Genomic DNA, 54,702 nt, shown 5'->3' with positions numbered 1-54,702 from the left:
TTCTGAGGTAGGTGGGAGCTGGGGGCTGACGCCCGGGAGGCTGGGGGCTGGGGGCTGGGGGCTGGGGGCTGGGGGCTGGGGGCTGCGAGTCGTTCGCGACCGTAAAGTGGCTGCGATTTCGCGCCCCGATTTTCGCCGTGGCGTAACGCTCGCGAGCAACCGACCCGCACCGCAGTCGGCGGTCGGCAGTCGGCGGTCGGCAGTCGGCAGTCGGCGGTCGGCAGGGGACAGGGGGCGCCAGCGGCGGGTACCCCTCGTTCCGTTATCCGTCCCCGCGGGCCAGGCGTTCGCGCAGCCGCCGATTGACCGGTTCGGGCAGCAGTTCCGAGACATCGCCGCCCAGCATCGCCACCTCCTTGGCCAGTGACGAAGAGACGAACGAATACCCGGGCGCGGTCGCCACGAAGAACGTGTCCACACCGGCGACGTGCTTGTTCATCTGCGCCATCTGCAGTTCGTACTCGAAATCGGTGCCGGTCCGCAGGCCCTTCACGATGGCGTTCATCCCGCGCGACTTGACGAAGTCGACCACCAGGCCCTGCCCGGCTTCCGCCCGCAGGTTGGGCAGGTGGGTCGTCGACTCCTCGATCATCGCGATCCGCTCGTCGAGGTCGAACATGCCCAACTTGACCGGGTTCACCAGAATGGCGACCACCACCTCATCGAACTGGGCGGCGGCACGTTCGAAAACATCGATGTGCCCCAGGGTCACCGGGTCGAAGGATCCCGGGCATACCGCGCCGCTCATCATCCAGACGCTAGCAGCCCCGCCCATTCGGGGCGCCTCGTTCGCGAGCGTAACGGGGTTGCGATTTCGCGCGCCGGAATTCGCCCTGGCGTTACGCTCGCGGGCACGCGGGCAGCGAAGTGTGAGCATCGGCGAACTCCAGCCGGGTGTCGCCGTACGTCCGCGGCGGCCACGCCGACCAGCCGCCGGGCCAGCTCAGCGGCGGGCTCCCGGCGCCCCGCTCGACCACGGCAATGGCCCCCTCCCGCACCCACCCGTGGCGCCCCAGGGCGGCGAGCACGCCGTCGACCTCACCGGTGTCCACCCAGTAGGGCGGGTCGGCGAACACCAGGTCCATCCGCACCGGCGGCCGCGACGCCAGCACCGCGGCAACGGCGCCCCGGCGAACCGACGCACCCGGCAAGCCCACGGCTGCGATATTGCGATCGATCGTTGCGGCGGCGCGCTGATCGGACTCCACGAATAGCGCCGAGGACGCCCCGCGCGACAGCGCCTCCAGTCCCAGTGCGCCCGATCCCGCATACAGGTCGAGTACCGCCGAACCGGCGAAGTCGATTCGGGCCGCCAAAATGTTGAACAGCGATTCGCGCACCCGGTCGGTGGTGGGCCTGCTCCCCCGCGGCGGAACCACCAGGCGCCGGCCGCGCGCCACCCCGCCGATGATGCGGGTCATCGGCGGCTCGCCCCCGCGAGCGGGCGGTACCCCCACCCCATCGCGTCGCGGTGCATCCCGGCCGCCGCGCTCAGCGGAGCACCACCAGCAGGTCTCCCCCTTCGACCTGGGCGGTGGCCGACACCGCCACCCGCTCGACGATGCCGTCTGCGGGCGCGGTGATCGGGGCTTCCATCTTCATCGCCTCGATGGTCGCGACGGCCTGCCCGGCGGTCACCCGTTCGCCCTCGGCCACGCCGACGCTGACGACCCCGGCGAAGGGGGCCGGGACGTGGCCGGGATTGCCGCGGTCGGCCTTCTCGGCGGCCGGAACCGCACTGGCGATGCCCCGGTCGCGCACCAGGATCGGCCGCAACTGGCCGTTGATGATGCACATCACCGTGCGCATACCGCGCTCATCGGGCTCGGAGATGGCCTCCAGCCCGATCAGCAGCTCCACCCCGGGCTCCAGCTCGACCAAGTGTTCCTCGCCGTGCCGCAGCCCGTAGAAGAACTGGTTGGCCGACAACTGCGAGGTGTCGCCGTAGGTCTCGCGGTGATCCTGGTATTCCTTCGTCGGCCCGGGGAACAGCAGCCTGTTCAGGGTGGCACGCCGCCGCTCCCCCGATACGGCCAGTGCGGCCTCATCCTCGGAGGACAGTTCCGGGGCCGGTTTGGCCGGTGCACGTCCGGCCAGGGCGGCCGAGCGCAACGGCTCGGGCCACCCGCCGGCCGGGTCACCGAGCTCGCCGCGCAGAAACCCGAGCACCGACTCGGGAATATCGAATCGCGCTGGGTCAGCGGCGAATTCGTCGGCACTGAGCCCCGAACCGACCAGGGCCAACGCCAGGTCGCCGACCACCTTCGACGACGGGGTGACCTTGATCAGCCGGCCCAGCACCCGGTCGGCTCCGGCATAGGCGTCCTCGATCTCCTCGAACCGGTCCCCCAGCCCCAGCGCGATGGCCTGCTGCCGCAGATTCGAGAGCTGGCCGCCGGGAATCTCGTGGTGATACACCCGCCCGGTCGGCCCCGGAAGCCCGGATTCGAAGGGCGCGTACACCTTTCGCAGCGCCTCCCAGAACGGCTCCAGCGTGCACACCGCGGCCAGCGACAGCCCGGTGTCGAACCCGGTGTGGGCGGCGGCGGCCACAATCGAGCTCAGTGCGGGCTGGCTGGTGGTGCCCGCCATCGGCGCGGAAGCTCCGTCGACCGCGTCGGCGCCCGCCCGCCAGGCGGCCGCATAGCTGCTCAACTGGCCGCCGGGAGTGTCGTGGGTGTGCACATGGATGGGCAGATCGAACCGGCTGCGCAGCGCGCTCACCAGCGTGTGCGCCGCAGGCGCCCGCAACAGACCGGCCATGTCCTTGATCGCCAGCACGTGCGCGCCGGCCGCGACGATCGACTCCGCCAGCCGCAGGTAGTAGTCCAGCGTGTACAGCCGCTCGCCGGGGTCCGACAGATCACCGGTGTAGCACATCGCGACTTCGGCTATGGCAGAACCCGTTTCGCGTACGGCGTCGATGGCCGGTCGCATGGAGTCGAGGTTGTTGAGCGCGTCGAAAATCCGGAAGATATCGATGCCGGTGGCGGTCGCCTCCTGCACGAACGCCGAGGTGACGATTTCCGGATACGGGGTGTAGCCCACGGTGTTGCGGCCCCGCAGCAGCATCTGCAGGCAGACGTTGGGGATCGCTTGGCGCAGTGCGGCCAGCCGCTCCCACGGATCCTCTTTGAGGAAGCGCAGCGCCACGTCATAGGTCGCCCCACCCCAGCATTCCACCGACAGCAGTTGCGGTGTCGTCCGCGCCAGATAGGGCGCGACCATCATCAGGCCCCGGGTTCGCACCCGGGTGGCCAGCAACGACTGATGCGCGTCGCGGAAAGTCGTGTCGGTGACACCCACCGCCGGGGATTCCCGCAGCCAGCGGGCGAATCCCGCCGGCCCCAGGTGCAGCAGTCGCTGCCGCGAACCCGGCGGAGGTGGGGCCTCGATGTCGATGGGAGGCAGCTTGTCCTGCGGGTAGATCGCCGACGGCCGGACGCCGTGCGGGTGGTTGACCGTGACATCGGCCAGGTAGTTGAGGATCTTGGTGCCCCGGTCGGCCGACGTGCGCGCCGTCAGCAGCTGTGGCCGGTCGTCGATGAACGACGTGGTGACACGGCCGGCCTGGAAGTCCGGATCGTCGAGAACCGCTTGCAGGAAAGGAATATTCGTCGATACCCCGCGTATCCGGAATTCAGCGATGGCCCGGCGCGCCCGGTTGACCGCAGCAGGAAAGTCCCGGCCCCGGCAGGTCAGCTTGACCAGCATGGAGTCGAAGTGGGCGCCGATCTCCGCCCCCAGGTGGGTGCTGCCGTCGAGTCTGATGCCGGCCCCGCCGGGGGTGCGGTAGGCGCTGATCCGGCCGGTGTCGGGGCGGAACCCGTTGGCCGGATCCTCGGTGGTGATCCGGCACTGCAGGGCCGCGCCGTGCGGGCACACGGCATCCTGGGTCAGGCCCAGGTCCCGCAGCGACTCCCCCGCCGCGATGCGCAGTTGACTGGACACCAGGTCGACGTCGGTGACCTCCTCGGTGACCGTGTGCTCCACCTGGATCCGGGGGTTCATCTCGATGAAGACGTATTCGCCGCTGCCATCCAGTAGGAACTCGACGGTGCCGGCACAGCTGTAGCCGATCTGGCGGGCGAAGGCGACCGCGTCGCCGCACATCTTCTCCCGCAGTGCAGCCGGCAGATTGGGTGCGGGCGCCAGCTCGACGACCTTCTGATGGCGGCGCTGCACGCTGCAATCGCGCTCGTAGAGGTGGATCACGTCGCCGGCGGTGTCGGCCAGGATCTGCACCTCGATGTGCCGCGGATGCGCGACGGCCCGCTCCAGATACAGCGTCGCGTCCCCGAACGCCGATTCGGCTTCGCGGCCGGCGGCTTCGATGGCCTCGGGCAGCGCGGCGGCGTCGGCGACCCGGCGCATCCCGCGACCGCCGCCGCCGGCAACCGCCTTGACGAACAGCGGAAAACGCATTCCGCCGGCGGCCGATATAAGCTCCTCCGCGGACGCCGACGGCGCCGAGGACTCCAGGACCGGCAGCCCGGCCGCGCGTGCCGCGGCAACCGCCCGCGCCTTGTTCCCGGCGAGTTTGAGGACTTCGGCATCCGGACCGACGAAGGTGATGCCGGCCGCCGCGCACGCCGCGGCCAAATCCGGGTTCTCCGAGAGGAATCCGTAGCCGGGATACACCGCGTCGGCTCCGCAGCGCTGTGCGGCGTCCACTATCTCGTCGACGGAAAGATACGCCCGCACCGGATGCCCGACCTCGCCGATCTGATACGACTCGTCGGCTTTGGTGCGGTGCAGGGAATTTCGGTCCTCGTAGGAGTAGACGGCCACGGTGCCCAGGCCCAGTTCGTAGGCCGCCCGAAACGCCCGGACCGCGATCTCACCGCGATTGGCCACCAGAACTTTGGAAATCATGTCCGGCCCCTGATCACATTCGGCTGCAGCACTAGACGAGCGTCGACCAATAATCCCAGAACCGCACCAGGATCAACACAACTACCCCGGTGAGCCAGAACGTCACCAGCGACCATCGCCAATCCAGGAGCAGTCGCATCGCGGTGTGGTTTTCGGCGTACGGACGCAGCAGGATCGTCGCGACCACCACCAGCAGCGTGACGGTGACCACCCAGACCACCATGCAGTACGGGCACAGCGCCCCGATGCGGTAGAGACTCTCGAAGATCAGCCAGTGCACCATCGCCGCACCGAGCAGCAGCCCAGCTGTCAGGCCGGCCCAATACCACCGGGGCAGCGAAAGTCTCGCCAGTGACAACACCCCGGTGACGATCACCACGGTGAAGCCCACAATGCCCAGCAGCGGGTTGGGTACGCCGAACAGCGAAGCCTGCGGGTTGGTCATCACCGAACCGCAGGACAGAATCGGGTTGATGTTGCACGACGGCACGTAGGACGGGTCGAGCAGCCGCTGGATTTTCTCCACCGTCAATGTGATCGAGGCGATCAAGCCCGTCGCACCGGCGATCAGCATCCACCAGGCGCTGCCCGCGGGTGCCGACAGCCCGGGCGCCGACAGCCCAGGCGGTATCGGGCCGGGCGGTATCGGGCCGGGAGCCACGCCCGCACCGGGTCCGCCGGTGTCCACCGCAGGTTCGCCGCTCACCCGGTCAGGCTTTCGCCGACGCCGCGGCCTCGTCGATACCGGGCACGTCGCCCGCTACTTCCTTGATCTTGGCAACCAGTGCCGCCGGCGTCGACCAATCGTAGTCCGTGCCATTGATCTTCACCGTCGGCGTCGCATGAATGCCGTTGGCCGCCGCCAGCCCGTTGACCTTGGATATGTACTTGCCGCTCTTGATGCAGTCCGGCACCGAGCCCGCGGCACCGGCCTCGCGGGCCAACTCGGTCAACCGCGCGTCGTCGGGGAAGCTGGTGCCGATCTCCTCGGGCTGGATGTCGGCGCTGTAGAGCGCGCTGTGAAAACGCCGGAACGCCTCGATGGACTCGTCGGCGACGCAGTACGCGGCCGCGGCTGCGCGCGAAGAATAGTTTTGGTTGCGCGGGCTGTCGAGGATGGTCAGCATGGTGTAGTCCGCCGCGACCGCGCCGATGTCGATGAGTTTGGACACCGTGGGCCCGAAAGCGCGCTCGAAACTACCGCATGCCGGGCAGAGGAAGTCCTCGTAGAAGGACACCGTGGCCTTGGGCTTGCCGTCCTCGGTGACCAGCTTGGCCGAGGTCACCTCGACCGCTCCGCCGGCCGCGCCCCCGTCATTCTTCTTGTGATTCGACATCACGATGTAGGTGACCAGGACGACGGCGAAGATGACGACGATCGCGGTGCCGCCGATCTGGATGAGGCGGCCGGACTTGCCGCCACCGGAGTTCAGGTCGAGTCGCGCGGGGCGCTTGGGTTTGTCGTCGGCCACTGGTTCCTCACGTTCGTTGGGCTAACCCGAGATCGGGCGCCTCCAGAGTACCGGCGGGTCGATTCACGGCTCTCAGCAGCGGCTCAGGTGCGCACGCAGCGCCGAGATGAGCTCTGTCGTCCCGGCGGCACTACCGCCTCCCAGCGGGAACAGGTTGGCGAAACCGTGCGTCAGCGAACCCATGCAGCGCAGGTCGACGTCTGTGCCCGCGGACCGCAACGCCGCGGCGTAGTCCTGTCCCTCGTCCCGCAGCGGATCGAACCCGGCGACACAGATCAACGCCGGCGCCAGCCCGGCCAGCGATGCCGCCGACGCCGGCGACACCCGCGGATCGGCGGTATCGATCCCGGACCCGCGCAGGTACTGCGCGGTGAACCAGTCGATGTCGCGTTTGGTCAGCAGGAAACGTCGTCCGAACAGACTCAACGACCGGGTCTGCGCGGCGAAGTCCGTCCGCGGGTAGATCAGCCACTGCAACGCCGGCACCGGGCCACCGCTGTCGCGCGCCAGCTGGCTGACCAGGGCGGCTAAGTTGCCACCCGCACTGTCCCCGCCGACCGCGACCCGTGCGGGGTCCGCGCCCAGTTCGCCCGCGTGCGCGCAGGCCCACTCGAAGGCGGCGAAGGCGTCGTCGACCGCCGCCGGCGCCGGATGCTCCGGAGCCAGCCGGTAGTCGACCGACAAAACGTGGATGCCGGCATCCCGGCAGGTGAGCCGGCACAGGGCGTCGTGGGTGTCCAGATCCCCGACGGTCCAGCCGCCACCGTGGTAGAAGACCAGCAGCGGCGCGGACTCGCCGTCGGGCGCGACGTAGTGCCGAGCGGCGATCTCACCCGCGGGGCCGGGCAGCGAGACCTCGCGGACCTCGACGTGGATCTGCGGACCGGGCATCGAGGCCATCGTCTTGCGCATCACCGCGCGGGAGACCTCGGCGTCGTCGTCGACGATCAGGCCGTCGATGCCGACAGTCCGCATGCCGAGCAGGGTCAGCTGCAGCGTGGGATCGAGGGTGTTGCCGTCGATGACAACCGAGCGGCCGCGCGTGAGCAGCCGTTTGGCTGCGCCGGGAATCCACGGAACGGCCTTGGCACTGGCCCCGGAGATTGCTGTCTGCATCCGGATCTTCCGGCCCAGGGGCACGTGCGCCGGAGCGTCCGGGTGGCCCGGATCCCCCGGCGGAGTGTTCGTCATCAGCGGCTCCCTTACGAGTCTCGTCGCCGTCCCCGGTCCACCCGGCCGGCGGTTGCCGGCTGACCGTCGTCCGGCGCGGGTTCGGCCGTCGCGTCACCGGTGCCGGTGCGCTCCGCGACCAACTGTACGTCGCGGGCACCCTGGTGCATTCCTACCGTGCTGGTCGCGCGCGGTGCGACCCCGCGAGAAATCCGCGAAGGCGTTGCCTGGGCAGCGTAGTCACCTCGGTAGTATGTGATCCCCAAGTCGAATTACCCCACGGTGGATTGCGAGCAACTAGAACGTGGTCTATTTCAGAATCCGGCGCCGCGGCCCAGGTGCGGGATCGTCGTCGCCGTCCCAGGGTGCGGGGCATTTGGCTTGGCTCGATACTGCGAACCCTCAATCAGGTAGGTGATGACGTTGACAGGCGAGTCGGGTGTCGCTGCAGTCCCCTCGATTGCCCTCAATGACGAGCACACGATGCCGGTGCTCGGCCTCGGTGTCGCGGAATTGTCCGAAGACGGCGCCGAGCGGGCGATAGCCGCCGCACTGCAGGCCGGCTGCCGGCTCATCGACACCGCCAGCGCCTACGGCAACGAGGCCGCGGTGGGCCGGGCGATCGCGGCATCGGGCATCCCGCGCGACGAATTGTTCGTCACCACCAAACTCGCCATCGAGGACCAGGGCTTCAACTCAACCCAGGATGCCTGCGCCCAGAGCCTTGAGCGTCTCGGTCTGGATTACGTCGACCTCTACCTGATCCACTGGCCGGACACCTCGAACGGCAAGTATGTGGACTCCTACGGCGGCATGATCCAGTGCCGCGGCGAAGGCCTGATCCGCTCGATCGGGGTGTCCAACTTCATCGAGGAATACCTGTCGATGCTGATCGACCTGACCTTCGTCACGCCGGTGGTCAACCAGATCGAGCTGCATCCGCTGCTCAACCAGGAGGCGATGCGCGCCATCAACGCCGGCCGCGACATCCTCACCCAGTCCTACACGCCGCTGGCGCTGGGAAAGTTGCTGGACAACCCGACAGTCACCGCCGTCGCCGCCGAATACGGCAAGACGCCGGCGCAAGTTCTGTTGCGGTGGAACCTGCAATTGGGCAATTCCGTCGTTTTCCGGTCGACCAACCCCGATCACATCGCCGGCAACCTCGACGTGTTCGGGTTCGAATTGGCACCCGAGCACATGGACGCCGTCAACGGGCTCAACGACGGGACTCGCCTTCGTCCCGACCCGGAGACCTACACCGGCAGCTGAGGTTTCCCGGGGATTCGCGCACTTCGATCTTCGCAGGCGCTCACCCCGATACTCGCGACGACGATTGGCCGCTGCGAGTGTGCACTGAGGGCCGTCCGCGTCGACGGTGAATCCTGGGCGGAGATTTTCGGCCAGATCGCGCCACACGCTCACAGTCAACGCCGTGGTTTCACAGTCAAAGCCATTCGCTCACAGTCAAAGCCGTACGCTCACAGTCAACGCCGTGAGTTCACGGTCGATACCCCTGGCCCCACAATCAACTCCCCAGGCGCCCCCGCCGGCGCGCTATCCGGCCGGGCAGGTCGCCGCGGCCTCACGCAACACGTCGGTGGACCGCTCATCGATGGGCAGCGAGTAGCCGCGCAGCACCTCGATGAACTGCATGGCGTACTGGCAGTGAAACGCCTCGTTGGGGGGCATCCAATACGCGGGCTGCGAATCGCCCTTGAGGAAATTCGCCTCCCCCTGCACCGCAAGCAGATTGGCCGGATCGTTGGCGAAACGCTTCCGTTTAGCCGCCGGCCAGTTGTAGGCCCCCATGTCCCAGGCATAGGCCAGCGGGACGATGTGGTCGATCTGCACCGCCTCGCCGACCTTGGGGCCGCGCTGGAAGGCGATGACCGTGCTTGTGTACGGGTCGTGCAGGGTGCCGGTGGCCACCGCGTCGGGACAACGTTTGCGGAACACGTACGTGATGTCCACCAGGTCACGGCTGAGGATGTCGTCGCGGGTGTCGCAGCCGTTGTGGCCCATCGGGGCGTCGTTGTCGTCGTCCCAGGCCTCACCGAAGGCCGACCGGTGGTAGTCGAAGTGGCGCCGGCGCCTCGGCACTATCTCGATGCCGGCCAGCACGTCGACCCCGGGTTGCACCGTCGGGACGTCGGCTCGCCCGACGAAGTCCTTGGCGCGCTGGACCATCGACGACCCCACTGTCTGATAGGCGACCACGACGGCCACAACCGCGATCGCGGCCAGCCACCACAACGTTTTTCTCTTCATAGCTTGTCCATGTACTCGATTCGGTCGGTGTCGGTGAATCGGGCCGCCAGCTCGGCCAATCCGGGATCCCCCGGGGTCCGGGGATAGGCGGCCACACAGAAATCCCTGGCGGCGTCGATGACGGCTCCGTGTTCGGCCAGCGATAGCAGCCGCAGGGTTATCGCCCTGCCGGACTGATTGTGGCCCAACACATCTCCTTCCCGCCGCTCCCTGAGATCGAGGTCGGCGAGTGCGAACCCGTCCGTGGTTTGCGCGACAGCCTTGAGGCGCCGGGCGGCGGATGAGCCCGCCGAAGTCCAGGTGACCAGCAGACACAGCCCCGGATGCCCCCCGCGTCCGATACGGCCGCGCAGCTGATGCAACTGGCTGATCCCGAACCTGTCGGCATCCAGGATCAGCATGACGGTGGCGTTGGGGACGTCGACCCCCACTTCGATCACGGTGGTGCACACCAGCACATCGATGTCGCCGGCCCGAAAAGCGGCCATCACCGCGGCCTTGTCGTCGGCGGGCAACCGGCCGTGCATGAGCCCCAGTCGCAGGCCGGCCAATTGATCCCGCTTGAGCCTGGCGAACACGCCCTCGGCGGTCTCGGGCTGCTTGCCGGCGGACGGTTTGCCGCCGGCCGGGCCGGAGTCGTCCTGCTCGTCGATGCGCGCCGCCACCACGTAGGCCTGCCGCCCGGCCGCGACCTCTTCGGAGATGCGCTGCCACCCGCGGTCGAACCAGCCCGGCTTTTCCCGGACCGGGATCACGTTGCTGGTGATCGGTTGCCGTCCGCGCGGCAGTTCGCGCAACGTCGAGGTCTCCAGGTCGCCGTAGCGGGTGAGTGCCACCGTGCGCGGGATCGGCGTCGCCGTCATCACCAGCAGATGCGGGGTGGTGCCCGCACGGGCCTTGGCCCGCAATCGATCCCGCTGCTCGACGCCGAAACGATGCTGTTCGTCGACCACCACCATGCCGAGATTGTGAAACTCCACCGAATCCTGCAGCAGGGCGTGAGTGCCGATGACGATGCCGACCCGACCCTCGGCAATCTCGGCTCGAACCTGCTTCTTCTCCGCAGCCGTCATCGACCCGGTGAGCAGGCCCACCCGGGTGGCCCGTTCCGGCCCGCCCAGCTGCCCACCCATACCCAACGGGCCGAGTACCTCGCTGATCGACAGCAGATGTTGTGTGGCAAGCACTTCGGTGGGCGCAAGCAGCGCACACTGGTAGTCGGCATCGACCATCTGCAACATGGCGAGCACCGACACGATGGTCTTGCCGGATCCGACTTCGCCTTGCAGCAGCCGGTTCATCGGCTGCGCGGACGCCAGTTCGCCGCTCAGGGTGGCGAGCACTGTGTCTTGTCCGTCGGTGAGGTCGTACGGCAGCCGCGCCCGCAGTGCGACCGCCAAACCGTCGGGTTCGGGAGCCGCCGCCGGGCCCGATTGCGACAGCTCACCGTGGCGGCGACCGGCGAGCGCCCACTGCAAGCCCACGGCCTCGTCGAAAGTCAGGCGCTGCAGCGCACGCTCGCGGGTGACCTCGTCCTCGGCGAGATGGATGGCACGCAAGGCGTCATCCTCGCCGATGAGTCCGTGCCGCGCACGCAACTCCGCGGGCAACGGGTCCTCCACCGGGTCGAGCACGTCGAGCACTTGGCGCACGCACCCGAAAATATCCCAGCTCTGCACCTTGGTGCTGGCCGGATAGATCGGAAAGAAGCGGCGGGAGAACTCCTCCATGTCCAATTCGCCGCTGACGGCCTCGGCGGCATCGGCGATGCTGCGCAACGACCTGGTACCCCGGTTCTTTCCGTCCTGGGAGTCCATGATGAGAAACGCCGGATGGGTGAGTTGCATTGAGCCCTTGTAGTAGCCGACTTCTCCCGACAGCATCACCGTGGTGTCCTTGGTGAGTTCCTTGGCGATCCAATTCGCGTTGAAGAAGGTGGCCGTCACCGCCTGTTTTCCCCTGCCCAGGGTGATGCGATGGAACATCCGCCGCTTGTTGCCCTTGCGGCTCCCCGGCCCGTGGCGCATCGGCTTGGTGACCGTGTCGGTGATGACGTCGACGAGCGTGATGTGCTGACCTTCTTCGGGCGGCTCATCTCCGAGGCCGCGCATCTGCCCCCCTTCGACATAGGTACGCGGGTAGTGCCGCAGTAGGTCGCCGACGGTCCGGATGCCGAAATCCTCGTCGAGCGCACCGGCGGAACGGGCCCCTATCGCCAGATCGAGCCGATCCCGCAACGCGACCACTTACTCCACCCCGATCAGCAGAACATCACCGCGATGGCCGGTGTGGTACACCACGAGCTCGCTGCCCGGATGGCGGTCATGGGTGTGGGCCGCCAGTACGTCCTCGACAGCCTCGGCAGCCTCGGCGTCCAGCTCCGCGCCCGTCAGCACCGTGATCAGTTCACCGCCCGAGGCCATCAGCAGGTCGAGCAGGCCGATGGCGGCCGCGGGGGCGTCCTCGGCAACGATCAGCACCTCGCCGCCGGCGATACCCAGGCCGTCGCCCGACCTACAGGTGCCCGCCCAGGTCAAGGCGTCATGGGTGGCAACACGCACCGATCCGCAACGCGCCGCACCGGCGGCATGGGCCATGCCGTAGCCGTCGTCGACGGCCCGGAGTCTCGGATCGTGCACCGCCAGCGCTGCCAGCCCCTGGACCATCGACCCGCTCGGCACCGGCACCACGTCGACACCCCAGCCGATGGCCGCGGTGCACCCCGCCACCAGTTCCTCCGCGGTCACATATCCGTTGGGCAGCACCATCACCTGGGCGGCGCCGGTGTCCACCACGGCCCGCACCAGCTCGTCGGCGCTGACACCGTCCCCGGGATCCATGGCTTCGGAGCGGGGCCGCAGCACCAGGGCCCCCTCCCCGGCGAACAACTCCGCGGCGCCGTCGCCGTCGACCACGGCAACCACCGCACGTTCCCGGCTCCAGCTGCCCGGCGGCAGCCCGGTTGCGCCCGAGCTCAGGGGCGAAACCACGATTCGGCTCAGCCGGCCGGCCGCAATTCCGGCTTCGATGGCCGCGCCGGCGTCGTCGGTGTGCACGTGTACCGAGTAGCCCGTTGACGACGCGGCCGCGAGGCCCACCGAGTCGCCCAGCTCTTCGAGCCCGGCCCGCAGGGCCTCCCCCGCGGACGCAGTGCAGTCGTCCACCTGGTACATCACCTCGAATCGGGGGCCGGGGGCGCAAGCCGCCGACACGGGCTTCCCTGTCTTCGGGGCGGGCCGGTAGGCCGGGCGGGCCGGGGCGTGCCCGGTGATCGTCGAGCACAGCGAATCCAGCAGGACCAGCAGACCCCGGCCGCCGGCGTCCACCACACCGGCGTCGGCAAGCACGTCGAGCTGTTCGGGCGTCTTTTCCAGCGCCACCACCGCGGCATCGGCGGCCGCCGCGACAGCCCGACCCAGCGTCTCGCCTCCGGCGGCGCACTCCCGAACAGCTCCCGCCGCGGCTCGCAAGACCGAGACGATGGTCCCCGGGACTTCCTCGCCGCCCATCGCGGTGACCACCAGGTCCACCCCGCGCCACAGCGCCGCGGACAGGGTCGCGGTATCCATCGCCCCCGGGGGGCCATCGGGCGGGGCGGCTGCGTCCGCGGTGCGGTCGGCCGCGGCATCGGCCGCAGCGTCAGCCGCCGGGTCGGCAGGTGCGTCAGGGGCCGCGTCAGCCGCTGCGTCGGCGATACCCCGCAGGATCTGGGACAGGATGATCCCGGAATTGCCGCGGGCACCGTTGCGGGCGCCTTCCGACAGCGCCGACGCGACCCCTGCGATCCCTGCGACCCCTGCCGGCCCTGCCAGCCCCGCCGTGTCCGCCGCCCCCGCCGACCCTGCCGCCCCTGCCGTGTCCGTCGCCCCCGCCGACCCCAACGCCCCTGCCGTGTCCGCCGACCCCGCCACCCCAGCCTCCACTGCCACATCCGCCTCGGCAACCGCCGAGCGCATGGTGAACAGCATGTTTGCCCCGGTGTCGGCGTCGGCGACGGGGAATACGTTGAGCCCGTTGATCTCGTCGGCGTGGGTGATCAGCTCGCCCACCGCGGCGTGCGCCCAGTCGCGCAGGGCGTCACCGTCCAGCCGACGATCCGACACGCCCAACCCGACCCCACCTCCTTGCCGCCGTTCCGAACCAATCGACCGAGCCGCCGTTTCGAGCCGCTCGACCGAGCCGCCGTTCCGAATCGCTCGACCGAGCCGCCGTTTCGAGCCGCCGGACCCTGTCGTCGCACCGAATCGACGCCCCGATTCGCGCCAGCGTAGCGCCGGCGCCCTCGACACTCGACTCAGTCCACGAGCCTAGCCATCGGCACCGACAACACTGGTCGTCACTGGTCAGCACGTGTCACCGCGGCAGGCTCGTTTTGGCGGTTGCCGACCCCAGTCGGTATCCTGGGGCGGCCCGGGCTAGCCTGGGCTGTTCCGGCTCAGGCCGGCCGCCTCCCCCGAACGGGATCCAGCAGGCACGGCCGACCAGCCCAGCAACAGACTTGAGGAGTTTGAACCATGGCCGCTGTGTGCGATATCTGCGGGAAAGGCCCCGGCTTCGGCAAGTCGGTGTCGCACTCCCACCGCCGCACCAGCCGCCGGTGGAACCCCAACATCCAGACCGTGCACGCGGTGGCCCGCCCCGGCGGCAACAAGCAGCGGCTCAACGTCTGCACCTCGTGCATCAAGGCCGGCAAGGTCACCCGCGGCTGACACGGCCCGAGCCGGACCGACCTCAGCGGTGACCCGGCGAACAAGGCCATCGATCACGGCAGTCGCCAGTCGATCCGCCCGGCACCCATCCCGTCGAGCAACTCGTTGGCACGACTGAACGGCCGCGAGCCGAAGAATCCCCGCGAAGCCGACAGCGGCGAGGGATGCGCGGACTCGATCGCAACGCAGTTGCCGGCGGCCAGCATCGGCTTCAGCGTCGCCGCGTCACGGCCCCACAGGATCGCCACCATCGGCTGATCCCGCGCCACCAGCGCGGCAATCGCGCACTCGGTGACGGCTTCCCAGCCCTTGCCGCGGTGCGAGGCCGGAGTGCCCGGACGAACCGTGAGCACCCTGTTCAGCAGCAGCACCCCGCGCTGCGCCCACGGCGTCAGGTCACCGCAGGACGGCTGCGGGTGCCCCAGATCGGCCACATACTCGGTAAAGATATTGGCCAGGCTGCGAGGCAGCGGTCGCACGTCGGGAGCCACCGAAAAACTCAGGCCCACCGCATGGCCCGGGGTGGGGTACGGATCCTGGCCGACGATCAGCACACGCACCGCATCGAATGGGAACGTGAAGGCGCGCAACACGTTTGACCCCGTCGGCAGGTAGCGTCGGCCGGCGGACATCTCGGCGCGCAGAAACTGTCCCAGCTGAGCCACCTGGTCGGACACCGGCCCCAGCGCGCGCGCCCATCCCGGCTCGACGAGCTCGTCCAACGGGCGCGCGGTCATCGCGGCCCCGGCATCATCAGCACCACCGCGCCACCCTAACCGTCGAACGACTGCCAGCCCGCGTAGCCTTCCCAGCCTTTCCCGTCGACCAGCACCCGCGCCGGCCCGTCGAGCACCCGGCCGATCTCGCGCCAGCCGGCCGGCGGCCCGCCGGGAAAACAGGCCACCAGGGCGTGATCCTCGCCGCCACCGAGCACCCACGCCCACGGGTCGACGCCCACCACCGCAGCCGCGGCCGACACCGCGTCGCGGTCGGCCCCCAGCGCCGCGGTGGACACATCGAAGCCCACCCCCGACGCATGGGCAATGTGCCGCAGGTCGGCGACCAGGCCGTCGGAGACGTCGATCATCGCGGTGGCGCCGGCACTCGCGGCCGCAACCCCTGCCCCGTAGGGCGGTCGCGGAACCAGATGCAGGCGGCGCAGGTCCTCGAACCCGTCGGCTTCGCAGCGCAGAACCGCGTATCCGGCCGCCGACCGCCCCAGCACTCCCGCCACCGCGACCACCGAGCCGGCCTGCGCGCCGGACCGCAGCACCGGCTCCCGGCCGTCGAGCTCACCGAGCACCGTTACCGACACCACCCACTGCGGGCAGCAGACCAGATCCCCGCCGGCGATGCCCGCCCCGAGCCGGTGCGCCTCGGCCCACATGCCGTCGCCCAGCGCGCTCACCGCATCGGCAGACGTCGTAGCGGGCGCGCCGAAACCCACGACGAACGCGCTCGGACGGGCACCCATCGCCTCGATGTCGGCCGCATTCTGCGCGATCGCCTTGCGGCCGACGTCATAGGGCGTCGACCAGTCCAGCCGAAAGTGCCGGTCCTGCACCAGCATGTCCGTCGAGATCACCGTGCGACCGTCGGCGCAGGTCACCACCGCGCCGTCGTCGCCGGGGCCGCGAACTATCGCCGCGGGTTGCCGGCGACCGCGAACCAGCCGGTCGATGACGCCGAACTCCCCGAGTTCCGCCACCGTCGCCGACGGCTCCGGCCGATCCTCGCGCACGCGAGCCTCCCCTCGCCCCGGCCCGGCGGTGCCAGGCGCGCCGACAGTGGTCCCACCTCCGGTAGGTTGGTTCCCTGCCGGCGCGGGCGGACCGCGCCAGTGTAGTCGCGAGACACGGTGGCGCGCCCGGCCCGCGTCCCGGTTTCCCGGGCCCCCCGTTTGCACGACGCCGAGGCGGCATGACGGCAGATTCCGACCCCGGCCCGGACGGGCCACCCCGAGCCGCGCTGATCGCCGCGCTGACGCTCGCCGTGGGGGCCATCGCGACGATCCTGGGCGTCGCAACAACCAGGCACAACCACCTGGAACCGGTCACCGTGCCCGCGGTGCCCGCCCCAGCGGCCTCCGGCCGGTCGTGCGCCGCGTTGATCGCCGCCCTGCCCGACGAGCTCGGGGAGTTCCGGCACGCCACCATCGCCGACCCGGCTCCCGAGGGCGCGCGCGCGTGGCGCTCCCGGGCCGGCACGCAACCCGTTGTGCTGCGTTGCGGACTCGAACGTCCCGACGATTTCGTGATCGGCTCACCGATCCAGGTCGTCGACCGGGTTCAGTGGTTCGAAGTCGCCGCACAATCCGGCGGCGAAGCGGACGGATCCACCTGGTACACCGTGGATCGTCCGGTCTACGTGTCGCTCGCGCTGCCCACTGGTTCGGGTCCCACGCCCATCCAGGACCTCTCCGCGGTCATCGACGCCACCATCCCGGCGGTGCCGATCGACCCGCGCCGGTTTCGGTGACGTTCATCTCAGGCCCACGCCCCGGGCCAGTGCGGTGTCGACCATGGTGGCCAGCAATTCCGGATAGTCAACGCCGCTGGCCGCCCACATGCGCGGGTACATCGAGATGGTGGTGAACCCCGGCATCGTGTTGATCTCGTTGATCACCGGGCCTTCGTCGGTGAGGAAGAAATCCACCCGGGCCAGGCCCTGACAGTCGATCGCGGTGAACGCCCGGACAGCCAATCCGCGTACCGCGGCGGCGACCTCATCGTCCACCTTGGCGGGCACATCCAATTCGGCCGCGTCGTCGAGGTATTTGGTCTCGAAGTCGTAGAACGAGTCCTCGCGTCCGCGCACCCCGGCCACCCTGATCTCCCCCAGGGTGCTGGCCTCGATTGTGCCGTCGGGCATTTCGAGGACACCGCACTCCAGTTCGCGGCCGTCGACGGCCGCCTCGACGATGACTTTCGGATCGTGCCGACAGGCCTGTGCAACGGCGTCGGGCAGCTCATCCCAGCTCGACACCCGGCTCACCCCGATTGAGGAGCCACCGCGCGCGGGCTTGACAAAGACGGGCAGCCCCAGGCGTTCGCGTTCCCGCGGATCCAACGTCACCCGGCCCGGGCGTAACACCGCATACCGGCCGACCGGAAGTCCTTCGGCGACAAGCAGTTTCTTGGTGAACTCCTTGTCCATACCGGCGGCACTGGCCAGCACACCGGCGCCGACGTAGGGCACACCGGCAAGCTCGAGCAGTCCCTGGATGGTGCCGTCCTCGCCGTACGGGCCGTGCAGCACCGGGAACACCACCTCGACCGTGTCCAGGACTTCGGCCACCGAGGACCCGGTTCCCGACGGCAGCGACACCAGCTGACCGCCGCGCTGCGGATCGGCGGGCAGCGCCAGCTCGGTTCCCCAGGCCGAACTGACCTCCGGCAACCGGCGGCCGGAGATGGACAGCGCGTCGGGTTCGCCGTCGGTGAGCACCCACGAACCCTGCGGTGTGATGCCGATGGCGACCGGCTCGAACCGCCGCGGGTCCAGATTGCGCAGAATGCTGCCCGCGGACACACACGAGATCGCGTGTTCGCTGCTGCGCCCGCCGAAAACGACGGCAACCCGAACACGGCCGTCGATGCGGTGGTGGACAGTCACAACCTGAAGAGGCTACCTGGTGAGGCGCCGGGGAGCCGGGGCCGACGTCATCGGCAGCGGATTCGCCGGACCGCTATTCGGGCTTGGTGCGGCGGCCCAGGAGCAGCGCCATTGCCTCGTTCACCGACAGCCCCTGGTGACATACCCGGTGCACGGCATCGGTGAGCGGCATCTCGACGTCATAGCTCGACGCCAGCGCCAGAATCGATTCACACGAGGTCACGCCTTCGACGACATGGCCACCGCCGCCGGACACCGCATCGTCGGATCGCACCGCGTGCATACTCCCGCCGCGCCCCAGACGCTCACCCATCGAGCGGTTGCGCGAGTACGGCGACGTGCAGGTGGCCACCAGGTCGCCGACCCCGGCCAGCCCGGCCAGCGTCGCCGCCTTGGCGCCGAGCGCCAACCCGAGCCGCATGATCTCCGCCAGGCCGCGGGTGATGATCGCGGCCGCGGTGTTCTCGCCCAGGCCCACTCCGGCCGCCATCCCGCAGGCCAGCGCGATGACGTTCTTGCAGGCTCCGCCGATCTCGGTACCCACCACGTCGGCGTTGGTGTAGGGACGAAGGTAGCCGCTGTTCAAGAAGCGCTGGACCGCCACCGCTCGCCCCGAGTCGCTGCATGCCACGACGGTGGCGGCCGGCTGGGACTGGGCGATCTCACTGGCCAGGTTGGGCCCCGAGATCACCGCGACCTGGGAGGCGTCGACGCCGGTGACCGAGATGATGACCTGGCTCATGCGCATCAGGGTGCCCAGCTCGATACCTTTGGCCAGGCTGACCAGAGTCGCCCCGTCGGCCCACATCCCGTTCCAGCGTTCAACGTTGGCGCGCAGCGTCTGCGCCGGCACCCCCAGCACCACCGTCGTCACGCCGGACAGCGCGTCCTGGGCATCGGCGGTGGCCCGGATGCCCTCGGGGAGCGTCAAGCCCGGCAGATAATCGGGGTTGGACCTGGTGGCGTTGATGCGGTCGGCGACGTCGGCCCGCCGCGCCCACAGCCGCACGTCACCTCCGGCGTCTGCGAGCACCTTGGCCACCACGGTGCCCCAGGAGCCGGCGCCCATCACTGCGAGGGTTCCCTCGGCGGTCATCGTCACCTCTGTGTCGCGTCCGAGTGTGTTGCGCGTACAGGCGACACCATAGCGCCAGCCGTCAGGCGGCATCCGGCGGCAGCTCAAGCGAAGACCGGTTCATCGACGCTGGCAGGATGACGGCATGGGCGGCATGGGCGGCCTGGGTGTCGAAGCCGGCCCGAGCGGCGCACTGTTCGGCGGCGACGTCGGGTTGATCATCGCGGTCAAACGGCTGGCCGCGGCCAAGACCCGCCTGGCTCCGGCCTTTCCGGCCGGGATTCGGGAAAGCGTGGTACTGGCAATGCTGGTGGACACGTTGACCGCCGCGACGGGGGTGAGTTCGGTGCGGTCGATCACGGTCATCACGCCGGACACCGCCGCCGGCGCCGCCGCCGCCGAGCTGGGGGCCCAGGTGCTGGCCGACCCGACCCCCGCCGACGATCCCGACCCACTCAACAGCGCCATCGGTGCCGCGGAACGGTCGATCGCCGCGTCGATTCCCAATCTTGTTGTGCTGCAAGGTGACCTACCGGCATTGCAGACCCGCGAACTCGTCGAGGCGATCTCGGCCGCACGCACCCACCAGCGCAGCTTCGTCTCCGACCGGACCGGAACGGGCACTGCCGCACTGTGCGCCTTCGGAGCCGCGCTCGACCCCAGGTTCGGGCCGGACTCCTCTTCTTCCCACCGTAATTCGGGCGCGGTCGAACTGATCGGCCAGTGGCCCGGCCTGCGTTGCGACGTCGATACTCCCGCCGACCTGGAGGCCGCACTGCGGCTGGGCGTGGGTCCGGCGACGGCACGCGCGGCGCGGGGCAGGTGAGTTCATCCTGCGCTCAGGGTGCTAATCGTCGGCGTGTCGCCGCCGTGAGCGCAGGATCAACGGCAAAGCGCGCGTCCAACGGCGACCACCCGAGCGGGCACGGCAACCACCATCACCGAAATCATCAGGCACACCCCATCATCACGCAAAGCCGACAATCAGCCCAGCACCCCGCCAGGCGTGATACCGACCCACGCCACTGGCGGCACCGGCGGGTGATACGCAATGATCGCAGAGTGACCGACACCGAAGCCAGCCCAGAAACCGAGGCGGTGCCCGACGACGAAACATGGCAGCTCAGCGACTCGGCTCCCGCCGCGCCCCCTGCTGCCACCTCGGCCCCGACCCCAATCGCTGACCAGCTGCCCGAAGAGCGCTATCTGAATCGTGAATTGAGCTGGCTGGACTTCAACGCCCGCGTGCTGGCCCTGGCCGCCGACGACTCGATGCCACTGCTGGAGCGGGCAAAGTTCCTGGCAATTTTTGCCTCCAACCTCGACGAGTTCTACATGGTTCGGGTCGCCGGGCTCAAACGTCGCGACGAAATGGGCCTGTCGGTCCGGTCAGCCGACGGGCTGACGCCGCGGGAACAACTGCGCCGTATCGGCGAGAAGACCCAGCACGTCGCCAGCCGGCACGCACGGGTGTTCCTCGATGAGGTGCTGCCCGCGATGGAGCAGGAGGGAATCTCCATCGTCGCGTGGTCCGATCTCGACGAGGTCGAGCGCGACCTGTTGTCGACCTATTTCCACGAGCAGGTTTTCCCGGTGTTGACACCGCTGGCCGTCGACCCGGCCCACCCGTTCCCGTTCGTCAGTGGATTGAGCTTGAATCTGGCCGTCACCGTTCGCCAACCCGACGACGGCACCCAACACTTCGCCAGGGTCAAGGTCCCCGACAACGTCGACCGCTATGTGGAGCTCGACTCCGACCAGGCCGCCGACGGCAACGACGACTTCGTCGCCAGATTCCTGCCGATGGAAGAGCTGATCGCGGCCTTTCTCCCCGTGCTGTTCCCGGGCATGGACATCGTCGAGCACCACGCTTTCCGCATCACCCGCAACGCCGACTTCGAGGTGGAAGAGGACCGGGACGAGGACCTCCTGCAGGCCTTGGAGCGGGAGCTGGCGCGCCGGCGATTCGGTTCGCCGGTGCGCTTGGAAGTAGCCGACGACATGACCGAAGGCATGCTGGAATTGTTGCTGCGCGAACTCGACGTCGATCCCAGCGACGTCATCGAAGTATCCGGGCTGTTGGACTTGTCGTCGCTGTGGCAGGTCTACGGCGTCGAACGGCCCGACCTCAAGGACCGGGCGTTCGTGCCCGCCACACATCCGGCCTTCGCCGATCGCGAGTCACCCGGGAGTATTTTTGCGACGCTGCGTGAGGGCGACGTGCTGGTGCATCATCCCTACGACTCGTTCTCCACCAGCGTGCAACGGTTCATCGAACTGGCCGCGGCCGACCCCAACGTCCTGGCCATCAAGCAGACGCTCTATCGCACATCCGGCGATTCACCGATCGTCCGCGCGCTGATCGACGCAGCCGAAGCCGGCAAGCAAGTAGTGGCGATGGTTGAGATCAAGGCTCGCTTCGACGAGCAGGCCAACATCCGCTGGGCGCGCAAGCTGGAGCAGGCGGGGGTACACGTGGTGTACGGGTTCGTGGGACTCAAAACACACTGCAAGACATGTCTGGTGGTGCGCCGCGAAGGTCCCACCATCCGGCGGTACTGCCATCTGGGCACCGGCAACTACAACGGCAAGACGGCGCGCCTGTACGAGGACGTCGGCCTGCTCACCGCGTCTTCGGAGATCGGCGCCGACCTGACCGACCTGTTCAACACGCTCACCGGATACTCGCGCAAGTTGACCTACCGCAACCTGCTGGTGGCCCCGAACGGGATTCGTACCGGCATCATCGAACGTGTTGAGCGCGAGATCGAAGCATACCGCCAAGGCCTCGACGCCCGCATCCGGCTGAAGATGAATGCCCTTGTCGACGAACAGGTCATCGACGCGCTGTACCGGGCATCCCAGGCCGGTGTCCGAGTGGACGTTGTGGTCCGCGGAATCTGCGCGCTGCGCCCCGGCGCCGAGAACCTATCCGAGAACATCACCGTCCGTTCGATTCTCGGGCGTTATCTTGAGCATTCGCGAATACTGCACTTCAATGCGATCGATGAAGTCTGGATCGGCAGCGCCGACATGATGCACCGCAATCTCGACCGCCGGGTTGAGGTCATGACTCAGGTCAAGGACCCCCGGTTGAAGTCCCAACTCGACGACCTCTTCGAGTCCGCCTTGGACCCGGCCACCCGCTGCTGGGAACTCGGCGCAGACGGACAATGGACTGCCTCGCCACAGGACGGTCGCAGCGTTCGCGACCATCAGATTTCGCTGATGGACAGTCGTCGCGGCCCCTGACCCCGCCGAATATCGCGGCCCGGCCAGCGATGTCGGCAGCCCGCGGTGCCTGCCGTGCCCGCTGCTCGAATTGATCTGCAGGAGTTGAGGTGTCGATCCAGAACTCGTCGGCCAACAAGTGTCGGACCGTGTACGCCGCGGGTGCGGTCCTGTGGCGGCCGGCCGGCGCGAAGGGCGGATCCTCCCCGACGGGTATGAAGATTGCCCTCGTCCACCGGCCCCGGTACGACGACTGGTCGCTGCCCAAGGGCAAGTTGGATCCCGGTGAAACCGCACCCGTGGCGGCGATTCGCGAGGTGCTCGAAGAGACCGGCCATCGCTCCCATCTCGGCAGGCACCTCGCCACGGTGACCTACCCGATCGACCAACGCGTCAAAAAGGTGCACTACTGGTCCGCACGCAGCACGGGCGGCAAGTTCGTCCCGGGAAACGAAGTCGATGACCTCCTCTGGCTGCCACCCGCCGACGCCCTCAAAAAGCTCGACTACGCCCAGGATCGAAAGATCTTGCGCTGGTTCACCAAGCAGCCCGCCGACACCAAGACCGTGCTGGTGGTCCGGCACGGGACAGCGGGCAGCAAATCGCGTTACCACGGGGATGACACCCTGCGGCCGCTGGACAAAAAAGGGCGCGGTCAGGCCACCGCGCTGGTGGCGCAACTGCTGGCGTTCGGCGCCACAACTGTCTACGCGGGCGATCGGACCCGCTGCCACCAGACGGTGGAGCCGCTCGCCGCCGAATTGGGGGTGGACATTCGCAACGAGCCCGCACTGACAGAGGAGGCCTACGCGAAGAATCAGAAGCGCGCACGGCAGCGCGTTCTGCAGATCGCCGGTCGCCGAGGCACACCGGTGATCTGTACGCAGGGCAAGGTGATTCCGGATCTGATCGGATGGTGGTGCGACCGTGACGGTGTGCGCCCCGACAAGTCGCGCAATCGCAAGGGCAGCACCTGGGTGTTGTCGATGTCGGGCGGCAAGCTCATCGCAGCCGACCACATCGGCAGCGCGCTGCCCCCCACCGCGTAAGCTCTGACCTGACTTCGGACGCGGTCGCCGGGGTTTTGGATCGCCAACCCGCTTGCTCGCCAGCGTAACGCCAGGGCTAAACCCCGGGCGCTAAACCCCAGCACCGTTACGCTCGCCAACGACTCGCGGCCGCCAGCCGCCGGCGCCTCGGCCCTGGAGCTCAATTCCTTTCGAGCCCCGTCAACACAAACACCCTTCGGCCGGCATCGTCGCCGCCCGAAGGGTGTTCGCGAGTCAGAACTACTTGCGGCCGCGCCGCGCTGCGCCGGCCTTCTTGGCCGCGGCCTTGCGCGCCGGCGCCTTCTTGGTAGCGGCCTTGCGGGCAGTCGCCTTGGTCGCCGCCTTCTTGGCCGCGACCTTGCGGACAGTCGCCTTCTTGGTCGCCGCCTTCTTCACCGCCGCCTTGCGGGCCGGCGCCTTCTTGGTCGCGGCCTTGCGGGCCGGGGCCTTGGTCGCCGCCTTCTTCACCGCCGCCTTGCGGGCCGGCGCCTTCTTGGTAGCGGCCTTGCGGGCCGGCGCCTTCTTGGCCGCAACCTTCTTCGCCCCGGCCTTCTTGGTCGCCGCCTTCTTCGCCCCGGCCTTCTTGGCCGCCGCCTTCTTCGCCCCGGCCTTCTTGGCCCCGGCCTTCTTGGCCGCGGCCCTCTTCGCCGCACTCGTGGCCACACCGCGCTTCACCGCTGGACCATCGGCAGCGAGCTTCTGCGCACCGGCGATGACCGCTTTGAATTGTGCTCCCGGGCGGAACGCCGGCACCGACGTCGGCTTCACCTTGACCGTCTCACCGGTACGGGGGTTGCGGGCCACTCGAGCCGCACGACGACGCTGTTCGAAAACGCCGAAGCCGGTGATGGTTACACTCTCGCCCTTGTGGACCGCGCGCACGATGGTGTCGACGATGTTCTCGACGGCGGCGGTCGCCTGGCGACGATCCGAGCCCAATTTCTGTGTGAGCACATCTATGAGCTCTGCTTTGTTCATCCCATCCTCCGAGGCTAGTGGCCCCCGTTTTGAGGCCGACCAATGCACACGGTAAACCTTGCCCAGGCAAATTGCCAAGAGCCACGCGCAATTTCAATCCTCGAAGGTTGCCAATCCGGCAAAATCATTGCCGCCCTTGACCGGTGAACCGCCGAATATCGGACACGTTCCGGTGCCGGAAAGAGCCCGGCTTCGGCGATGACCGCAGACTCAGGATGCCGGCAGGGTGCGTGGTTTATATGCGGGTCGCGCGGTCTCGAAAGATTCGATTTCTTCTAATTTCCGCAGCGTAAGGGCTATATCATCGAGGCCTTCGAGCAGTCTCCACGCGGTGTAGTCGTCAATTCTGAACGGCAACAGTGCCGTTCCCGCGGCGATATTCCGATCCTGAAGATTGACAGTGACTTCCAACCCCGGGCTCTGCTCGATGAGCTTCCACAGCAGCTCGACGTCGTCTTGGTCGACTTCGGCCGCCAACAGCCCCGCCTTGCCTGCGTTGCCCCGGAAAATATCGCCGAACCTGGAGGAGATGACCACCTGGAACCCGTAATCCATGAGCGCCCACACCGCGTGCTCGCGCGAGGATCCGGTCCCGAAGTCGGGGCCGGCGACCAGCACCGAACCCCGATCGAAGGGACTCAGATTGAGCACGAACCCCGGGTCGGAGCGCCACCCCGCGAACAATCCGTCCTCGAAACCGGTTCTGGTTACCCGCTTCAGATATACCGCGGGAATGATCTGGTCGGTGTCGACATTGGACCGCCGCAGCGGAACACCGATACCGGTGTGGGTGTGAAAGGCTTCCATGTTCTTCCCCTGTGTCGCAACGATGTCTGAATGTCAATTCGAACTTTGCCGGTCCAGGTCCGCAGGAGCGGCCAGCCTGCCGCGCACGGCTGTGGCCGCGGCGACCGCCGGCGACACCAAATGTGTCCGGCCGCCCTTGCCCTGCCGCCCTTCGAAATTCCGGTTGGATGTGGCCGCGCAGCGTTCGCCGGGCGTGAGCTGATCGGGGTTCATTCCCAGGCACATCGAGCAGCCCGCCTGGCGCCACTGTGCACCGGCGGAGGTGAAAATCTCCCCCAGACCTTCGGCTTCGGCCTGCGCACGCACCCGCATCGACCCCGGCACCACCAGCATCCTGACCCCCGGCGCCACCGTTCGCCCTCGCAACACGTCGGCGACAACCCGCAGGTCCTCGATCCGGCCGTTGGTGCACGATCCGACGAACACGGCGTCGACCGCGATATCGCGCATCGCCGTTCCGGGCCGAAGGTCCATGTAGGCCAGTGCTTTCTCCGCTGCCTGGCGTTGCGCATCGTCGGCGATCTGCTCGGGGTCCGGCACGGCGGCGGCCAGTGGCACACCCTGACCCGGGTTGGTCCCCCAGGTGACGAACGGGCTCAGCGAGGCCGCATCCAGATGCACCTCGGTGTCGAAGACGGCACCTGGGTCGGTGCGCAGCTGACGCCAGTACTCCATCGCCGCATCCCATTGGGCGCCGACCGGCGCGTGCGGACGGCCGCGCAGGAACTCGAAGGTGGTTTCGTCCGGTGCCACCATCCCGGCCCGGGCACCGGCCTCGATGCTCATGTTGCAGATCGTCATCCTGCCCTCCATGGACAGCGATTCGATGGCGCTGCCACGATATTCGATGACATGGCCCTGCCCGCCGCCGGTACCGATCTTGGCGATCAGCGCCAGGATGATGTCCTTTGCGGCCACCCCGGAGGGCAATTCGCCGTCGACGTTGACCGCCATCGTCTTGAAGGGCCGCAGCGCCAGCGTCTGGGTCGCAAGTACGTGCTCGACTTCGGAGGTGCCGATCCCCATCGCGATGGCGCCGAATGCGCCGTGGGTCGAGGTGTGGCTGTCGCCGCACACGATCGTCATCCCCGGTTGGGTCAGGCCCAGTTGGGGTCCGACAACGTGCACGATGCCCTGGTCGATGTCGCCCATCGGGTGCAGCCGGACGCCGAACTCGGCGCAATTGCGCCGCAGGGTGTCCACCTGGGTTCGCGACACCGGATCGGCGATCGGCTTGTCGATGTCGATGGTGGGCACGTTGTGGTCCTCGGTGGCGATGGTCAGGTCGGGCCGCCGCACCGGACGCCCCGCCAAGCGCAGGCCGTCGAAGGCCTGCGGGCTGGTGACCTCGTGCACCAGATGCAGGTCGATGTAGATCAAGTCCGGGGCAGTTCCTTCGCCCGGGACCACGACGTGGTCGTGCCATACCTTTTCGGCCAGAGTGCGCGGCTCGCCGCTGGCGGCTCCCATCGCCGATCACCTCGATTCGTTTCCTGCGTCCCGCACCGATCCACCCGGGCTGATATCTCAAATAATGAGACGCATGTATCTTTAAGTGAGACACAGCATAGCGGTAGGCGGAGTCGTCGGCAAAACTGCGACGTTGTCCCGGGTGTCCGCGGAAGACCCGTGCCACCCGACCCGGGCCTCGGCGGTGCGAACGGTCCGGTGACAATGCCCCGCGATCGATTTTCTTAGATTCTGAGACGCTAATATCTACCTGTGAGACCGCATAGCGGGATCGGCGTGCTCGACAAATCCGTGTCGATCCTGCACGCGGTCGCCGAATCCCCCTGCGGTCTCGCCGAACTGTGCGAACGCACCGGCTTTCCCAGGGCCACCACATACCGGCTCGCCGCCGCGTTGGAAGTACATCGGCTATTGGGGCGCGACGACGATGGCCGCTGGCAGCTGGGGCTGGCGCTCACCGAACTCTCCGGCCAGGTCAACGATCCGCTACTGGCCGCGGGCGCGGCGGCACTGTCACGGCTGCGTGAGACCACCGGCGAAAGCGTACAGCTGTACCGCAGCGAAGGCACCACGCGTGTTTGTGTGGCGGCACTGGAACCGCCTGCGGGACTTCGCGACACGGTTCCGGTGGGTACGCGGCTGCCGATGACCGCGGGCTCTGGCGCCAAAGTACTGTTGGCCCACAGCGACGCCGACACCCAAAAAACGGTGTTGCCGAACGCGATATTCACCGAACGGGCGCTGGCGGAAGTGCGCCGGCGCGGCTGGGCGCAAAGCGTGGCCGAACGCGAGCCGGGGGTGGCCAGCGTGTCGGCGCCGGTACGGGACAGCCGCGGCGCGGTAGTTGCGGCGATCTCGGTGTCGGGCCCCGTCGACCGGATGGGTAAACGCCCCGGGGCGCGCTGGGCGGCGGACCTGCTTGCTGCGGCCGAGGCCATGACACGGCACTTGTAGCCCACCGGGCACGCCGGTGTCCGATGTCCACCGACGGGGTTGTACGCGTCTGACACACTGGCGCCATGGGCAGCAATCAGCGCGCAAGCATCGTCATGACCGAAGGTGAGATCACCGATTTCGTCGCCAGCAGCCGAACCGGAACGCTGGCCACCATCGGCGCGAGCGGCCAACCGCACCTGACCGCGATGTGGTACGCGGTGGTCGACGGCGAGATCTGGCTGGAGACCAAGGCCAAGTCACAGAAGGCGGTGAACCTCAAACGCGATCCGCGGGTGAGCTTCCTGCTGGAGGACGGCAACACCTACGACACCCTGCGCGGGGTTTCGTTCGAGGGGATCGCGGAGATCGTCGATGACCCGCAGATGCTGCACCGAGTCGGCATCAGCGTGTGGGAGCGCTACACCGGCCCCTACACCGAGGAGATGAAGCCGATGGTGGACCAGATGATGAACAAGCGCGTCGGCGTGCGCATCGTCAGCCGTCGCACCCGGTCCTGGGATCACCGCAAACTGGGGCTGCCGCCGATGCCGGTGGGCGGCTCAACTGCGCCCGCCGCCGGGTAGTCGCACTCGGCCCCGGCCTCGGCCTCGCCCGCCGCGGCGGTCACAGCAGCGAGCAGCGAGGTGCGAGCCGCGAGCCGCGAGCCGCGAGCCGCGAGTAGAGGGCAGCGGGCAGCGAGTGGCAGGCCGCGGGCGTGCTCCCCGCGTCTTGCCCTCCCGCCGGGTGTTCGATGCGAATTCGTGGTGGCGGGGGTCAGGTCGCGGCTTTCACTGTGAAGCCGGGGCGTTGACTGTGAACTCACGGCTTTCACTGTGTATCCAGGGCGCGATCTGGACGAAAACTCCGCCCAGGCTTCACAGTCAACGCCCAGGCTTCACAGTCAACGCCCCGGCTTCACAGTCATCGCCTGGCTTGCCCACGTTGCTCGACCCCCACGCGGTGGCAGATCTCCTTCGACCGGCCGAAGACCTCCAGCCGCGCCACCAAGCGATCACCGACCGACCCGAATATCCGCGACCGCCTAGAGCCGGGGATAGCGGATACGCCTGGGCCGAGAATTTGTAGCCCCGATGGGATTCGAACCCACGCTACCGCCGTGAGAGGGCGGCGTCCTAGGCCGCTAGACGACGGGGCCGGACTAATTCCGAGTTGCCAGCATAGCTCAACGCTCAAACCCCACCTAACTGGTTGAGCCGGTGAGGCTTTGCTGGGGTACCAGGACTCGAACCTAGAATGGCTGAACCAGAATCAGCTGTGTTGCCAATTACACCATACCCCATCGGGCGCCTATAACTGCTGGTCAGAGCACTAGTTGCGAGTCAGTACCCGCATTCGGCGCATTTCGGAGCCAACCGCTGTAGACAGTTTCGGCCTTTTCGGGCCGACGAGCAGACTACCACTCGTACCGCAACCGGCACGCCTATGCGGTGCCTACGCGGTGGCGACCCGCTCTCGCGCCCCCCGCAGCCGCCGCAGGCTGCGGTCCTGCCCCAGCAACTCCAGCGACTCGAACAACGGCGGGCTGATCGTGGCGCCGGAGACGGCGACCCGGATCGGACCGAAAGCCTTGCGCGGCTTGAGCCCGATACCCTCGATCAGGGTGCTCTTGAGGGCCTCCTCCAGCCGGGGGGCGGTCCAGTCGGTCACCGCCTCGAGCGCCGGGATCGCCGCGTCGAGTACCGGAGCAGCATCGGGGCCCAGCTCCTTTGCCCTCGCCTTGGGGTCGATCGCATATTCGTCGTCGTTGAGGAACTTCAGCAGGCCCCAGGCGTCACCGAGCACGACAATGCGCGTCTGAACCAGCTCGGCGGCCGTCGCGAAATCCGCCTCGTCGAGATCAAGGTGCTGACCGTTCGCCTCCAGGTAGTCGCGCAACCGGCCGGTGAAATCACCCACGTCGAGCATCCGGATGTGCTCGGCGTTGAGCGCGTCGGCCTTCTTCTGGTCGAAGCGGGCCGGGTTGGAGTTGACATTGACGACGTCGAATGCGGCGACCATCTCGTCGAGGCTGAAGACGTCGTGGTCGTCGGCGATCGACCAACCCAGCAACGCAAGGTAATTGAGCAGCCCTTCGGGAATGAAGCCGCGCTCCCGGTGGGCGAACAGGTTCGACTGCGGGTCACGCTTGGACAGCTTCTTGGTCCCTTCCCCCAGCACCGTTGGCAGATGGGCGAATTCCGGAATGCTCTCCGCGACCCCGATGCGGATCAGCGCCCGGTACAGGGCCAGCTGTCGGGGGGTCGACGGCAGCAGGTCTTCGCCGCGCAGCACGTGGGTGATCTTCATCAGTGCGTCGTCGCACGGATTGACCAAGGTGTACAGCGGATCCCCGCTGGCCCGCGTCAGCGCAAAATCGGGAACGGAGCCAGCCGCAAACGTCGTGTGTCCGCGGACCAGGTCGTCCCAACCGAGGTCTTCCTCGGGCATCCGCAGGCGTACCACCGGTTTGCGGCCCTCTGCCAGAAAGGCCGCCCGCTGGGCGTCGGTGAGCCGACGGTCGTAATTGTCGTAACCCAGCTTGGGGTTACGCCCCGCGGCGACATGGCGCGCCTCGACTTCCGCCGGCGTGGAGAAGGCGTGGTAGGCCTCGCCCGCGTCGAGCAGTCGGGTGATCACGTCCCGGTAGAGCTCGGTGCGCTGCGACTGGCGGTAGGGCGCGTGCGGTCCGCCGACCTGCGGGCCCTCGTCCCAGTCCAGCCCGAGCCAGCGCAGCGCGTCGAGCAACGCCAGATAGCTTTCCTCGCTGTCGCGTTCGGCGTCGGTGTCTTCGATGCGGAAGACGAAGGTCCCGCCGGTGTGGCGGGCATACGCCCAGTTGAATAGGGCGGTGCGCACCATCCCGACATGCGGAGTCCCGGTGGGCGACGGACAGAATCGGACCCGGACGGGTGCTGGTGATGTCACGACTTTCCTTTGCGGACAACGGGATTGGTCAGGGTTCCGATGCCCTCGACCGTGACCGATACGGTGTCGCCGTCCTCGATCGGCCCCACACCCGCGGGTGTTCCGGTGAGGATCAGGTCGCCCGGCAGCAGGGTCATCACCGCGGAGATCCATTCGACGATGGCCCCGACGTCGTGGATCATCAGCGAGGTGCGGCCATTCTGCTTGACCGAACCGTTGACAGCCGTACGCAGTTCGAGATCGGCCGGGTCGAGGTCGGTCACGATCCACGGCCCGACCGGACAGAAGGTGTCGTGTCCCTTGGCCCGGGTCCACTGGCCGTCGGACTGCTGCTGGTCGCGCGCCGAGACGTCGTTGCCGATGGTGTAGCCGAGGATATTGTCGACGGCTTGGGCTGCGGCGACGTCCTTGCAGGCACGGCCGATCACCACCGCCAGCTCACCCTCGTAGTGCACGGGTGAAGCGTTGGCGGGCAACCGAATCGGTGCGTTCGGCCCGACGATCGCGGTGTTGGGTTTCATGAAGATCACCGGGTCCGCCGGCGTCGGCCCGGTTGCGCCGCCCATCTCCGCGATGTGGTCGGAGTAGTTCTTGCCGACGCACACCACCTTGGAGGCCAGGATCGGGGCGAGCAGCCGCACATCGGCCAGCGGCCAGGATCGGCCGGTGAAGGTCGGGGCTCCGAACGGATGCTCGGCGATCTCGCGGACCGTCATAGCTGCGGGGTCGTCGAGTTCTCCGTCGATGCTGACGAAGGCGACCCCGTCCGGGCTGGCGATTCGACCAAGGCGCATTCGGATCAGCCTAGCCGGGCGACAATGCGGGCCGGAACCGCCCGAGGAGGAGCCCGGCAATCCAACCCAGCCGGGCGACAATGCGGGCCGGAACCGCCCGAGGAGGAGCCCGGCAATCCAACCCAGCCGGGCGACAATGCGGGCCGGAACCGCCCGAGGAATTGGTCAGCCTCTACCGCGGATCGTCGGTGCTGTCGCGGATACACGCCGCATCCGCGTTGCTGATGATGCCGCAAACCGTGACCCCGACCTTCATGCTGGTGTGGCTGATCAACCGCCACCACTGGTCACTGGCGGCGACCGGTGTTCTGGTGACCGTCTCGCAACTGATCGGCGCGGTTGGACGCATTCTGGTGGGACGCTGGTCGGATCACGGCGGCCTATCCGCTGGCGTGGGCCTTGTGCGCGCTGTTCCCGCTGGCCGCGGCACCGTTGGCGCTATCGCGGCTGCTACCGCCGGGGCTGGAAGCTAGAGCGCAGCGGCGATCCGCTCGCCGACAACAGCGGTGGGATGCCGTTCGGTCCCTCGAGTTGCCAGGTAGGCCTCGACCGCCCGATCCACCCGGGCAGCCTCCTCGTCCCGACCGAGATGGGCCAGCAGCAAACCCACCGACATGATCGCGGCCGTCGGATCGGCGATGCTCTGGCCGGCGATGTCGGGTGCGCTGCCGTGCACCGGTTCGAACATCGACGGGTTGGCCCGGGTCGCGTCGATATTGCCGCTGGCGGCCAAGCCGATGCCGCCGCAGACCGCCCCGGCCAGGTCGGTGATGATGTCGCCGAACAGGTTGTCGGTGACGATCACGTCGAACCGGCCGGGATCGGTGACCATGAAGATGGTGGCCGCGTCGACGTGCAGATAGGCCACCTCGACGTCCGGATAGTTTTCGCCGACCTCCTGGACCGTCCGCAACCACAGTCCCCCGGCAAACGTCAGCACGTTCGTCTTGTGCACCAGGGTGAGGTGCTTGCGGCGTTTGCGCGCGCGCTCGAAGGCATCGGTGACCACCCGTCGCACCCCGAAGGCGGTGTTGACGCTGACTTCAGTGGCCACTTCGTTCGGGGTGCCGACGCGGATCGCGCCGCCGTTTCCGGTATAGGGGCCCTCGGTGCCTTCGCGCACCACGACGAAGTCGATGGTGGGTTCGCCGGCCAGCGGGCTCGCCACGCCGGGGTAGAGCCGGCCGGGCCGCAGGTTGATGTGGTGGTCGAGTTCGAAGCGCATCCGCAACAGCAGGCCGCGTTCGAGGACCCCGCTGGGCACCGACGGGTCGCCGATCGCGCCGAGCAGGATGGCGTCGTGTTCGCGCAGTTCGGGCACCACCGAGTCCGGCAGCACCTCGCCGGTGGCGTGGAACCGGCGGGCGCCGAGGTCGTATTCGGTCTTCTCGACGCCCGGGTGGACAATGTCGAGGACGTTGAGGGCCTCGGCGATCACCTCGGGGCCGATGCCATCGCCGGCGATGACGGCGAGTTTCATGTGCGCCGCACTCCGCTGTCGGCGCGCTGAACATCGGCGGTGCGCATCATCACGAAAAATCGACCACTTCGAGCTTGTTGGCGCCCACCGCCGCGGTGATGGCCGAGCGCACGTCGTCGGGGACGTCCCGATCCACGCGCAGCAGGATCGTCGCCCCCGGGCCCGCGGTGTCCTCGGAGAGCTGTGCGGCCTGGATGTTGACGCCCGCCGCGCCCAGCAGGGTGCCGATCTTGCCCAGGGCTCCGGGCTGGTCGGCGTAGTTGGCGACGAGGTTGATGCCTTGGGCCCGCAGGTCGAAGCTGCGCCCGTTGACCTGCACGATCTTCTCGACCAGTTGCGGGCCGGAAAGCGTCCCGGCGACGGTGACGGCGGAACCGTCCGCACCGACGGCCCGCACCTCCAGGACACTGCGGTGGTTGGGGCTCTCGGATGCCTTGCCGATCTCGGCGGTGACGCCGCGGTCGGCGGCCAGGGCCGGGGCGTTGACGAACGTCACGGTGTCTTCGATGACGGCCGAGAACAGACCCCGCAGCGCCGAGAGTTTGAGCACCTCAACGTCTTCGGCGGCCAGTTCGCCGCGGACCTGCACAGCCACCGAGACCGGCAGTTCCTCGGACAGGGCGGCCGCGAGCACGCCGAGCTTGCGGGCCAGATCCAGCCAGGGCGCCACCTCTTCGCTGACCGTCCCGCCGCCGACGTTGACCGCGTCGGGAACGAATTCGCCGGCCAGCGCCAGCCGGACGCTTTCGGCGACATCGGTGCCGGCCCGGTCCTGGGCCTCGGCGGTCGACGCCCCGAGGTGCGGTGTCGCGACCACCTGCGGCAGGTCGAACAGCGGGCTGTCGGTGCAGGGTTCGCTGGCGAACACGTCGAGACCGGCGGCGCGCACGTGGCCGCCGGTGATCGCCTCGGCCAGCGCGGCTTCGTCGACCAGTCCGCCGCGGGCGGCGTTGACGATGATGACGCCCGGCTTGGTTTTGGCCAGTGCCTCTTTTCCGATCAGGCCGGCTGTCTCGGAGGTCTTGGGCAGGTGGACGGAGATGAAGTCGGCGCGGGCGAGCAGGTCGTCCAGCGGGAGCAGTTCGATGCCGAGCTGGGCGGCGCGGGCCGAGGAGACGTAGGGGTCGTAGGCCACGATGTGGGCGCCGAATGCGGCGATCCGCTGGGCGACGAGCTGGCCGATGCGGCCCAGCCCGACGACGCCGGCGGTCTTGCCGACGATTTCGGTGCCGGAGAACGAGGATCGCTTCCAGGTGTGTTCGCGCAGGGTGGCGTCGGCGGCCGGGATCTGGCGGGCAGCGGCCAGCAGCAGCGCCAGGGCGTGCTCGGCGGCGCTGTGGATGTTGGACGTCGGGGCGTTGACCACCAGGACGCCGCGGGCGGTGGCAGCGTCGACGTCGACGTTGTCCAGCCCGACGCCGGCGCGGGCGACGATCTTGAGCTTGGGGGCGACCGCCAGCACCTCGGCGTCCACGGTGGTGGCCGAGCGCACCAGCAGGGCGTCGGCTTCGGGCACCGCGGCCAGCAGTTTCTCCCGGTCGGGGCCGTCGACCCAGCGCACCTCGACCTGGTCTCCCAGGGCTGCGACGGTCGATTGGGCGAGTTTGTCGGCGATCAGTACAACAGGCAAAGTCACGCGGCTAGCGTAGTCGGCGGTCGCGAGGCCGTCCCAGACGGGCGAAGCGGGCCGACGACCATCGAGGCGCGCCGGCGGTCGCGAGGCCGTCCCAGACGGGCGAAGCGGGCGGCGCGCACAGGCCCGGTCGGCTTTAATCGGAGCATGGACGTCACCGTCGTGGGCAGCGGACCCAACGGGCTGGCCGCGGCGGTCATCTGTGCCCGCGCGGGCCTGCGGGTGCAGGTCGTCGAAGCCCAACCCACTTTCGGCGGCGGGGCACGGACCCTGCCGGATATCGAGTTCCCCGGGGTTTCGCACGATGTGTGCTCGGCGGTGCATCCGCTGGCGCTGGCTTCCCCGTTTTTCCGCGAGTTCGATCTGTTCGCGCGGGGGGTGGAATTCGGCGCGCCGGAGATCGCCTATGCCAACCCGCTGCCGAACCGGCCGGCGGCGGTCGCCTACCGGGATTTGGAGCGCACCTGCGCGGAGCTCGACGACGGCGGGTCGTGGCGACGGCTGCTGGGCCCGTTGGCGGCCAGATCCGAGACCGTGGTGGATTTCGTACTGGGCGACAAACGTTCGGCACCGGATTCGCTGATCGTCCCGGTGCGGCTGGGGCTGCGGATGCTCGCCCAGGGCACCGGGCTATGGGGGATGCTGCGCGGTGACGACGCCCGTGCCTTGTTCACCGGTGTTGCGGCGCACGCGATCACACCGTTGCCGTCACTGCCGTCGGCGGGCGCGGGTTTGATGTTGGCGACGCTGGCGCATGCGGTCGGCTGGCCGATTCCGATTGGTGGCACGGGAGCGATTTCCCAGGCGTTGATCGCCGATCTGCGCACCCACGGTGGTGCGTTGACCACCGGCACGGAGGTTACCGATCCGCCCGAGGGCGTCGTCGTCTTCGACACCGCACCCACGACACTGCTGGACGTCTACCGCGACTCGATTCCCACCCGATACGCAAACGCTCTGCGCCGGTATACCTTTGGGTCCGGGGTGGCGAAGGTCGACTTTGTGCTCAGCGACGATATTCCGTGGGCCGACCCGCGCTTGCGTCAGGCGCCGACGCTGCATCTGGGCGGTTCCCGCGCCCAGATGGCGCGGGCCGAAGCCGATATCGCCGCCGGACGGCACGCGCAGTGGCCGATGGTGCTGGCATCGGTTCCACACCTCGCCGACCCGGGACGCATTGACGACGCGGGCCGGCGCCCGTTCTGGACGTACGCCCATGTGCCGGCGGGTTCGATGCTCGACGCGACCGAGGCGGTGACGGCCGTGGTGGAGCGGTTCGCACCCGGCTTCCGCGACGTCGTGCTGGCGGCCCGCGCGGTGCCGGCGGCACGGATGGCCGGACACAACGCCAACTATGTGGGCGGGGATATCAGCGTCGGCGGGAATTCGCTGTGGCGGGCGATTGTCGGCCCTACCCCGGGGTTGAACCCTTGGGCCACACCGATTCCCGGGGTGTACCTGTGTTCGGCGGCCACCCCGCCGGGGGCCGGGGTGCACGGGATGGCGGGGTACTACGCGGCCCGGGCGTTGCTCAAGCGGGAGTTCGGGATCGTCGAGGTGCCCAGCCTGGCACCGTGACCAGGCTCGCTGTCGCTTCCACAGCGGGTCGTGCCATGCCGGTTGGGGATAGGGGTTCGAGCCTGCCGTGCTCGCGAGCGTAACGCCAGAGCGAAATCCGGAGCGCGAAAACGCAACCACGTTACGCTCGCGAAAGTCCGTAGCGCAGCGGCGGCCGAGGTCGAGCCTGGCGTAGGCCACGAATATCGACCTGCCCCGGGGACGATCATCACTAATTCGGCTGCAGCAGCAGGTAATCGACGCCGAGGGTACGGTAGGTCGATTCGGCCCGCCGGTCACAGGAAACGAGCGGGAGCTGGTGCTTTCGGGCTGCCGCACCCACCAGACCGTCGTAGACGGCGCCGCCGGCCAAACCGGCTGCGGCAAACTCGGCCAACAGGCCCCAGGTGTCGGCCGCGAACAGCGCGCGTGAGTGGGGAAAGTTCGTCTGCACCAATCGAAGTGCCGCATCGGGGCCCAGCCGGTATGGCGGTGGCAGACGGGTCAGGACAGAGAACAGTTCCACCGCGGCGTGCCCGGCCAGCCCGCGCCGGCATTTCAACAGCCTCTCCTTGGCCGCGCGATGAAACGGACTCTCGCGCTGCACCAGGGCAAGCGCCGCACTGGTGTCGACCAGAACGTGCTCAGCGTTGGTCGGCAAACCGCAACTCTCTGATCGTGTCGCCGTCGAGTTCCGGCCCGCCACCCGGCAGGAGCAGCAGCCCGTCCTCTTCGACGAGGTGGTCGGCTGCCACACTTTCGATTCTGATCGCTGCGCCGTCGAGGGATATCTCCACTTCGCCCGCAAGGATGCCGGACTGTTCGCGAAGCGCCTTGGGAATTACCACACGGCCGGCCCTGTCGATGGTAGTGCGCATGCCATGAATTTACCATTTAATTGGTATTGCATCTGGTACGCCATAAACCCTCTGCGGCCGACACCTCGCCGCCGCGTAGGGTCACCGGAATATCTGACGCCTCCGCTCCGAACGAGCGCATCGCTACCGCACTGCGACAGGTCCTCGCAACTCACGGCGCAATGACCCACGACGCCCTGACCAGTGCGCTGCTCGCCGATGGAGTCGATCTGGGCCCCGAACCCGAAGACACCGTCGCCGAGGTTCTCAACTACAGCGGCGAGCTTTTCCTGCCGCTGTCCGATCACCGGTGGGCCTGGATTCCGGGGCTGCTTCGGGGAAGGATCTTCACCCACCGCCTCAGCGCGCTGGAGGCAGCCCACGACGTCGTCGAATTGGGCGAGGATCTAGGACCGGTGGCGATGCTCACCGAAGGCGAGACCTACCAGCAGCTCAGTGACGGCTCACCGATCTCCGAGGCGTGGCCGTTCGAACACGGCCACCGAGACGGCGACGTGCTGGCCGCACGCGGGGTACCCGCGGCAGAGCTCGACGACAACACCGCGTTGTTGGTGCTGCCGGCCGGCCGGTTTGCCGCGCTGGGTGTCGCCGAAGACGATCTGGTCGGATTGCGGGTGACCGCGGACGGGTTCGAGCTCGCCGCGATCCCCCAGACGGCACCGTGCGATGTCGGCGCCAAGCTGGCCGGCTTGCTGGACTCCGAGCCCGATCGGCCCGAGATGCTCGATATGGCGGTGTGGACGGTGTGCGCCGACGACGACGGTCTCTTTCGTGACGCGGCGGTACCGCTGGTTGAGCTGCTGACCGCTAGCGGGCTGGCCCGCGACGGCGACTGGATAGCCCGCAGCGGATTCGATTTCGCCGCGTGGCGGGTAGCGGGCCGGGTCGAGCGGATCGAGGACCGCTACAACCTTGGCAAGGACGAAGCCCTGGCCGTGCTGGCAACGGTTCACCTCTACGAGCAAACCCTCGCCATTGTCGAGACGGCGATGGCCGCCCAGGACGACGGCGACACCCAAGCGTTCGCCGACATCGTCTCCCAGCTGGCACCGCCGCCGGAGCAGCAACAACAGCGCCAACCGAACCGCGACAGCTCGCAGGAGCCCGGCAGCGGCCGCAAGACGGTTCGGATGGCCATGGAGTTGCTGGCTGAACCCGCCGTGGCGGCCGCCGTGCTGGCCGAGTCGGGCGCATCCCAGGATGACCGGCAGGCTGCCGTCGCGTTGGGTGTGTTTGCCGAGTCCGGTGAGTCGCTGGCGCCGCCGGCGGCGCGCCCGGCGCTTCGGTGGCTGCGGGCCATGGCCCACGAGCGGCTCGGGGATATCGAAGAAGCCGAGGCGAATTTGCTGGCTTCGGAGTCGCTGGATCCTTCGTGGCCGCTGACGCTGATGGCGTTGGCCCGCTATGCCAGTGACCGTGGCGACGCCGAGCGGGGATTGTCGCTGCTGCGCCGGGCCGGGGTGCCGGCCGATCACTACCTGGTGGAGGTGCTGAGCGACTTCCTGCCGGTACCGCGCCGGGATCTTGGCCGCAATGACCGTTGCTGGTGCGGCTCGGGCCGCAAATACAAGGTGTGTCACCTCAACCGCGAGGAGCTGCCACTGGAGGAGCGGGCCGCCTGGCTGTATCAGAAGGCCAGCGGCACCCTGCGCGACGAAGGCCCCTTCCTCGACATGGTCATCGAAGCCGCCCAGGCCAGGGCTCGCCATTGGGACTCGCGCGCCGCACTCGCCCATGCCCTCGAAGACGGTCTGGCCGGTGACGCTGTGCTGTTCGAGGGCGGGGCGTTCGAGGACTTCGTCAACGTTCGCGGCCCACTGCTGCCCGCCGACGAACTGTTGCTGGCCCAACAATGGCTGCTGGTGGAACGTTCGGTCTACGAGGTACTCGAGGTGAAACATGGGCAGGGATTCACGGTGCGCGACACGCGCACCGGCGACATCCACGAAGTCCGCGAGCGGGCCGGAAGCACCCAGGTACAGACCGGCCAGTTCTACTGTGCCCGGGTTGTGCCGGCCGGCGAGACGATGCAGATCTTCGGCGGAATCGAGCCGCTGTCGCTCAGCGAACGTGACTCGTTGATCGCGCTGCTCGATGGCGATCCCGGCCCGGTCGAGCTCGTCGAGGCGCTGTCGGCGCGATTCGCCCCGCCGGAGTTGCGCAACACCGAGGGCGAGCCGTTGATAATGTGCAATGCCACTCTGCGGGTTGCCGACCCGGCCGCGCTGGCGCTGTCCCTCGACGGCGCCTACGAGCGCCAAGACGACCATCCCGGCGACGCCCCGGTGTGGTTCGAGCACGTCGTCACCCATGGGGTGCAACGCATTCGGGCGAATCTCGAACTTCACGACGACCACCTGCACGTGCACGCCAACAGCGTGGCCCGTTTCGATCGCGTGCTGGCCGCCGTGCGCGCCATGGACCCGTCGGCAACACTGCTGGAGGAAACCCGCGAGCCCGCCGGCGACATCAAGGCCATCCAACAGCTCGCCGCCGGACAGCCGCCCGCACCGGCTCAAACCCTCGACCCGGCCCTGGATCCGGCCCTGGATTCGACGATCGCCGCGGCGCTGGATCAGATGACCCGTCAGCACGAGAAAGCCTGGCTTGACGAGGCGCTGCCCGCGCTGGCCGGCCACACACCGCGCCAATGCGCCGACGACCCGAGCCGGCGCCCCGACCTGATCCGGCTGCTCGACTCGTTCCCCGAGGACGACGGCCGGCCCGGCACCATGAGCCCGGCACGGCTGCGCGCCGCGCTCGGGCTGGATTGAGCGGGCCCGCGTAACGCAGCCCGGTTCCTGCGTGCCCGACTCCTGCGCGCCCGACGCTACGTGCCGGCTGGCTGCGCGCCCGGCTCCTGCGTGCCCGACGCTGCCTGCCCGCCGCCGTGCACCCGACGCTACGTACCGGCCGGCTGCGCGCCCAACGCTACGCGCCCGGCTCCTGCGCACCGAAGGTCTCCGAGTCGGCCAGCACCGTGTAGACCTCCCACCTCTCCCCGGCCGGTCCGGTCACCCACACTTTGTCCTGGGCGGCGAAGCAGCACGTCGTTCCCAGTTCCTCTTCGGTGAACAGCCGCGTGCCGGCGAGCCGGGCGATCTCGGCGTGCACGGTCTCGCTGGAGTCGACCTCGACTCCGAGGTGGTTGAGAGTGCCACCCGCACCAGGGTTTTCCAGCAACACCAGCTTCAGCGGCGGATCGGCGATGGCGAAGTTCGCATACCCGGGCTTCACCTTGGCCGGGGCGGTGTTGAACAGCACGGAATAGAACGCCACCGCGGCGTCGAGGTCGTCGACGTTGAGGGCGAGTTGAACACGGGACATGAGCGACCTCCATCGCTACTGAGATATATGTCGAACTAGTGCACCGGCACCTACCCTGCCACCTTTTTGATATATGTCAATATCTGTGACAGAGTGCGTTCATGCCCAAAGCGCTGCCTGTGATCGACATGTCCGCGCCGGTGTGCTGCACCCCGGTGGCCGCCGGGCCGATAAGCGACCGGGACGCCCTCGAGGTCGCCCTGCGACTCAAGGCGATCGCCGACCCGGTGCGGGTCAAGATCGTGTCGCTACTGTTCAGCGCACTACCCGGCGCACAGACCGGCGGAAGCCTTGCCGCCACGCTCGATCTCACCGAATCCACCGTCAGCCACCACCTGAGCCAACTGCGCAAGGCAGGGCTCGTCGTCTCCGACCGGCGCGGCATGAACGTGTTCCACCGCGTCAAACCCGATGCGCTGCAGGCGTTGTGCCGGGTACTCGACCCGAACTGCTGCCCCACCCCGTCCCGCTGACCCCGCGCCAGTGGGGCACGCTCCCCCCGCCGACTCTGCACCACTGGGGCAATCTCCCCCGCTGACTCTGCACCCAGGGCGCAAAAGTGCGAGTGGGCCGCGCCCTGAGCGCAGAGTGAAATTCCCTGCGGACGCCAGAGTTTCACCTACGCTGCGGACGTAGACGTTTGATGCGATCCCACAGCAGCGCCTTGGGTGTGTCGTGCATCCACAACGCACGCAGGCAGTCTTCCAGCCGGTGCGGGTTGTCACGCAGATGGCCGATGGCACTCTCAAGGTCGCCAACCACAGCGGACCGGTATGCGGACTCCGCCTTGGCGATTGCTCGTCGCAACAGCGATTGCTCCGGCACCATCATCGCGAGATCGATGATGTCGCGGTTGAACACCGAAGGGTCGGCCCATCGATCAGAGTTGGCCAGAAGTTTGGTCGATGCCATATCGAGGGCGGTCAACGTCGCGACCCCGCAGATGCTGTCACCGGACCCGGGCTCCTCCAATTCGATCCGGGCCTCGCGGATGATCTCGAACTTGATCGGTTCTCCGTCGACGTCAAGCACCGTCCTGATTCCATACTGATCGGTGGTGACCGGGCGCAGAGTCGCGATCGGGCGCTTGGCCAGGGCGTTGAAACCCTCCGGCCCCCGTAGCCGCTCGCGAATCGCGGCATACCCGGGCCCGTCGGAAACGAGCAGGTCAATATCCTGAGACTCGCGGTACTCGGCGTAGCGCAGTGTCATCGCGGTTCCTCCCCCGAAATAGCACTTCGAGGTGGCCAGAAGGCCGGCGTCGAGCGCTTCCAGCACTCCGGCTATTCGCCTGTGGTGGGCCCGATCAAACAAGAAGGACTCCCGCGCCGTATCTGTCGGCCAGCCGCTCTACGAGTGCGCGTTCGGCGTCGCTCATCGCTTCGCGGTCCACATGGCGCCAGTTGCGTTCGTACATCCGCAGCGCGTCGGCACCGGGAAGTTCGGTAGCGGCACCCAGCTGCCATGCGATGGCCTGTAGCTGCGGGTAGTCACCCACGCGAACGTTGTTCTCCGAAGCGTCGCCGCGCGACTGCCCGCGCCGAGGCCGCGGCATGGTGAGCGCCAGCCCCAGCCCCAATGCGGCCGCGGCATTCATGTAGGCCCCGATCGTCACCGACGGTGAGCCGGACTCGATGCGATGCAGTGTCACTCGGGACATCCCGGCTGCTTCGGCGGTGGTCACCGCGCTGATACCGAGTTCTTTGCGCCGCCGGCGAAGCTCGTCGCCGATATTAGTCAGTGCACCGGTTGTCCACTCGCTGGTGTCGGGACTACGTGCTGGCATGTATCTCATTATAGACAAACCGACCGGGCATCGGGGGTCGGGGTCGAAGGCGCCGGTGAGGCGAAATACAGCGCAGATCGGCCCCACTCATCGGGCCGGAAAGGCGCCGACGCGCGACGCCTGGCACCCATTTCCTCAGAGCGAATCGATGATCCGCTCGAAAAACAGTTCCCGCGCACCGAAATACCGGCCGGGGAAGTACCGGGCGACGACTCCCTCCAGCTGCGTCTCATTCGAGACGCCCAGGATCCGACTCAGCACCACGGCGTCATCGACATCGGCCTCGCCCTGGCCTGGCCTGGCCTGGCCTGGCCTGGCGGATAACCCTCGCCTTCATCGCAAGAACGAACTCCGGCGAGGCGATGCTCATCGCCGGCGCGGAGCCGACCTGCTGCCCAACCCCTTCCCCGCTGACTCTGAACCATTGGCGCAAAAGTGCGAGAGGACTGCGCCCTGAGCACAGACTCAACGCCACGACCGGCGCCCTGGATCACCCGGCGCGCCGAATAGCCACGACCGGCGCCCTGGATCACCCGGCGCACCGACTAGCCACCACCCCCGGCGGGCTCGCGGACGGCCAGCCCCGAAACGCCCAGACGCTACGCGGTTTCGGTGATTGGCCGGTCCACCCAGCTCATCAGATCGCGCAGCTTCTTGCCGGTGACCTCGATGGGGTGCTCGGCGTTCTCCTTGCGCAGCGCCTCGAGTTGCTTGTTGCCGCCCTCGACGTTGGCGACCAGCTTCTTGGTGAACTCACCGCTCTGAATGTCGCGCAGGATCGCGCGCATGCGTTCCTTGGTGTCGGCGTCGATCACCCGCGGCCCCGACAGGTAGCCGCCGAATTCCGCGGTGTCGGACACCGAGTAGTTCATCCGCGCGATGCCGCCTTCGTACATCAGGTCGACGATCAGCTTGAGTTCGTGCAGCACCTCGAAGTAGGCCATCTCCGGCGGGTAGCCGGCCTCGACCATGACGTCGAAGCCCGTCTTCACCAATTCCTCTGTGCCGCCGCACAACACGGCCTGCTCACCGAACAGGTCCGTCTCGGTCTCGTCCTTGAAGGTGGTCTTGATGACGCCCGCGCGGGTACCGCCGATAGCCTTGGCGTAGGACAGCGCCAGCGCCTCGCCGTTGCCGGTCGGGTCCTGCTCGACGGCGATCAGGCACGGCACACCCTTGCCGTCGACGAACTGGCGGCGCACCAGGTGCCCGGGGCCCTTCGGGGCGACCATCGCGACGGTGACGTCGGCGGGCGGCTTGATCAGGCCGAAGTGGATGTTGAGGCCGTGGCCGAAGAACAGTGCGTCACCGGCGTTGAGGTTGGGTTCGATGTCGCCGGTGAAGATCTGGGCCTGGGCGGTGTCCGGGGCCAGCAGCATGATCACGTCGGCCCACTTGGCCACTTCGGCCGGGGTGTCGACGGTCAGGCCCTGCTCCTCGACCTTCTCCCGCGACTTTGACCCCTCCTTCAGCCCGACGCGCACCTCCACACCGGAGTCGCGCAGGCTCAACGAGTGCGCGTGCCCCTGGCTGCCGTAGCCGATCACACCGACCTTGCGGCCCTGGATGATCGACAGGTCGGCCTCGTCGTCGTAGAACATCTGTAAAGCCTGCGATGGCACTGCTGTTTCTCCTTCGTGTTTTCCTGCTGGACAGCGTTTGCGAACTTACTTGGCGGTCCCGATGATGCGCGATCCGCGCGCCGTCGACACCACCCCGGACTTGACGATCTCCTTGATGCCGAACGGCTCCAGCAACCGCAGCAGCGCTTCGAGCTTGCCGTGGTTGCCGGTGGCCTCGACGATCAACGAATCCGTAGATACGTCAATAATGTTGGCACGGAACAAACTTGCGGCTTCGATCACCTGGCTTCGGGTTCCGGCGTCGGCCCGCACCTTGATCAGCGCCAACTCCCGCGACACCGCGTTGTTGTCGTCCTGCTCGACGATCTTGATCACGTTGATGAGCTTGTTGAGCTGCTTGGTGATCTGCTCCAGCGGCGTCTGGTCGGCGGAGACCACGATGGTCATCCGAGACATGTCCTTCTGTTCGGTGGCGCCCACCGCCAGCGACTGAATGTTGAAGCCCCGCCGGGAGAACAGCGCCGCCACCCGGGCGAGCACACCGGGGGTGTCCTCGACCAGCACCGACAGCGTGTGCGTCTTGGGCGTATCGGTGAGCATCAGGCGTGCCCCTCGCTGACGTCGCCGAACAGCGGACGAATGCCGCGCGCGGCCTCGATCTCGTCGTTGCTGGTGCCTGCGGCGACCATCGGCCAGACCTGTGCGTCGGCGCCGACGATGAAGTCGATGACCACCGGACGATCATTGATCTCCCGCGCGCGGTTGATCACGTCTACCACGTCTTCAGCACGCTCACAACGCATTCCGACACATCCCAGCGCCTCGGACAGCTTGACGAAGTCCGGGATCCGGTGCGAGTGCGTCGCCAGATCGGTTTGCGAATACCGCTCACCGTAGAACAGGGTCTGCCACTGGCGCACCATACCCAGATTGCCGTTGTTGATCAGCGCCACCTTGATCGGGATGCCCTCGATGGCGCAGGTGGCCAGTTCCTGGTTGGTCATCTGGAAGCAGCCGTCGCCGTCGATCGCCCACACCTCGGTGTCCGGCAGCGCCATCTTGGCGCCCATGGCCGCCGGGATGGCGAACCCCATGGTGCCCAGGCCACCGGAATTCAGCCAGGTGCACGGCTTTTCGTACTTGATGAACTGCGCGGCCCACATCTGGTGCTGGCCGACACCGGCGGCGTAGATCGCGTCCGGCCCGGCCAGCTCGCCCAGCTTCTCGATCACGTACTCGGGGCTGAGGCTGCCGTCGCTCTGCGGCCCGTAGCTCAGCGGGTAGGTGTCGCGGGTCTGTTCCAGATACGCCAGCCAGTCGGCCAGGTCGATGTTGCCCGGGACGTCGTAGTGGCGCAGCATCGCGATCAACTCGGTGATGACGTTGCGGACATCGCCGACGATCGGCACGTCGGCATGCCGGTTCTTGCCGATCTCCGCCGGATCGATGTCGGCGTGGATGACCTTGGCCTCCGGGGCGAACGAGTCGAGCTTTCCGGTGACCCGGTCGTCGAAGCGGGTGCCGAGCGCGATCAGCAGATCACTGCGCTGCAGGGCGGCCACCGCGGCCACCGAGCCGTGCATGCCGGGCATGCCGAAGTGCTGGCGATGACTGTCGGGGAAGGCCCCGCGCGCCATCAGCGTGGTGACCACCGGGATGCCGGTCAACTCGGCCAACTCCAGCAACCGCTCGGTGGCCTGACCGCGAATGACGCCGCCGCCGACGTAGAGCACCGGCTTGCGGGCGGCCGCGATCAGCTTGGCGGCCTCAGCGATCTTGCGACTGTGCGGCTTGGTGGTCGGCTTGTAGCCGGGCAGTTCCATGCGCGGCGGCCAGCTGAACGTGCACGGGCCCTGCAGCAGGTCCTTGGGGATGTCGACCAGCACCGCACCCGGGCGTCCGGAGGCGGCGATGTGGAACGCTTCGGCGATCACCCGCGGGATCTCGTCACCGGTGCGCACCAGGAAGTTGTGTTTGGTAATCGGCATCGTGATGCCGGAGATGTCGGCCTCCTGGAAGGCGTCGGTGCCGATCAGTTGGCGCCCCACCTGCCCGGTGATGGCCACCACCGGGATCGAGTCCATCTGGGCGTCGGCCAGCGGCGTCACCAGGTTGGTGGCCCCGGGGCCCGAGGTGGCCATGCACACCCCGACCTTGCCGGTGGCGTGCGCATAGCCGCTGGCGGCATGCCCGGCGCCCTGCTCATGGCGGACCAGGACGTGGCGCAGCTTCTGCGAGTCGAACAGCGGGTCGTACACCGGCAGCACGGCGCCACCCGGGATGCCGAACACCACCTCTACGTCGAGTGCCTCGAGCGCCAGAATTACCGCCTGCGCACCGGTGACCTGTTGCGGTGCAATCTTTTTCGACGATGCCGACGACGCCGACGACGCGGACGTGCCGGTGGTCGCGTCACGGCGCTGCTGCGTCGACGACTGGGGCTTGGTCGGTGCGCTCACGGGTTCCTCTCAGGTGTTCTCAGCCCTGGGCAAGAAAAAACCCCCGTCAGCTCAGCTGCTGTACGAGGGCCGCGTTGGTGCTCGATGGCTAGTCAGGCACCAACGCGCCGACTAATTACTACGAGCAATCCAGGGTTCATAGCGTCCGACGGTAGCCTTCGCACTGCTCAGCCGTCAAATCCGGCGCCGGCGCCCGCTCCACCCGCCGCGCCCGACGGCGGCGTGTGTGGCACCTCCGGGAACCCACCCCCGTCGAGCGTGACACCACCGGGATCCCACCCCCGTCGAGCGTGACACCTCCGGGAACCCACCCCCGTCGAGCGTGACACCACAGTCACGATCGCCACCGAGGGCGACTGTACGCACACACTCGACGAGAAGGGGTGGGCGGCGCGACTGTGCGGACACACTCGACGAGAAGGGGTGGGCGGCGCGACTGTGCGGACACACTCGGCGAGAAGGGGTGGGCGGCCACCGCGGCCGACCGCGGCGTGTGTGGCGCCTCCGGGAACCCACCCCCGTCGAGCGTGACACCACGGCCACGATCGCCACCGAGGGCGACTGTGCGGACACACTCGGCGAGGGGGGGCGGCCGGCCGCGGGCGGGAAGCCCGAGCCGCGGGCGGGAAGCCCGAGCCGCGGGCGGGAAGCCCGAGCCGCGGGGCGGGGGTGCGATGATGCCTGGGTGGCTACCACCTCACCCGTCGTCATCAAGCTGTCGCCAATGGCGCACTTCGCCGTGGGATTCCTGACGCTGTGCATGCTGGCTCCGGTCCTGGCCTGGCCGCCGAGCGCGCCGGTGCTGGTCATCCCGGTGCTGCTGTCGGCCGCGATCATCCGGTTGCGGACCATCGCCGACGACCGGGGGGTCCAGGTCCGCACACTGCTGGGCGCCAAGTCGGCAAACTGGGACGACATCGAGGGTTTACTGTTCCACCGCGGATCCTGGGCGCGCGCGAAACTCAAGAACGATGAGGAACTGCGCCTGCCGGCAGTAACGTTTGCGACGCTGCCGAGGCTGACCGAAGCCAGTGCCGGGCGGGTCCCCAACCCCTACCGGGCCCAGCGGTGATCGCGAGCGCAGCGGAGTCGGGCGAAGCGGGTCGCCGCGGGGATGCAGGCCCCGCTCAGCCCACCGGATTGACGCCGTTGAGCAGCACCCACAGCGCAACACCCGCGGCGATACCGGCCAGCAGGGTGATGAACGACCCGATGAACGGCCGGGTGGCCCAGTTGCGGTTGACGTCCAGTCCGTAGCGGCCGGGACCGACCAGAATGACCGCGACGGCCATCACGATCAGGCTGAGCTGGTACTCATACCCGTCGGGAAGGAAGTAGGCCAGCCTGCTGGCGGGCGGCCTCGCCGCGGCACCGGCAAGCAACCCGTTGATCAGGAACGCCAGCGCTCCCGCCGCCGCGATCGGCGTGAACAGGCCCAGCACCAACAGCGCTCCCGCGGCGATCTCGCCACCCGAGCCGACGTACGCCAACAGGTCCGCGTGCTGGTAGCCGACCTCGGACAGCGAGTCCCTGAAGCCGTCCAGGCCCGGTCCGCCCCACCACCCGAACAGCTTCCGCAGTCCGTTCATGATGAGCACCGCACCCAGTCCGATTCGCAGAATCAGCAGGCCCAGGTTCTGGGTGCCCCGCCGACCGGTAACCGGCATCCGGTCGTCGTCGTCGCCGAAGTCGACGACCGCCGGGCCTGCCGGGATGTGCCGCGCGGGTTGGTGCGGCTGCACGTACGGCAACGGCTCCTGAGGATCGAGCATGTGGTAGCCGGCCGCACCGGTATTGGCGTCATGGGCCGGGATGACGGTGGTGGTTCCGGCGGTACTGAAGTCGGCTGCGTAGCCGGCCGGGCTCAAGTCGTCTTCGGGGTCGACCAGGCTGGCCGACGCAGGGCGTGCCGGGGTTGTGCCGGGGGCATCCTCCGGCCGCTGCCACAGTGAGTCATTCGAACTGGTCACACATGCCAGAGTAAGGGCATTCGCGGCTGAATCGGGGATTTGAGCGGTGCTTTTGCCGGGCAAATCCGCGGGTTTGCCCTGCTGGCGCCTCAAGCCACCCCGCCCCCGGACCCGGGAGCCCGCAACGCACCGCTCGATCCGGCCGGGTAGCGGAGCCTCGACTCGCCCTGCCGGGCGCCGTGTGGCGTCCCCCGAGGCAAGTTCCGTAGCCTGTGGGTCATGCGGATGAGGGGGTTGGCGCAACGCGGGTTCGCCGCACTGTGCGCGGCGGTGCTGGTGTCGAGCGGCTGCGCCCGGTTCAACGACGCCAGATCGCAGCCCTTCACCACCGAACCCGAACTCTCGCCGCAGTCCAGTTCGGCACCTCCCCCGCCACCGCCGCTGCCGGCGACCCCGTTCCCCAAGGAGTGCCCGGCGCCGGGGGTGATGCAGGGCTGCCTGGAGAGCACGAGCGGGCTGATCATGGGCACCGACAGCAAGACCGCGCTGGTCGCCGAGCGCCAGACGGGTGCGGTCAAGCAGATTTCGGTCAGCGCCGAACCCAAGGTGAAGTTCATGATTCCGGTCGATCCGGCCGGCGACGGCGGCCTGATGGACATCGTGCTTTCGCCGACGTTCTCGCAGGATCGGCTGATGTACGCCTACGTCAGCACGCCAAGCGACAACCGGGTGATCCGGATCGCCGAAGGTGACGTGCCCAAGGACATCCTGACCGGAATTCCCAAGGGGACTATCGGCAACACCGGCGCGCTGATCTTCACCAGCCCCACCACGCTGGTGGTGCTGACCGGCGACGCCGGCAAACCCGAACTGGCCGCGGACCCGAAATCACTGGCCGGCAAGGTGCTGCGCATCGAGCAGCCCACCACCGTCGACCAGGCGGCGCCGACGACGGCACTGTCGGGCATCGGCTCCGGCGGCGGCCTGTGCATCGACCCGCTCGACGGCTCGTTGTACGTCGCCGACCGCACCCCCACCGCGGACCGGCTGCAGCGCATCACCAAGGACTCCGAGGTCTCCACGGTGTGGACTTGGCCGGACAAGCCGGGTGTGGCCGGCTGCGCGGCGATGGACGCAACGGTGCTGGTAAACCTCGTCAACACCAAGCAAACGGTGGCGGTGCGGCTTGATCCGAAGACCGGTTCGGTCACCGGCGAGCCCGATGTCGTCCGCAAGGACACCCACGCCCACGCCTGGGCGCTGCAGATGTCACCGGACGGCAACGTCTGGGGTGCGACGGTGAACAAGACGGCCGGCGATGCCGAAAAACTTGACGACGTGGTCTTTCCACTGTTCCCGCAGGGCGGCGGGTTTCCGCGCAACAACGCCGACAAGACCTGAGATTTGACCGGTGCCCCGCGCCCAACCCCGAGACCCAGCCTCCGCCACCCCCAGACCCGGCCCCCGGCGACCCCGGCGCCCCCGGCCAGCCGGAGGCCTACGGCACGTCGAGGGTGAACCTCATGGCGGTCCGATCGGTCGCCGCCGGGCGCCCCGCCTGGTAGAGCCGCTGTTGCTGCTCCTCCTGGTTGCGGCCGTTGCCGATGTCCTCGTCGAGATCGGACAGGTACAGCAGATCCTCGACAGCCTCGGACGCCCAGGCGGCGACCGGCTCCAGCAGGTAGGCGGCATGATCGCCGACCGCGCTTCGGCTCGCTATCCGGCCGACGAACCAGCCTGCCGCGTCGTCGAGAATCGGCAACTCCCCCGGCCCGCCGCGCCAGGCGCAGTGCGCGAACGCCGCACTCCCATCCGCGTTGTGCCGGATGAACAGCTCGGCCAGCACCTTGCACCGCTGCGGCAGCACCTGCACCGCCATGTACTCGGCTGTGACGCCGACCTCGTTCATCGGGTGGTCCAGCGGAAAGCCCACCATGAAGCTGGGCGGCTGCACGCTGGTTTGGGTGGCAAAGGCCACCGGACACCCCGCCGGCTTGCCGTCGACCTGGGCGGTCAGCACGAACACCGGCGTATCCAGCATCAGCATCAGGTCATCGAACGGGTTCACGGTCATCCCCCCATGATGGCTGCTCGAAACGGATTGTGACACTCATTCTCCGCCGAACCTCAGCCCTGCCCGCAGGCGGCCAGCACGAGTTCCCGCACCCGCGCGGCATCGGCCTGGCCTCGAGTGGCCTTCATCACCGCACCCACGATCGCACCGGCCGCGGCGACCTTGCCGCCCCGGATCTTCTCTGCCACATCGGGGTTGGCGGCCAGCGCCTCGTCGACCGCGGCCTGGGTGACCGAGTCGTCGCGCACCAGTTCCAGGCCTCGCGCCGTCATCACCTGCGCGGGTTCGCCTTCCCCGGCCAGTACGCCCTCGACGACCTCGCGGGCCAGCTTGTTGGACAGTTTGCCCTGGTCGACCAGGGCGATCACCGCAGCCACCTGGGCCGGGGTGATGGCGAGTTCGTCCAGCCCTACACCGGACTCGTTGGCCTTCTGCACCAGGAAATTTCCCCACCAGGACCGTGCCTCTTTGCTGGCCGCGCCGTGTTCCACTGTCCGCGAGACCAATTCGACCGCGCCCGCGTTGACCAGGTCACGCATCACCTCGTCGGAGATTCCCCACTGCTGCTGAATCCGCTTGCGGCTCAACCAGGGCAGCTCCGGGATGGTGTGACGCAGTTGTTCGACCAGCTCCCGGCTGGGCGCGACTGGCTCGAGGTCGGGCTCGGGGAAATACCGGTAGTCCTCGGCGGTCTCCTTCACCCGGCCCGGGCTGGTGTGGCCGGCCTCGTGAAAGTGCCTGGTCTCCTGCAGGATGTCCCCGCCGGCCACCAGCACGGCGGCCTGGCGCCGCATTTCGTACCGGACGGCGACTTCGACGCTCTTGAGCGAGTTGACGTTCTTGGTCTCGGTGCGGGTGCCGAATTCCGCCGCGCCCCGCGGCTTGAGCGACACGTTGGCGTCGCAGCGCATCGACCCCTGGTCCATCCGGACGTCGGAGACATCCAGCGAACGCAGCAGATCGCGCAGCGCGGTGACGTAGGCGCGGGCGATCTGCGGGGCCCGGTCACCGGCCCCCTCAATGGGTTTGGTGACGATCTCGATCAGCGGCACTCCGGCACGGTTGTAGTCGATCAGCGAGGTGGTGGCACCGTGGATCCGGCCGGTCTCGCTGCCGATGTGGGTGAGCTTGCCGGTGTCCTCCTCCATGTGGGCGCGCTCGATCTCCACCCGCCAGGTGGTGCCGTCCTCCAACGGCGCCTCCAGGTAGCCGTTGACGGCGATCGGCTCGTCGTACTGCGAGATCTGGTAGTTCTTCGGCATGTCGGGGTAGAAGTAGTTCTTCCGGGCGAACCGGCACCACGGAACGATCTCGCAGTTCAGCGCCAACCCGATGCGGATCGCCGATTCGACGGCGGCCTTATTGACCACCGGCAGCGACCCCGGCAGACCCAGGCACACCGGGCAGACCTGGGTGTTGGGTTCGCCGCCGAACGTGGTAGCGCAGCCGCAGAACATCTTGGTGGTGGTGGACAACTCGACGTGGACTTCCAGGCCGAGCACGGGGTCGAAACGTTCGATGACCTCGTCGTATTCCAGCAGGTCAGCACTCGCAACCGTCATGGGGATCGATCCTATCGGTGGTCCCGCACGCCGCGGGCAGCCGGCAAGAGCGTCAGCCGAAGAAGGCGGCCGCGTCGTCGTAGCGACTCTCCGGCACCAGCTTAAGCTGGCGCACCGCGTCGGCCAGCGGGACCCGCCCGATTTCCGTGCCGCGCAGCGACACCATCCGCCCGTACTCGCCCGCGTGCGCCGCATCGGCGGCATTGACGCCGAACCGGGTGGCCAACACCCGGTCGTAGGCCGTCGGGGAACCGCCGCGCTGCACATGCCCCAGTACGGTCACCCGGACGTCCTTGTTGATGCGCTTCTCCACTTCGGCCCCCAGTTGGGCGGCCACCCCGGTGAACTTCTCGTGGCCGAACTCATCGAGCCCGCCCTCGCGCTACTCGATGGAACCGGCGAGGGGTTTGGCCCCCTCGGCGACCACGCAGATGAAATGGGAGGCGCCGCGCTGGAAGCGGCGTTTGACCAGCCGGCACACCTCCTCGACGTCGAACGGCTGCTCGGGGATCAGCGTCATGTGCGCACCGGCCGCCAGACCGGCGTTGAGCGCGATCCAGCCGGCGTGACGGCCCATCACCTCGACCAGCATCACCCGCTGGTGGGATTCGGCGGTGCTGTGCAGCCGGTCGATCGCATCGGTGGCGACCATCAGCGCGGTGTCGTGACCGAATGTCACATCGGTGCAGTCGATGTCGTTGTCGATGGTCTTGGGCACCCCGACCACCGGGACATTCTCCTCGGAGAGCCAGTGCGCGGCGGTCAGCGTGCCCTCCCCGCCGATGGGGATGAGCACGTCGATGCCGTTGTCGTCGAGAGTCTCCTTGATCTGGTCCAGCCCGGCCCGCAGCTTGTCGGGGTGCACTCGCGCCGTACCCAGGATCGTGCCGCCCTTTGCCAGCAGGCGGTCGTTGCGGTCGTCGTTGTGCAGTTGCGTTCGCCGGTTTTCCAGCAGTCCGCGCCAGCCGTCCAGGAATCCGACCACCGACGAGCTGTATCGGGCGTCGCACGTGCGCACTACGGCCCGAATTACCGCATTGAGGCCGGGGCAGTCTCCGCCGCCGGTGAGAACTCCGATCCGCATGACCCTATCTTGCCCTGCAGCCGTCCCCGAGGCAGAGCGCGGTCGGAATTCAGACGGCGGACGGCAGTTGCCCGCGTGCGGCTTCGTAGGCCGCGCCCACCCGGTAGAGCCGGTCGTCGGCCAGCGCCGGAGCCATGATCTGCAGCCCGACCGGCAGCCCGTCGTCCGGGGACAGTCCGGACGGCACCGACATGCCGCAGTGGCCGGCCAGGTTCAGCGGCAGGGTGCACAGGTCGAACAGGTACATCGCCAGCGGATCGTCGACCTTCTCGCCGAGGGCGAACGCGGTGGTCGGGGTCGCCGGCGACACCAGCACGTCGACCGACCGATACGCCTGCTCCAGGTCGCCGGCGATCAGGGTGCGCACCTTCTGCGCCTGGTTGTAGTAGGCGTCGTAGTAGCCGGCCGAGAGCGCGTAGGTGCCGATCATGATGCGGCGCTTGACCTCCGGGCCGAAGCCGGCGGCCCGGGTCATGCCCATGACCTCCTCGGCGCTGTGGGTGCCGTCGTCGCCGACGCGCAGCCCGTAGCGCATCGCGTCGAAGCGGGCCAGGTTCGACGACACCTCCGACGGAAGAATGAGGTAATAGGCGGGCAGCGCGTAGTCGAAGTGCGGGCAGTCGACCTCGCTGACCTGCGCGCCCAGCCCCCTGAGCTGAGCGACGGCGGCTTCGAACGAGGCCAGCACGCCGGGCTGGTAGCCCTCGCCGCTGTGCAGCTGGCGAACCACGCCGACCCGGACACCGGCGAGGTCGCCGGCCGCACCCGTCCTGGCGGCGCCGACGACGTCGGGTACGGCCGCGTCGATCGAGGTGGAGTCGCGGGGGTCGTGGCCGGCGATCACCTGGTGCAGCAGCGCGGTGTCCAGGACCGTTCGCGCGCACGGCCCGCCCTGGTCGAGCGACGACGCGCACGCCACCAGCCCGTAGCGGGAGACGGTGCCGTAGGTGGGTTTGACGCCGACGGTCGCGGTCAACGCGGCGGGCTGGCGGATGGAGCCGCCGGTGTCGGAGCCGATGGCCAGCGGCGCCTGGAAGGCCGCCAGCGCGGCGGCACTGCCGCCACCGGAGCCGCCGGGCACCCGCTCGACATTCCACGGGTTGCGGGTCGGGCCGTAGGCGGAGTTCTCCGTCGAGGACCCCATGGCGAACTCGTCCATGTTGGTCTTGCCCAGGATCGGGATGCCGGCCGCACGCAGCCGCGCGGTGAGGGTGGCATCGTAGGGCGAACGCCAGCCCTCCAGGATTTTCGAGCCGCAGGTGGTGGGCATGTCGACGGTGGTGAACACGTCCTTGAGCGCCAGCGGCACCCCGGCCAGCGCCGACGGCAGCGGCTCACCGGCGGCCACCGACTTGTCGACGGCATCCGCGGCGGCCAGCGCCTGATCGGCGGCCACGTGCAGGAACGCCCCGTAGCGGTTGTCGGTCGCGGCGATCTGGTCCAGGCAGGCCCGGGTGATCTCGGCCGACGACAGCTCTTTCGCGGCGATCTTGGCGGCCATGGTCGCCGCGTCGAGCCGGATGATATCGGTCACTGGCTCTCCCCGAGGATCTGGGGGACGGCGAACCGGTGGTCGACGGCTTCGGGTGCCGCGGCCAGGGCCTCCCGCTGGGTCAGGGACGGCCGCGTCTGGTCCGCGCGCATGATGTTCACATCCTTGAGCGGGTTGTCGGTGCCTTCGACGCCGGTGACGTCGACGGCCTGGATCTGGCTGACATGGCTCAGGATGGCGTCGAGTTGACCGGCGAAGGAGTCCAGCTCGGTCTCGGTCAAGGCAAGGCGGGCCAGGCGGGCCAGGTGGGCCACCTCGTCGCGGGAGATCTGTGACACGAGCGAAAAGCCTAGCGTCCGGCCGAAATGCCGCCCGGGCCGCACTGTGCAACAGTGATGAGCGTGCCTTCCTATCTGTTGCGCATCGAGTTGATCGACCGGCCAGGCAGCCTGGGGTCGCTCGCGGTCGCGCTCGGCTCGGTGGGCGCCGACATCCTGTCG

General features: G+C 68.2%; 48 protein-coding genes, 2 tRNA genes and 2 pseudogenes. 15 read left to right on the top strand and 37 right to left on the bottom strand.

The window, feature by feature from the left end; translation table 11 throughout:
• Window positions 1-262 precede the first annotated feature (262 nt).
• The 6 genes from coaD to ACK5M9_RS00300 all read right to left on the bottom strand — a co-directional run bounded on the left by coaD (window position 263) and on the right by ACK5M9_RS00300 (window position 7,463).
• A complete protein-coding gene (coaD, locus tag ACK5M9_RS00325; protein WP_416891218.1) occupies window positions 263-748 on the bottom strand; it encodes a pantetheine-phosphate adenylyltransferase in 486 nt (161 codons plus the stop codon).
• A gap of 91 nt (window positions 749-839) precedes the next feature.
• Window positions 840-1,421 (bottom strand): 16S rRNA (guanine(966)-N(2))-methyltransferase RsmD, encoded by a 582-nt coding sequence (gene rsmD, locus ACK5M9_RS00320; protein WP_416891217.1) that lies wholly within the window; start codon window positions 1,419-1,421, stop codon window positions 840-842.
• Window positions 1,422-1,491: 70 nt separating this feature from the next.
• Window positions 1,492-4,875, bottom strand: coding sequence for a pyruvate carboxylase (locus ACK5M9_RS00315; protein WP_416891216.1), 3,384 nt, complete (start codon window positions 4,873-4,875; stop codon window positions 1,492-1,494).
• A 31-nt stretch (window positions 4,876-4,906) separates the two neighbouring features.
• Entirely contained in the window at window positions 4,907-5,521 is a 615-nt protein-coding gene (locus ACK5M9_RS00310) for a vitamin K epoxide reductase family protein (RefSeq protein ID WP_416891223.1), read from the bottom strand.
• A gap of 64 nt (window positions 5,522-5,585) precedes the next feature.
• On the bottom strand, window positions 5,586-6,347 hold the full coding sequence (locus ACK5M9_RS00305) for a DsbA family protein (protein WP_416891215.1): 762 nt from the start codon (window positions 6,345-6,347) through the stop codon (window positions 5,586-5,588).
• A gap of 72 nt (window positions 6,348-6,419) precedes the next feature.
• Window positions 6,420-7,463 carry an alpha/beta hydrolase gene (locus ACK5M9_RS00300; protein WP_416891222.1) on the bottom strand — a complete coding sequence of 348 codons (1,044 nt, stop codon included), beginning with the start codon at window positions 7,461-7,463 and terminating at the stop codon, window positions 6,420-6,422.
• A gap of 471 nt (window positions 7,464-7,934) precedes the next feature.
• Between ACK5M9_RS00300 and ACK5M9_RS00295 the strand changes: the two genes are divergently transcribed.
• Window positions 7,935-8,789 (top strand): aldo/keto reductase, encoded by an 855-nt coding sequence (locus tag ACK5M9_RS00295; protein ID WP_416891214.1) that lies wholly within the window; start codon window positions 7,935-7,937, stop codon window positions 8,787-8,789.
• A 285-nt stretch (window positions 8,790-9,074) separates the two neighbouring features.
• Here the strand turns inward: ACK5M9_RS00295 and ACK5M9_RS00290 are convergent, their stop codons facing one another.
• From ACK5M9_RS00290 to ACK5M9_RS00280, 3 genes are read right to left on the bottom strand one after another with little or no spacing between them, the layout of a single operon-like run.
• The gene (locus ACK5M9_RS00290; RefSeq protein ID WP_416891213.1) at window positions 9,075-9,788 is read right to left on the bottom strand and encodes an HNH endonuclease family protein; all 714 of its coding nucleotides are present in this window, start codon (window positions 9,786-9,788) and stop codon (window positions 9,075-9,077) included.
• Window positions 9,785-12,034 carry an ATP-dependent DNA helicase RecG gene (gene recG / locus ACK5M9_RS00285; RefSeq protein ID WP_416891212.1) on the bottom strand — a complete coding sequence of 750 codons (2,250 nt, stop codon included), beginning with the start codon at window positions 12,032-12,034 and terminating at the stop codon, window positions 9,785-9,787. The genes ACK5M9_RS00290 and recG overlap by 4 nt, the downstream gene beginning before the upstream one ends.
• On the bottom strand, window positions 12,035-13,756 hold the full coding sequence (locus tag ACK5M9_RS00280; protein ID WP_416891221.1) for a DAK2 domain-containing protein: 1,722 nt from the start codon (window positions 13,754-13,756) through the stop codon (window positions 12,035-12,037). It lies immediately after the preceding gene.
• A gap of 546 nt (window positions 13,757-14,302) precedes the next feature.
• Here ACK5M9_RS00280 and rpmB point away from each other — a divergent pair.
• Window positions 14,303-14,497 (top strand): 50S ribosomal protein L28, encoded by a 195-nt coding sequence (gene rpmB / locus ACK5M9_RS00275; RefSeq protein ID WP_416891211.1) that lies wholly within the window; start codon window positions 14,303-14,305, stop codon window positions 14,495-14,497.
• A gap of 53 nt (window positions 14,498-14,550) precedes the next feature.
• Here the strand turns inward: rpmB and ACK5M9_RS00270 are convergent, their stop codons facing one another.
• Both ACK5M9_RS00270 and ACK5M9_RS00265 read right to left on the bottom strand, forming a co-directional pair.
• Complete coding sequence (locus ACK5M9_RS00270; RefSeq protein WP_416891210.1) at window positions 14,551-15,234, bottom strand: uracil-DNA glycosylase; 684 nt, start codon at window positions 15,232-15,234, stop codon at window positions 14,551-14,553.
• 35 nt (window positions 15,235-15,269) lie between these two features.
• The gene (locus ACK5M9_RS00265) at window positions 15,270-16,238 is read right to left on the bottom strand and encodes a thiamine-phosphate kinase (RefSeq protein WP_416891209.1); all 969 of its coding nucleotides are present in this window, start codon (window positions 16,236-16,238) and stop codon (window positions 15,270-15,272) included.
• 179 nt (window positions 16,239-16,417) lie between these two features.
• Between ACK5M9_RS00265 and ACK5M9_RS00260 the strand changes: the two genes are divergently transcribed.
• Window positions 16,418-16,975 carry a DUF3515 domain-containing protein gene (locus ACK5M9_RS00260; RefSeq protein WP_416891208.1) on the top strand — a complete coding sequence of 186 codons (558 nt, stop codon included), beginning with the start codon at window positions 16,418-16,420 and terminating at the stop codon, window positions 16,973-16,975.
• A gap of 3 nt (window positions 16,976-16,978) precedes the next feature.
• Here ACK5M9_RS00260 and ACK5M9_RS00255 read toward each other — a convergent pair whose 3' ends face one another.
• Together ACK5M9_RS00255 and ACK5M9_RS00250 are read right to left on the bottom strand one after the other, a co-directional pair.
• On the bottom strand, window positions 16,979-18,112 hold the full coding sequence (locus ACK5M9_RS00255) for a D-alanine--D-alanine ligase family protein (protein ID WP_416891207.1): 1,134 nt from the start codon (window positions 18,110-18,112) through the stop codon (window positions 16,979-16,981).
• A 73-nt stretch (window positions 18,113-18,185) separates the two neighbouring features.
• Window positions 18,186-19,208, bottom strand: a complete 1,023-nt coding sequence (locus ACK5M9_RS00250) for an NAD(P)H-dependent glycerol-3-phosphate dehydrogenase (protein ID WP_416891206.1) — start codon at window positions 19,206-19,208, stop codon at window positions 18,186-18,188.
• 133 nt (window positions 19,209-19,341) lie between these two features.
• Here ACK5M9_RS00250 and cofC point away from each other — a divergent pair, with 133 nt between their 5' ends.
• The 3 genes from cofC (at window position 19,342) to ACK5M9_RS00235 (ending at window position 23,467) form a co-directional block, all read left to right on the top strand.
• Window positions 19,342-20,013 (top strand): 2-phospho-L-lactate guanylyltransferase, encoded by a 672-nt coding sequence (gene cofC / locus ACK5M9_RS00245; RefSeq protein WP_416891220.1) that lies wholly within the window; start codon window positions 19,342-19,344, stop codon window positions 20,011-20,013.
• 215 nt (window positions 20,014-20,228) lie between these two features.
• Window positions 20,229-22,439 carry an RNA degradosome polyphosphate kinase gene (locus ACK5M9_RS00240; RefSeq protein ID WP_416891205.1) on the top strand — a complete coding sequence of 737 codons (2,211 nt, stop codon included), beginning with the start codon at window positions 20,229-20,231 and terminating at the stop codon, window positions 22,437-22,439.
• An 89-nt stretch (window positions 22,440-22,528) separates the two neighbouring features.
• A complete protein-coding gene (locus tag ACK5M9_RS00235; protein ID WP_416891204.1) occupies window positions 22,529-23,467 on the top strand; it encodes an NUDIX hydrolase in 939 nt (312 codons plus the stop codon).
• A gap of 240 nt (window positions 23,468-23,707) precedes the next feature.
• On the opposite strand, the gene ACK5M9_RS00230 is transcribed toward ACK5M9_RS00235, so the two are convergent.
• From ACK5M9_RS00230 to leuC, 3 genes are all read right to left on the bottom strand, one after another.
• Window positions 23,708-24,445, bottom strand: a complete 738-nt coding sequence (locus ACK5M9_RS00230; RefSeq protein WP_416891203.1) for an HU family DNA-binding protein — start codon at window positions 24,443-24,445, stop codon at window positions 23,708-23,710.
• A 210-nt stretch (window positions 24,446-24,655) separates the two neighbouring features.
• Window positions 24,656-25,252 carry a 3-isopropylmalate dehydratase small subunit gene (gene leuD / locus ACK5M9_RS00225; RefSeq protein ID WP_416891202.1) on the bottom strand — a complete coding sequence of 199 codons (597 nt, stop codon included), beginning with the start codon at window positions 25,250-25,252 and terminating at the stop codon, window positions 24,656-24,658.
• A 33-nt stretch (window positions 25,253-25,285) separates the two neighbouring features.
• Complete coding sequence (leuC, locus tag ACK5M9_RS00220) at window positions 25,286-26,722, bottom strand: 3-isopropylmalate dehydratase large subunit (protein WP_416891201.1); 1,437 nt, start codon at window positions 26,720-26,722, stop codon at window positions 25,286-25,288.
• A gap of 252 nt (window positions 26,723-26,974) precedes the next feature.
• Here leuC and ACK5M9_RS00215 point away from each other — a divergent pair, with 252 nt between their 5' ends.
• Both ACK5M9_RS00215 and ACK5M9_RS00210 read left to right on the top strand, forming a co-directional pair.
• The gene (locus ACK5M9_RS00215) at window positions 26,975-27,676 is read left to right on the top strand and encodes an IclR family transcriptional regulator (RefSeq protein ID WP_416891200.1); all 702 of its coding nucleotides are present in this window, start codon (window positions 26,975-26,977) and stop codon (window positions 27,674-27,676) included.
• Between the two features lie 65 nt (window positions 27,677-27,741).
• On the top strand, window positions 27,742-28,242 hold the full coding sequence (locus ACK5M9_RS00210; protein ID WP_416891199.1) for a PPOX class F420-dependent oxidoreductase: 501 nt from the start codon (window positions 27,742-27,744) through the stop codon (window positions 28,240-28,242).
• A gap of 499 nt (window positions 28,243-28,741) precedes the next feature.
• Here the strand turns inward: ACK5M9_RS00210 and ACK5M9_RS00205 are convergent.
• The 4 genes from ACK5M9_RS00205 to ACK5M9_RS00190 form a co-directional block, all read right to left on the bottom strand.
• A tRNA-Glu gene (locus ACK5M9_RS00205) sits at window positions 28,742-28,814 on the bottom strand.
• A gap of 72 nt (window positions 28,815-28,886) precedes the next feature.
• Window positions 28,887-28,958: transfer RNA gene (locus ACK5M9_RS00200), tRNA-Gln, on the bottom strand.
• 152 nt (window positions 28,959-29,110) lie between these two features.
• On the bottom strand, window positions 29,111-30,583 hold the full coding sequence (gene gltX, locus ACK5M9_RS00195; RefSeq protein ID WP_416891198.1) for a glutamate--tRNA ligase: 1,473 nt from the start codon (window positions 30,581-30,583) through the stop codon (window positions 29,111-29,113).
• Window positions 30,580-31,377, bottom strand: a complete 798-nt coding sequence (locus ACK5M9_RS00190) for a fumarylacetoacetate hydrolase family protein (RefSeq protein ID WP_416891197.1) — start codon at window positions 31,375-31,377, stop codon at window positions 30,580-30,582. The genes gltX and ACK5M9_RS00190 overlap by 4 nt, the downstream gene beginning before the upstream one ends.
• A gap of 80 nt (window positions 31,378-31,457) precedes the next feature.
• Between ACK5M9_RS00190 and ACK5M9_RS00185 the strand changes: the two genes are divergently transcribed.
• Complete coding sequence (locus tag ACK5M9_RS00185; RefSeq protein WP_416891196.1) at window positions 31,458-31,850, top strand: hypothetical protein; 393 nt, start codon at window positions 31,458-31,460, stop codon at window positions 31,848-31,850.
• Here ACK5M9_RS00185 and ACK5M9_RS00180 read toward each other — a convergent pair.
• A complete protein-coding gene (locus ACK5M9_RS00180) occupies window positions 31,847-32,857 on the bottom strand; it encodes a 3-isopropylmalate dehydrogenase (protein WP_416891195.1) in 1,011 nt (336 codons plus the stop codon). The two genes, ACK5M9_RS00185 and ACK5M9_RS00180, sit on opposite strands and share 4 nt — an antisense overlap.
• A gap of 49 nt (window positions 32,858-32,906) precedes the next feature.
• A complete protein-coding gene (serA, locus tag ACK5M9_RS00175; RefSeq protein WP_416891194.1) occupies window positions 32,907-34,493 on the bottom strand; it encodes a phosphoglycerate dehydrogenase in 1,587 nt (528 codons plus the stop codon).
• Window positions 34,494-34,637: 144 nt separating this feature from the next.
• On the opposite strand from serA, the gene ACK5M9_RS00170 reads away from it, so the two are divergent.
• Entirely contained in the window at window positions 34,638-36,068 is a 1,431-nt protein-coding gene (locus ACK5M9_RS00170) for a phytoene desaturase family protein (RefSeq protein WP_416891193.1), read from the top strand.
• A 211-nt stretch (window positions 36,069-36,279) separates the two neighbouring features.
• On the opposite strand, the gene ACK5M9_RS00165 is transcribed toward ACK5M9_RS00170, so the two are convergent.
• On the bottom strand, window positions 36,280-36,708 hold the full coding sequence (locus ACK5M9_RS00165; RefSeq protein ID WP_416891192.1) for a type II toxin-antitoxin system VapC family toxin: 429 nt from the start codon (window positions 36,706-36,708) through the stop codon (window positions 36,280-36,282).
• Complete coding sequence (locus ACK5M9_RS00160; RefSeq protein WP_416891191.1) at window positions 36,692-36,925, bottom strand: AbrB/MazE/SpoVT family DNA-binding domain-containing protein; 234 nt, start codon at window positions 36,923-36,925, stop codon at window positions 36,692-36,694. Before ACK5M9_RS00160 ends, ACK5M9_RS00165 begins: the two co-directional genes overlap by 17 nt.
• 161 nt (window positions 36,926-37,086) lie before the next feature.
• Between ACK5M9_RS00160 and ACK5M9_RS00155 the strand changes: the two genes are divergently transcribed.
• Complete coding sequence (locus tag ACK5M9_RS00155; RefSeq protein ID WP_416891190.1) at window positions 37,087-39,699, top strand: SEC-C metal-binding domain-containing protein; 2,613 nt, start codon at window positions 37,087-37,089, stop codon at window positions 39,697-39,699.
• 157 nt (window positions 39,700-39,856) lie between these two features.
• Here the strand turns inward: ACK5M9_RS00155 and ACK5M9_RS00150 are convergent, their stop codons facing one another.
• Complete coding sequence (locus tag ACK5M9_RS00150; RefSeq protein WP_416891189.1) at window positions 39,857-40,252, bottom strand: ArsI/CadI family heavy metal resistance metalloenzyme; 396 nt, start codon at window positions 40,250-40,252, stop codon at window positions 39,857-39,859.
• A gap of 101 nt (window positions 40,253-40,353) precedes the next feature.
• Here ACK5M9_RS00150 and ACK5M9_RS00145 point away from each other — a divergent pair, with 101 nt between their 5' ends.
• Window positions 40,354-40,725, top strand: coding sequence for an Rv2640c family ArsR-like transcriptional regulator (locus ACK5M9_RS00145; RefSeq protein ID WP_416891188.1), 372 nt, complete (start codon window positions 40,354-40,356; stop codon window positions 40,723-40,725).
• A 142-nt stretch (window positions 40,726-40,867) separates the two neighbouring features.
• On the opposite strand, the gene ACK5M9_RS00140 is transcribed toward ACK5M9_RS00145, so the two are convergent.
• The 6 genes from ACK5M9_RS00140 to ACK5M9_RS00115 all read right to left on the bottom strand — a co-directional run bounded on the left by ACK5M9_RS00140 (window position 40,868) and on the right by ACK5M9_RS00115 (window position 46,080).
• Window positions 40,868-41,530, bottom strand: coding sequence for a nucleotidyl transferase AbiEii/AbiGii toxin family protein (locus ACK5M9_RS00140; protein WP_416891187.1), 663 nt, complete (start codon window positions 41,528-41,530; stop codon window positions 40,868-40,870).
• A gap of 28 nt (window positions 41,531-41,558) precedes the next feature.
• The gene (locus tag ACK5M9_RS00135; protein ID WP_416891186.1) at window positions 41,559-42,038 is read right to left on the bottom strand and encodes a helix-turn-helix domain-containing protein; all 480 of its coding nucleotides are present in this window, start codon (window positions 42,036-42,038) and stop codon (window positions 41,559-41,561) included.
• 135 nt (window positions 42,039-42,173) lie between these two features.
• Window positions 42,174-42,299, bottom strand: a complete 126-nt coding sequence (locus ACK5M9_RS00130) for a hypothetical protein (protein WP_416891185.1) — start codon at window positions 42,297-42,299, stop codon at window positions 42,174-42,176.
• Window positions 42,300-42,637: 338 nt separating this feature from the next.
• Window positions 42,638-43,639: a ketol-acid reductoisomerase gene (gene ilvC, locus ACK5M9_RS00125; protein ID WP_416891219.1), complete on the bottom strand. Its 1,002-nt coding sequence runs from the start codon at window positions 43,637-43,639 to the stop codon at window positions 42,638-42,640.
• A gap of 66 nt (window positions 43,640-43,705) precedes the next feature.
• Window positions 43,706-44,221, bottom strand: coding sequence for an acetolactate synthase small subunit (gene ilvN / locus ACK5M9_RS00120; protein WP_416891184.1), 516 nt, complete (start codon window positions 44,219-44,221; stop codon window positions 43,706-43,708).
• Complete coding sequence (locus tag ACK5M9_RS00115) at window positions 44,221-46,080, bottom strand: acetolactate synthase large subunit (RefSeq protein ID WP_416891183.1); 1,860 nt, start codon at window positions 46,078-46,080, stop codon at window positions 44,221-44,223. The genes ilvN and ACK5M9_RS00115 overlap by 1 nt, the downstream gene beginning before the upstream one ends.
• Before the next feature lie 685 nt (window positions 46,081-46,765).
• On the opposite strand from ACK5M9_RS00115, the gene ACK5M9_RS00110 reads away from it, so the two are divergent.
• Window positions 46,766-47,152 carry a PH domain-containing protein gene (locus ACK5M9_RS00110; RefSeq protein WP_416891182.1) on the top strand — a complete coding sequence of 129 codons (387 nt, stop codon included), beginning with the start codon at window positions 46,766-46,768 and terminating at the stop codon, window positions 47,150-47,152.
• A gap of 55 nt (window positions 47,153-47,207) precedes the next feature.
• On the opposite strand, the gene ACK5M9_RS00105 is transcribed toward ACK5M9_RS00110, so the two are convergent.
• Window positions 47,208-48,050, bottom strand: a complete 843-nt coding sequence (locus tag ACK5M9_RS00105; protein WP_416891181.1) for a DoxX family protein — start codon at window positions 48,048-48,050, stop codon at window positions 47,208-47,210.
• Between the two features lie 219 nt (window positions 48,051-48,269).
• Between ACK5M9_RS00105 and ACK5M9_RS00100 the strand changes: the two genes are divergently transcribed.
• Entirely contained in the window at window positions 48,270-49,391 is a 1,122-nt protein-coding gene (locus tag ACK5M9_RS00100; protein ID WP_416891180.1) for a PQQ-dependent sugar dehydrogenase, read from the top strand.
• A 97-nt stretch (window positions 49,392-49,488) separates the two neighbouring features.
• On the opposite strand, the gene ACK5M9_RS00095 is transcribed toward ACK5M9_RS00100, so the two are convergent.
• The 5 genes and pseudogenes from ACK5M9_RS00095 to gatC all read right to left on the bottom strand — a co-directional run bounded on the left by ACK5M9_RS00095 (window position 49,489) and on the right by gatC (window position 54,540).
• Window positions 49,489-50,100: a flavin reductase family protein gene (locus tag ACK5M9_RS00095; RefSeq protein WP_416891179.1), complete on the bottom strand. Its 612-nt coding sequence runs from the start codon at window positions 50,098-50,100 to the stop codon at window positions 49,489-49,491.
• A gap of 17 nt (window positions 50,101-50,117) precedes the next feature.
• Window positions 50,118-51,626 (bottom strand): Asp-tRNA(Asn)/Glu-tRNA(Gln) amidotransferase subunit GatB, encoded by a 1,509-nt coding sequence (gatB, locus tag ACK5M9_RS00090; RefSeq protein ID WP_416891178.1) that lies wholly within the window; start codon window positions 51,624-51,626, stop codon window positions 50,118-50,120.
• Window positions 51,627-51,678: 52 nt separating this feature from the next.
• A pseudogene (locus ACK5M9_RS00085) lies at window positions 51,679-52,710 on the bottom strand (ATP-dependent 6-phosphofructokinase).
• Between the two features lie 49 nt (window positions 52,711-52,759).
• Entirely contained in the window at window positions 52,760-54,244 is a 1,485-nt protein-coding gene (gene gatA, locus ACK5M9_RS00080) for an Asp-tRNA(Asn)/Glu-tRNA(Gln) amidotransferase subunit GatA (RefSeq protein ID WP_416891177.1), read from the bottom strand.
• Entirely contained in the window at window positions 54,241-54,540 is a 300-nt protein-coding gene (gene gatC / locus ACK5M9_RS00075; RefSeq protein WP_416891176.1) for an Asp-tRNA(Asn)/Glu-tRNA(Gln) amidotransferase subunit GatC, read from the bottom strand. Before gatC ends, gatA begins: the two co-directional genes overlap by 4 nt.
• Before the next feature lie 63 nt (window positions 54,541-54,603).
• On the opposite strand from gatC, the pseudogene ACK5M9_RS00070 reads away from it, so the two are divergent.
• Window positions 54,604-54,702: pseudogene (locus ACK5M9_RS00070) on the top strand (amino acid-binding protein); the annotation flags it as partial.

This window comes from Mycobacterium sp., assembly GCF_047975165.1.
Lineage (GTDB): Bacteria > Actinomycetota > Actinomycetes > Mycobacteriales > Mycobacteriaceae > Mycobacterium.
This window is presented reverse-complemented; position numbering and strand designations above follow the sequence as displayed.

What these genes read in the sequence shown, in the direction of transcription:
- ACK5M9_RS00185 (WP_416891196.1), top strand. Translation starts at nt 31,458, where the DNA reads ATGCGGGCCGGAACCGCCCGAGGAGGAGCCCGGCAATCCAACCCAGCC.
- ACK5M9_RS00250 (WP_416891206.1), bottom strand. Translation starts at nt 19,208, where the DNA reads ATGACCGCCGAGGGAACCCTCGCAGTGATGGGCGCCGGCTCCTGGGGC.
- ACK5M9_RS00145 (WP_416891188.1), top strand. Translation starts at nt 40,354, where the DNA reads ATGCCCAAAGCGCTGCCTGTGATCGACATGTCCGCGCCGGTGTGCTGC.
- ACK5M9_RS00150 (WP_416891189.1), bottom strand. Translation starts at nt 40,252, where the DNA reads ATGTCCCGTGTTCAACTCGCCCTCAACGTCGACGACCTCGACGCCGCG.
- ACK5M9_RS00280 (WP_416891221.1), bottom strand. Translation starts at nt 13,756, where the DNA reads ATGCTGTTCACCATGCGCTCGGCGGTTGCCGAGGCGGATGTGGCAGTG.
- ACK5M9_RS00170 (WP_416891193.1), top strand. Translation starts at nt 34,638, where the DNA reads ATGGACGTCACCGTCGTGGGCAGCGGACCCAACGGGCTGGCCGCGGCG.
- ACK5M9_RS00135 (WP_416891186.1), bottom strand. Translation starts at nt 42,038, where the DNA reads ATGCCAGCACGTAGTCCCGACACCAGCGAGTGGACAACCGGTGCACTG.
- ACK5M9_RS00295 (WP_416891214.1), top strand. Translation starts at nt 7,935, where the DNA reads ATGACGTTGACAGGCGAGTCGGGTGTCGCTGCAGTCCCCTCGATTGCC.
- ACK5M9_RS00270 (WP_416891210.1), bottom strand. Translation starts at nt 15,234, where the DNA reads ATGACCGCGCGCCCGTTGGACGAGCTCGTCGAGCCGGGATGGGCGCGC.
- ilvN (WP_416891184.1), bottom strand. Translation starts at nt 44,221, where the DNA reads ATGCTCACCGATACGCCCAAGACGCACACGCTGTCGGTGCTGGTCGAG.
- leuD (WP_416891202.1), bottom strand. Translation starts at nt 25,252, where the DNA reads ATGGAAGCCTTTCACACCCACACCGGTATCGGTGTTCCGCTGCGGCGG.
- cofC (WP_416891220.1), top strand. Translation starts at nt 19,342, where the DNA reads ATGGGCGGCCTGGGTGTCGAAGCCGGCCCGAGCGGCGCACTGTTCGGC.
- ACK5M9_RS00315 (WP_416891216.1), bottom strand. Translation starts at nt 4,875, where the DNA reads ATGATTTCCAAAGTTCTGGTGGCCAATCGCGGTGAGATCGCGGTCCGG.
- ACK5M9_RS00100 (WP_416891180.1), top strand. Translation starts at nt 48,270, where the DNA reads ATGCGGATGAGGGGGTTGGCGCAACGCGGGTTCGCCGCACTGTGCGCG.
- rpmB (WP_416891211.1), top strand. Translation starts at nt 14,303, where the DNA reads ATGGCCGCTGTGTGCGATATCTGCGGGAAAGGCCCCGGCTTCGGCAAG.
- ACK5M9_RS00300 (WP_416891222.1), bottom strand. Translation starts at nt 7,463, where the DNA reads ATGCAGACAGCAATCTCCGGGGCCAGTGCCAAGGCCGTTCCGTGGATT.
- ACK5M9_RS00210 (WP_416891199.1), top strand. Translation starts at nt 27,742, where the DNA reads ATGGGCAGCAATCAGCGCGCAAGCATCGTCATGACCGAAGGTGAGATC.
- coaD (WP_416891218.1), bottom strand. Translation starts at nt 748, where the DNA reads ATGAGCGGCGCGGTATGCCCGGGATCCTTCGACCCGGTGACCCTGGGG.
- ACK5M9_RS00230 (WP_416891203.1), bottom strand. Translation starts at nt 24,445, where the DNA reads ATGAACAAAGCAGAGCTCATAGATGTGCTCACACAGAAATTGGGCTCG.
- leuC (WP_416891201.1), bottom strand. Translation starts at nt 26,722, where the DNA reads ATGGGAGCCGCCAGCGGCGAGCCGCGCACTCTGGCCGAAAAGGTATGG.
- ilvC (WP_416891219.1), bottom strand. Translation starts at nt 43,639, where the DNA reads ATGTTCTACGACGACGAGGCCGACCTGTCGATCATCCAGGGCCGCAAG.
- ACK5M9_RS00160 (WP_416891191.1), bottom strand. Translation starts at nt 36,925, where the DNA reads ATGCGCACTACCATCGACAGGGCCGGCCGTGTGGTAATTCCCAAGGCG.
- ACK5M9_RS00180 (WP_416891195.1), bottom strand. Translation starts at nt 32,857, where the DNA reads ATGAAACTCGCCGTCATCGCCGGCGATGGCATCGGCCCCGAGGTGATC.
- ACK5M9_RS00155 (WP_416891190.1), top strand. Translation starts at nt 37,087, where the DNA reads ATGACCCACGACGCCCTGACCAGTGCGCTGCTCGCCGATGGAGTCGAT.
- ACK5M9_RS00260 (WP_416891208.1), top strand. Translation starts at nt 16,418, where the DNA reads ATGACGGCAGATTCCGACCCCGGCCCGGACGGGCCACCCCGAGCCGCG.
- ACK5M9_RS00290 (WP_416891213.1), bottom strand. Translation starts at nt 9,788, where the DNA reads ATGAAGAGAAAAACGTTGTGGTGGCTGGCCGCGATCGCGGTTGTGGCC.
- ACK5M9_RS00190 (WP_416891197.1), bottom strand. Translation starts at nt 31,377, where the DNA reads ATGCGCCTTGGTCGAATCGCCAGCCCGGACGGGGTCGCCTTCGTCAGC.
- gatB (WP_416891178.1), bottom strand. Translation starts at nt 51,626, where the DNA reads ATGACGGTTGCGAGTGCTGACCTGCTGGAATACGACGAGGTCATCGAA.
- rsmD (WP_416891217.1), bottom strand. Translation starts at nt 1,421, where the DNA reads ATGACCCGCATCATCGGCGGGGTGGCGCGCGGCCGGCGCCTGGTGGTT.